Source organism: Leclercia sp. LSNIH3 (assembly GCF_002935105.1).
In the GTDB taxonomy this organism is placed as follows: domain Bacteria; phylum Pseudomonadota; class Gammaproteobacteria; order Enterobacterales; family Enterobacteriaceae; genus Enterobacter; species Enterobacter adecarboxylatus.
In genome coordinates this window covers 2,523,283-2,580,953 of the sequence record NZ_CP026387.1, presented here as the reverse complement: position 1 = coordinate 2,580,953, position 57,671 = coordinate 2,523,283, and the positions used below count along the sequence as shown (strand labels likewise).

Below are 57,671 nucleotides of genomic sequence, written 5' to 3'. Positions count from 1 at the left end.
GAGCCAACCTCCCTGCAACCTATCCGCGCGCATAAAGGCCATATCTCCACGGCGGTGCGCGTGCTGGGCCAGTCCGGCCACTCCAGCGATCCGGCGCGCGGCGTTAATGCCATCGAACTGATGCACGACGCCATTGGCCGCATCATGACCCTGCGCGACGATCTGAAAGAGCGTTATCACTACGATGCGTTCACCGTGCCGTATCCGACCCTCAACCTCGGCAGCCTGCACGGCGGCGATGCGTCCAACCGCATCTGCGCCTGCTGCGAACTGCATATGGATATCCGCCCGCTGCCGGGCATGACCTTAAGCGATCTTGACGGCTTGCTGAATGAAGCGCTGGCCCCGGTGAGCGAGCGCTGGCCGGGCCGCCTGACGGTTTCTGAACTGCATCCGCCGATCCCGGGCTATGAGTGCCCACCGGACCATCAGTTGGTGGAGGTGGTGGAAAAACTGCTCGGCGAAAAAACCGACGTGGTGAACTACTGCACCGAAGCGCCGTTTATTCAGACTCTCTGTCCGACGCTGGTCCTCGGTCCGGGTTCCATCAACCAGGCCCACCAGCCGGATGAGTATCTGGAAACGCGCTTTATCAAACCGACCCGTGAACTGATCACCCAGGTTGTGCATCACTTCTGCTGGCATTAATGACTGTCCCCCTCTCTCACGAGAGGGGAAAAATCTCATGATCTTCGTCACACTCCTATAAGCATCTCTTATCTGACGCAAAGCGAATTAAATTTCGTAAATTGCCCGCATTTATTCGTTTGCTGAACCGTTTTCGCAGCAATTGACGACGGGGGTTTTACGTGGCTTTATAAAGGGAGATGACAAAATAATGTCCGTTGGATGTCTGGCCGGGCATAAACAAAAATGATGGGGTGACTGGGTTTTTATGAACGAACAATATTCCGCGTTGCGTAGTAATGTCAGTATGCTCGGCAAGGTGCTGGGAGATACCATCAAGGATGCGTTGGGCGAGAACATTCTCGATCGCGTTGAAACAATCCGTAAGCTGTCTAAATCTTCCCGTGCCGGTAACGAAGCCAACCGTCAGGAGCTGCTCACCACGTTGCAGAACCTCTCTAACGACGAGCTGCTGCCCGTTGCCCGTGCCTTCAGCCAGTTTCTTAACCTGGCGAATACCGCCGAACAGTACCATAGCATTTCGCCGAATGGCGAAGGGGCCAGCAACCCGGAAGTGATTGCCCGCACGCTCAGAAAACTCAAGGACCAACCCGATCTCAACGAAGCGACCATCAAAAAGGCCGTTGAGTCTCTGTCACTGGAGCTGGTGCTGACCGCCCACCCAACTGAGATTACCCGCCGCACCCTGATCCATAAAATGGGTGAAGTGAACAACTGCCTGAAGCAACTGGATAATAAAGAGATTGCTGACTACGAACGTAACCAGCTGATGCGCCGTCTGCGCCAGCTGATTGCTCAGTCCTGGCATACCGATGAAATCCGTAAGCACCGCCCAAGCCCGGTTGACGAAGCCAAATGGGGCTTTGCGGTGGTGGAAAACAGCCTGTGGGAAGGGGTGCCTAACTACCTGCGCGAGCTGAATGAACAGCTGGAAGAGAACCTCGGCTATCGCCTGCCGGTGGATTTTGTTCCGGTGCGCTTCACCTCCTGGATGGGCGGCGACCGCGACGGCAACCCGAACGTTACCGCCGAGATCACTCGCCACGTCCTGCTGCTCAGCCGCTGGAAAGCCACCGATCTGTTCCTGAAAGACATTCAGATTTTGATTTCAGAGCTGTCGATGGTCGAAGCCACGCCAGAACTGCTTGAGCTGGTAGGTGAAGCCGGTGCAACCGAACCTTACCGCTTCCTGCTCAAAAACCTGCGCAGCCAGCTGCTGACCACTCAGGCCTGGCTGGAAGCGCGCCTTAAAGGCCAGCGTCTGCCGAAACCCGCCGGTCTGCTCAGCCAGAACGAGCAGCTGTGGGAGCCGCTATACGCCTGTTATCAGTCACTGCAAGCCTGCGGGATGGGCATCATCGCGAACGGCGAGCTGCTCGATACCCTGCGCCGCGTGAAATGTTTCGGCGTGCCGCTGGTGCGTATCGACGTGCGTCAGGAAAGCACCCGTCACACCGAGGCGCTGGGCGAGCTGACCCGCTATCTCGGCATTGGCGACTACGAAAGCTGGTCAGAAGCCGACAAACAGGCCTTCCTGATCCGCGAACTGAATTCCAAACGTCCTCTGCTGCCGCGGAGCTGGGCACCAAGTGAAGAGACCCGTGAAGTGCTCGACACCTGCAAAGCGATCGTCGATGCGCCGAAAGGATCGGTGGCGGCCTATGTGATCTCCATGGCGAAAACCCCGTCCGACGTGCTGGCGGTTCACCTGCTGCTGAAAGAAGCGGGTATTACCTTTGCTCTACCGGTCGCGCCGCTGTTTGAAACGCTCGATGACCTGAATAACGCCAACGACGTGATGACCCAGCTGCTGAACATCGACTGGTATCGCGGCTTTATCCAGGGCAAGCAGATGGTCATGATCGGCTATTCCGACTCCGCAAAAGATGCGGGCGTGATGGCCGCCTCCTGGGCGCAGTATCAGGCACAAGATGCGCTGATCAAAACCTGCGAAAAAGCCGGGATTGAACTGACTCTGTTCCACGGTCGCGGCGGCTCGATTGGCCGTGGCGGTGCCCCTGCTCATGCGGCCCTGCTCTCTCAACCGCCGGGCAGCCTGAAAGGCGGCCTGCGTGTGACCGAACAAGGCGAAATGATCCGCTTCAAGTACGGTCTGCCGGAAGTTACCATCAGCAGCCTGTCGCTCTACACCAGTGCGATCCTCGAAGCGAACCTGCTGCCGCCGCCGGAGCCGAAAGATGCCTGGCGTCATATCATGGACGAACTGTCCGACATCTCGTGCGACATGTACCGCGGCTATGTGCGCGAAAACAAAGACTTCGTGCCTTACTTCCGCTCGGCAACGCCGGAGCAGGAGCTGGGCAAACTGCCACTGGGTTCACGTCCGGCAAAACGTCGCCCGACTGGCGGGGTTGAGTCCCTGCGTGCTATCCCGTGGATCTTCGCCTGGACGCAGAACCGACTGATGCTCCCGGCCTGGCTGGGTGCCGGTGCCGCTCTGCAAAAAGTGGTGGAAGACGGGAAGCAGAACGAACTGGAATCCATGTGCCGCGACTGGCCGTTCTTCTCCACGCGCCTCGGCATGCTGGAAATGGTGTTCTCGAAAGCCGACCTGTGGCTGGCGGAATACTACGATCAGCGTCTGGTGAAACCGGAGCTGTGGGCGCTGGGCAGCGAGCTGCGCGAGCTGCTGCAAGACGACATCAAAGTGGTGCTGGATATCGCCAACGACTCCCATCTGATGGCCGATCTGCCATGGATTGCCGAGTCCATCCAGCTGCGTAACATCTACACCGACCCGCTGAACGTGCTGCAGGCAGAGCTGCTGTACCGTTCGCGTAAAGCGGAAGAAGAAGGTCTGGAGCCGGATCCACGCGTGGAACAAGCGCTGATGGTCACCATCGCAGGTGTTGCGGCGGGCATGCGTAACACGGGTTAATTAACCGCGACGGACATCATCACGGCAAAGGCCATCCAATTAGGATGGCCTTTTTCAATTATCAACGTTAATGTTGCCCTGTCTGCATCCGGCAAGGGAAAAACATGTATCACGACGTCAACCACCTTCTCTCCCGCCTTATCAGTGGCGCTACGCCATTGCGGCATATTTATTTTGCCAGCACCAGCGGCCCGGTGCCGGAACTGGCCTATAAGGTGGATTTCCCGCGTCTGGAGATCGTGCTGGAGGGTGAACTCATTGACGCAGGTCTCACGCAAACCCTTATCCCCTACGATGTCCTCTATGTTCCGGCGGGTGGCTGGAACTTTCCGCAGATAAATAGCCCGGTGACGACCTTCAGCATTCTGTTTGGTAAACAGCAGCTCGGCTTTAGCGTGGTACAGTGGGATGGCAAACACTATCACAATCTGACGAAGCAGCACGTTGCACGCCGGGGGCCGCGAATTGGTTCTTTCCTGTTACAGACCCTCAATGAAATGCAGATGCAGCCGCAGGAGCAACACACCGCCAGACTCATCGTCACCAGCCTGCTCAGCCACTGTCGCGATCTGCTCGGCAGCCAGATCCAGACCGCATCGCGAAGCCAGGCGCTGTTCGAAGCCATTCGTAATTATATTGATGAGCACTACGCCATGGCGTTAACCCGGGAGTCGGTGGCGCAGGCGTTTTATATCTCACCCAATTACCTCTCCCATCTGTTTCAAAAAACGGGGGGGATGGGCTTTAATGAGTACCTTAACCATACGCGGCTGGAGCACGCCCGGATGTTGCTGAAAGGGTACGATCTGAAGGTCAAAGAGGTGGCCCACGCCTGTGGGTTTGTCGATAGTAACTACTTTTGCCGCCTGTTCCGTAAAAACACCGAGCGCTCCCCCTCGGAATATCGCCGGCAGTATCACAGCCAGCTCACGGAAAAATAGTTATTCCACAATAAAATGGGTTTGCTGCGGAGCGGAAAGCAGCCTACGCACGGCGCTCATCACGCGCTGCGGTTCCCGCAGAAAAGCGCTGATACCCGATTGTACGTAACGGCTGGAGGCAAACCGCTCCGCCCCTGCAAGCTCAATATCCGTAATCAGCAGCACCGCATCCGCCCGGCGGATATCCTCTTCCGCTAAGGGGTTGTCTATTCCCAGCGCCCCCTGGGTTTCAATCTTGATGTGCCATTTTTCTTGCTGACAAATCTTCTCGAGGCGCTCGGCAGCCATGTAAGTGTGCGCAACGCCGCTAACGCAGGCGGTTACGGCAACCAGATATCGTCCAGATGGCACTGTCATATTAACCTCCTACGGTGACCTCAAATCCGGCACTTTCCGCCCACTGACGGTAAGCTGCCACTTCTTGCGCCGACGGAGCGGACACCTCTCTCATCGACCACTGTTGCCCAAGCAGACGATACTTTGGCTCACCGTATTGATGAAACGGTAACAGATGCAGGTGCCTGATACCCAGAGACGTCAACAACGTAAGCGCCTGCTGCATATTCTCTTTGCTGAGCGTGTAGCCAGGGATCAGCGGCAGCCTTGGCGTGACCGCAATCCCTTCCTGCACCAGCAACCGCAGGTTTTCCACTACCCGCGGCTGATTCATGCTGACGACCGCGCGGGCCTGCCGCGCGTCCATAATTTTAAGGTCAAACAGCACCTCATCACAGCAACGCGCCAGGGGTAGCAAGCGGCTGGCGGGCGCATCTCCGGCGGTTTCAATGGCGCAGGGCACGCCCCAGCTACGCAAACGTTGCAAAAACCGCGTCGCAAAGGGGGCCTGCATCAACACCTCGCCGCCCGATAAGGTCACACCGCCCCCGGAAGCGCGAAAAAAGACTTCATCTTTCATCACTTCGCGGGCCAGTTCATCCAGGGTGACGTCACGCCCTACGGCCTCAAAAGCCCCGGAAGGGCATTCATCGGCATCCCGCTGGCAGGGCGAGCAGTGCAGGCATTTACTCTTACGCCGTACGGTTTCGAGCTTCGGGGAGATCGATTCCGGATTGGCGCACCACGGGCAGGTATGCGGGCAGCCCTTGAAGAAGACCACCGTGCGGATACCTTGCCCGTCGTTCAGGGAATAGCGCTGAATATTGAAGATGCGCGCGACCTCATCGCCGCGCGGATCAATCACCTCACAGCTGATGCGCGGTGCGGCGGATGATGTCATCCTGGATCTCCTTCGACAACTCAACAAAGAAGGCGCTATAGCCCGCAACGCGTACCACCAGACCGGCAAAATCCTGTGGCCGACGCTGTGCATCACGCAGCGTATCGGCATTCACCACGTTAAACTGCACGTGCTGTAATTTCAGCTGCGTGAAAGCACGCAGGAAATCCGCCAGCTTATGCAGCCCTGCATCTCCTTCCAGAGTGGCAGGTGTGAACTTAACGTTCAGCAGCGTACCGTTAGATAACAGCATGTTATCCAGCTTGCTTACCGATTTCAGCACCGCAGTCGGCCCCTGCATATCCTGGCCAAGCATTGGCGACAGACCGCCGTCAGCTAACTGTTCTCCGGCATAACGCCCATCCGGCGTGGCCCCGACGACTGAGCCCAGCGGCACATGTGCCGAGACGGTATAAGAGCCGGGAGTAAAGTAGCCACCACGCGGGTTAGCGTATTTTTCAACTTCTTTGCAGTAATGGCGAAGCAATTCGGCGCTAATATTATCCACGTCATCAATATCGTTACCGTATTTTTCGAAGCGGTTAATCAGCCTGGCGCGTACTTTTTCCCCTTCCGGGGTGGCAAAATTCCCCTTCAGCACTGCCAGCAGTTCATCGAAACTTAAGCGTTGCTGTTCAAAGACCAGCCCCTTCAGCGCATGCAGCGAGTCGCTGAGGTTAGCGATACCAATCCCCTGCACGCCAGAGAAGTTATACCGCGCACCGCCATCGGTAATATCGCGGCCCTTATCCAGACAGTCACTGATAAATGATGAAAGCAGCGGCACCGGCGCCCAGTCGCGGTGGCCGATATCGCAGATATTGCTGCCCTCGACCATAAGTTGGATGTAATGGCTGATTTTGGCGCGGATTTGCGTCAGTAACCCCTCATAGCTCAGCGCATTATTGCCTTCGTTTTCATGCAGGCAAATTTCCATTACCTTCAGCAGGTTAAACATAGCGATATCATGCAGACCGTATGTTCTGCCGGGAATCGACAGTTCCACGCAGCCCACCACCGCGTAGTCACGGGCATCTTCCAGCGACACGCCGCGGTTCAGGAACGCAGGCACGACCACTTCGTCATTAAAGATCTGCGGAATACCCGTGCCGAGGCGAATGGTCTCAGCGGTTTTTAGCAGGAATGGCGTGTCGATCAGCGCATTGGTGCGCACACCAAGGTTAGGCTGCGGCAACTGGACGTTCTGATAAGCATCAAGGCAGAGGAAGGAGAGCACGTTGACTGCGCTACGCCCACTTTCGGTCAACCCGCCGAGCAGGGCGGTGTAGCCGGTCGGGAACCCGGCAAAGTAGCGCGCACTGCTGGTAGAGCGTAACAGCACGATGTCATTGCATTTTACCCACAATGACTCCAGCAATTCCTTCAGGAAAGCGGGATCTTCACCCTGCGTGAGCGAAGCCTGATAAAACGGCAGCATATACTGGTCAAAACGCCCCAGCGACAGGGAACTGGCGTTGGACTCGTATTGCAAAATGATATTCATGTACCAGAACAGCTGACACGCCTGCCAGAAGGTTTGCGGTTTGTGTTGGGCGTTATGGCGAGAGTTGGCAGCAATGGCCAGCAACTCCTGACGACGCTGCGCGTCAGGGCAGTTCTCGGCCATGTTTTCAGCCAACAGCGCATAACGCAAGATATGGCTTTGCGAGGCCTCAAGCAGCAGCAGTGCCGCCTGGTAGAACGGGTTATCCGGCTGCTGTTGGCAGTGCTGGCGCATCTGCGCTACCAGCTCGCCCAGGCCGTTATTCAGCAGATGCGGATAGTCGATAATGATGTGCCCCTGCCCTTTGTCCGTCTGGTTGACGCTAAAAATCTGCGTGCTGACGGCCGCCTTTACCTCGTCAGTCATCTGGCCGTTGATAAAATCTTTCATCGAGCGCTTTTCCCAGTAAGGGAAGAGCTCGTCACGATAGATGCGTTTGTCCTCTTCGCTGATCGCAAAACGGTCCTGCGGCCGCGTCGGGAACTGTTCCAGCTCTTTCAGCAGCCAGTAGGGATCCATCTCCGGCGACATAATCCCTGCGCGCGGCTTCACGGTACGGTTACCAGCGATTAATTCCTCATCACGAATCGAAATCTCAACATGCTCAAGGATATACGCCGTGGCTTTGGCGCGACGCAGAATAACCGGCTCGCCCTCGGTCTGCCGATGGCTGGCGGTATAGAGCAAAGCGCGTTCGAGCGAAATTTCTCGGTTATGTGCAAAAAGCGCAGCTTTCAGGCGCTGGGTACGATTCGTCATGAGGAACTCCTGTAAAAATACAAACCCGCCCGAATGGGCGGGAAAGGATTAAGCGGTTTGCGCCAAATGGGCGTCGATTTTGTTCATGATGGCGTCGGCACGTTTGACGGCATCGCTGATGTTGACGCGTACAATGGTTTTTCCGGCAAAACGTTCTTCAAATTTGATGCCGATATCTTTGGTCAGAATGACCATATCGGCCTCAGCCACATCGGCGGCGGTCAGTTCGTTCTCCAGACCGATCGATCCCTGCGTCTCCACTTTGACTTCCCAGCCCTTCGCTTTTGCGGCACTTTCCAGCGCTTCGGCAGCCATGTATGTGTGGGCAACGCCAGAAGGACATGCGGTTACAGCAATAATTTTGGTCATGGTTTATTCCTCACTTAATTCATTTCGAAATCTAAATCCAGGTCGTCTTCTTTCTCACTGACCGGGTCAACATTCTTGCGAGCCAAACTTTTCAATACGTTAACGCAGACTGCCGTCACCAGCGCCCCAACGGCGATGGCGGCGAGGTAGCCGAGTTTGCCCTCAACAACGGGCAGCACGATCACGCCGCCCCATCCTGCATAACACTGGGCACCCAGCAGCGCGGCGGTTACCGTACCGCAGGCAGAGCCCACCATGATGGAAGGGATCACGCGCAATGGATCAGCCGCCGCAAAGGGGATTGCCCCTTCAGTGACGCCAACACAGCCCATTACCAGCGCCGCTTTGCCGGCTTCGCGTTCTTCACCGGAGAAGTTTTTACGGCCCAACAGCGTCGCCAGACCCAACCCCAACGGCGGCACGCAGATGCCCACGGCGGCGATGGCAACCACGGTGTAGACTCCCTGCGACACGCAAATAAGCATGAAGGCATAGGCCACCTTGTTCACCGGGCCGCCCATGTCGAAGGCCAGCATCAGGCCCATGATCACCGCCAGCAACACGATGCTGCCCTGCTGCATACCTTGTAACCACTGGGTCAGGCTGGTGGTCAGCGCGCCGACCGGTTCGCCCAGGCCCCACATCATCACGCCCGCGGTAATAAAGGTGCCGATAATAGGAATGACGAAGATAGGCATCACCGAGCGCAGGACCTTATGCACCGGGATTTTTTTCAGGTAATAGACCACGATGCCACCGATGATCCCGGCAATCAGCGCCCCGAAGAACCCGGCGCCGAAGCTATTTCCGACCCAGGCGCCAATCGCACAAGGTGCCAGCGCGGCGCGCTCGGCGATGGAGTAACCAATATAGGCCGCCAGGAAAGGCACCATCAGGGTCAACCCCGCCACGCCGATATCAAACAGCTTTTTGAGGTTTGGATCGGTCGCCGCATCCGGCACGGCACCTTTGCCGTACAACATGACGGAAACCGCCAGCAGGATCCCACCCGCTACCACAAAGGGGATCATGTGAGACACGCCGGTCATCAAATGTTGACGGGTGTTTTTCAGGATCTGCACCAACTCTTTCATAAGTCGCTCCCGGGCCAGTGTGTGCCCATATCCATAAAGATGTTGTGGCAACAATAGGCAATCAGGCGGGAGGCAGACAGTGGATAAAAAGGCCATTTACTGGATTTTTGTAATGTCAGTACAAAAATGAGATCAGCCTCATAAGTTAAGCAGCCCACCAATTCTTACAGTAAGTGCTAACTTGTGAAACGACTCTCACTTTGGAACAGACATTACATTTGTCCAGCTTTTGGCATTTTTGTCACATGGTATCGGGCGACGTCGTACTTTTATTCTGTACGGAGAAAACCATTATGGGAGAGAGGCGATGGCCCTGATTGTGGAATTTACCTGTGAGCTACCCAATGGCGTCCATGCGCGCCCGGCAAGCCACGTTGAGACACTGTGCAACACCTTCAATGCCGATATCGAGTGGCATAACCTGCGTACCGATCGTAAAGGCAACGCCAAAAGCGCCCTGGCATTGATCGGCACCGATACCCTGGCGGGCGATAGCTGCCGGTTAATCATTTCTGGAGCGGACGAACAGGCGGCACATCAACAGCTGAGCAAGTGGTTGCGCGAAGAATTCCCCCACTGCGATGCGCCGCTGGCGGTGGCCGAAAACAGCGAGCTGGAACCGCTTCCGGCCTCGCTCACTAACCTGAATCCGCGCCTTTTCCGCGCCCGCAGCGTATGTGCAGGTAGCGCGGGCGGCATACTGATGCGCCTCTCTTCGTTGGATCTCAACGCTCTGGGTGCGCTTCCTGCTGCACAAGATGCAGAGAGTGAACAGTCCGCGCTGGATAAAGGCTTAACGTTACTGATAAAGAACATTGAGTTTCGCCTGCTCGACAGCGACGGTGCCACCCGCGCCATTCTGGAAGCACACCGTTCGCTGGCGGGGGATACCTCGCTGCGTCAACACCTGCTCGATGGCGTCTTGCGGGGATTAAGCTGCGCTCAGGCGATCGTCGACAGCGCCAGCCATTTCTGCGAAGAGTTTGGCCGCTCCAGCAGCAGCTACTTACAGGAACGCGCGCTGGATGTACGCGATGTCTGTTTCCAGCTACTGCAGCATATCTATGGCGAGCAGCGCTTCCCGGTCCCGGGCAAGCTCACTCAGCCCACGGTGTGCATGGCCGACGAACTCACGCCAAGCCAGTTCCTTGAACTGGATAAAACCCTGCTGAAAGGACTGCTGTTGAAAAGCGGCGGCACCACGTCGCATACGGTGATCCTTGCCCGCTCGTTTAATATCCCGACGCTGGTTGGCGTGGAGATCGAAGCGCTGAATCCCTGGCTCAAGCAGACTGTCTTTATCGACGACAACGCGGGCGCTGTTGTTGTCAGCCCGGACGAGGCGGTGGCGCGCTACTACCAACAGGAAGCCCGGGTGCATGACGCCCTGCGCGAGCAACAGCGCATCTGGTTGACGCAGGAAGCGCGCACCGCCGATGGCATCCGTATGGAGGTCGCCGCCAATATTGCTCACTCCGTAGAAGCACAGGCGGCATTTGGTAATGGTGCTGAGGCCGTTGGACTGTTCCGTACTGAAATGCTCTATATGGACCGCACCAGCGCCCCTTGTGAAAACGAGCTGTACAACATCTTTTGTCAGGCGCTGGAGTCCGCGCAGGGGCGCAGCATTATTGTACGTACCATGGATATCGGTGGCGATAAGCCCGTGGATTACCTGAAGATCCCCGCCGAAGCCAACCCGTTCCTGGGTTATCGCGCGGTGCGTATCTATGAGGAGTACGCCGCGCTGTTCACCACGCAACTGCGGGCAATTCTGCGCGCGTCGGCGCACGGTCATCTCAAGATTATGATTCCGATGATCTCCTCCATGGAGGAGATCTTATGGGTGAAAGAGAAACTTGCGGAAGCAAAACAGCAGCTGCGCAGCGAGCAGATCCCCTTCGACGAGAAGATCCCTCTTGGCATCATGCTGGAGGTGCCATCGGTGATGTTCATCATCGATCAGTGCTGTGAAGAGATTGATTTCTTTAGTATTGGGAGTAATGACCTGACGCAGTACCTGCTGGCGGTCGACCGGGATAACGCCAAAGTTACCCGCCATTACAACAGCCTCAATCCGGCATTTCTCCGCGCACTGGATTACGCGGTACAGGCGGTGCATCGTCAGGGTAAATGGATTGGCCTGTGTGGCGAGCTGGGGGCGAAAGGTTCTGTACTGCCGCTGTTGGTGGGCCTGGGACTGGATGAGATCAGCATGAGCGCCCCGTCGATACCGGCCGCCAAGGCCCGGATGGCGCAGCTCGACAGCCGCGCCTGCCGCCAACTACTCAACCAGGCGATGGCCTGCCGCACCTCGCTGGAAGTCGAGCACCTGCTGGCGCAGTTCCGCATGACCCAGCAGGACGCACCGCTCATCACCACGCAGTGCATCACCCTGGACAGCGACTGGCGCAGCAAAGAAGAGGTGCTCAAAGGGATGACCGACAACCTGTTGCTGGCAAGCCGTTGTCGCTATCCACGTAAACTGGAGGCCGATCTCTGGGCGCGTGAAGCAGTTTTCTCGACGGGACTGGGCTTTAGTTTCGCCATTCCGCACAGCAAATCAGAGCATATTGAGCAGTCCACCATTAGCGTGGCGCGCCTGAAGGCGCCGGTCCGCTGGGGTGACGAAGATGCGCAGTTCATCATCATGCTCACCCTGAACAAACACGCCGCAGGCGACCAGCATATGCGCATCTTTTCGCGCCTGGCGCGCCGCATTATGCACGAAGCCTTCCGCAACGCGCTGGTCAATGCCGCATCCGCGGACGCTATCGCCAGCCTGCTGCAACACGAGCTTGAACTTTAAGAGGACGCAAAATGGAACTGTATCTGGATACCGCCAACGTGGCGGAAGTCGAACGCCTGGCCCGCATCTTCCCTATCGCCGGCGTAACCACCAACCCGAGCATTGTGGCGGCCAGCAAAGAATCCATCTGGGATGTGCTGCCTCGCCTGCAGAAAGCCATTGGTGAAGAGGGCATTTTATTTGCCCAAACCATGAGCCGCGATGCTGAAGGTATGGTGGCTGAAGCAAAACGCCTGAGCAACGCCCTGCCGGGGATCGTGGTAAAGATCCCGGTGACGGCTGAAGGTCTGGTGGCAATCAAACAATTGAAAAAAGAGAAAATCACCACCCTTGGCACTGCCGTTTACAGCGCCTCACAGGGTTTGCTGGCGGCGCTGGCAGGGGCGAAGTATATCGCGCCATACGTCAATCGCGTCGATGCCCAGGGCGGTGACGGGATCCGCACGGTGCAGGAGCTGCAATCCCTGCTGGAACTCCACGCCCCGGACAGCATGGTGCTGGCCGCCAGCTTTAAAACGCCGCGTCAGGCGCTTGATTGTCTGCTGGCTGGATGTGAAGCGATAACACTTCCTTTAGATGTAGCGCAACAAATGCTCGGCACCCCGGCAGTAGAGTCAGCTATAGAGAAGTTCGAGCAGGACTGGAAAAACGCGTTTGGTAACCTCAACCTCTAAGGGAGACATGTTATGGACCGTATTATTCAATCACCCGGCAAATACATTCAGGGGGCCGATGTGCTCACCCGCCTCGGTGATTATCTCAAGCCGCTGGCGGCACGCTGGCTGGTGGTAGGCGATAAATTTGTGCTGGGCTTTGCCGAAGAAACACTGCGCCAGAGTTTTGAACAGGCACAGTTATACGTCGAAATTGTACCGTTTGGCGGCGAATGTTCGCAGAACGAGATTGACCGGCTGCGTCAGCTGGCGAAAGAAGCCAACTGCCAGGCCGTGCTGGGCATCGGTGGCGGTAAAACGCTGGATACTGCAAAAGCGCTGGCGCATTTTATGGATGTCCCGGTCGCCATCGCCCCTACCATTGCCTCTACCGATGCGCCCTGCAGCGCGCTGTCCGTCATCTACACCGACAGCGGCGAGTTTGATCGCTATCTGATGCTGCCGCACAATCCGAATATCGTGATTGTGGATACCAAAGTGGTAGCGGGTGCGCCCGCACGCCTGCTGGCCGCCGGGATTGGCGATGCGCTGGCAACCTGGTTTGAAGCCCGTGCCTGCTCGCGCAGCGGCGCCACGACGATGGCGGGGGGCAAATGCACCCAGGCCGCTCTGGCGTTGGCCGAGTTGTGCTACAACACCCTGGTTGAAGAGGGTGAAAAAGCGATGCTGGCGGCAGAACAACATGTGGTAACGCCCGCGCTTGAGCGAGTCATTGAAGCCAACACCTATCTGAGCGGCGTCGGTTTTGAAAGCGGCGGCCTGGCGGCGGCGCATGCTATTCACAACGGTTTGACTGCCATCCCGGACGCCCATCATTACTATCACGGCGAGAAAGTAGCCTTTGGCACATTAACCCAGCTGGTGCTGGAGAACGCCCCGGTGGAAGAGATCGAAACCGTGGCGGCGTTATGTCACAGCGTAGGGCTACCTATCACCCTGGCGCAGCTGGATATCAAAGTGGATATTCCGGCCAAAATGCGTTTAGTGGCCGAGGCGTCATGTGCAGAAGGGGAAACTATCCATAACATGCCGGGTGGTGCAACGCCGGACCAGGTGTATGCGGCGTTGTTGGTTGCCGACCAGTACGGTCAGCGCTTCCTGCAGGAGTGGGAATAACCTTCCTGCCCGGCGGCGCTTGTAAGGGCCAACACTCCGTAGGCCGGATAAGCCGAAGCCGTTAACCGATAAAAAATCCCCGCCGGAGCGGGGATTTTTCTGTTTACAGCAGATCAAACCGGTCGAGGTTCATCACTTTTACCCATGCCGCGACGAAATCCTTCACGAACTTCTCGTGGGCATCGCTGCTGGCATAAACCTCAGCCAGTGCGCGCAGCACGGAGTTAGAACCAAATACCAGGTCTGCACGGCTCGCCAGATATTTCACTTCCCCGCTCACGCGGTCGCGGCCTTCAAACAGCTCGCTGGACTCGTCAGTGGCTTTCCACTGCGTGCCCATATCCAGCAGATTGACGAAGAAGTCCGTGCTGAGTACGCCCACGCGATCGGTAAAGACGCCGCTCTTACCGCCATCAAAGTTAGCACCCAACACGCGCAGCCCGCCCAGCAGCACCGTCATCTCTGGCGCGGTCAGCGTTAGTTGCTGTGCTTTATCAATCAGCAGCGACTCTGTGGTCGAAACGTCAATCGCCGCCCGGTAGTTACGGAAACCATCGGCAACCGGCTGCAGCAGGGTAAACATGCCGATATCGGTCTGATCCTGGCGCGCGTCAATACGACCCGGCGTAAAGGGTACGGTGATATTCACGCCAGCGGCTTTAGCGGCCTGCTCAACGCCCACGACACCGGCCAGCACGATGATGTCTGCCAGTGACGCTTTATGCGCCGATTTATAGATGCCTTCCAGCACCGGCAGAACGCGCGCGGCCACGGCGTTAACATCCCAGCTGCGCTGCGGTGCCAGCGCCAGACGTGCGCCGTTGGCGCCGCCACGCTTATCACCACCGCGGAAGGTGGACGCCGAAGCCCATGCCACCGATACCAGCTCGCTCACCGACAACCCAGAGTTGGCAATAGCCTCTTTCAGGCTCTGAATATCCTCCGCGGTTGGGTGGAAGAATGGCTGCGGCAGTGGGTCCTGCCAAATCAGCTCTTCTTTCGGCACTTCCGGGCCGATATAGCGTGAAATTGGCCCCATATCACGGTGGGTCAGTTTGAACCACGCGCGGGCAAAAGCTTCGTTAAAGGCCTGCGGATCGTTGAGGAAACGACGGGAAATCTTGTCGAACTCAGGATCGAAACGCAGCGTCAGGTCAGTAACCAGCATGGTCGGTTTACGTTTTTTCGACGGGTCGAAGGGATCGGGCATGATCTCCGGCGCATTCGACGCTTCGAACTGGATCGCACCTGCCGGACTGCGGGTTTGTACCCAGTCGTATTTGTACAGGTTCTCAAAGAAGTAGTTGCTCCACTGGGTCGGCGTCTGGGACCAGATCACTTCCAGACCGGAGGTAATGGCGTCAGCACCAAAACCGCTGCCGTGCGTGCTGGCCCAGCCCAGGCCCTGCGCTTCAAGCAGGCCACCTTCTGGATCAACCCCCACATGGGTCGTTTCCCCTGCCCCATGGGTTTTCCCCAGCGTATGCCCCCCGGCGATCAGCGCGACGGTCTCTTCATCGTTCATCCCCATGTTGCCGAAGGTGGCGCGGATCGCCGCCGCCGCAGACAGTGGTTCACCGCTGGCGTTTGGCCCTTCCGGGTTCACGTAGATCAGCCCCATCTCGGTGGCGCCAACGGCGCTTTTCGCCAGGCTTTCTGGATGGCGATGCTCAAGCCAGGCTTTTTCGTCACCCCAGTTAACGTCCAGATCCGGTTCCCACACGTCTTCACGTCCCGCACCAAAGCCAAAGGTTCTAAAGCCGGAATTCTCCAGCGCGACGTTACCGGCAAGAATAAACAGGTCGGCCCAGGAGATTTTCTGCCCATATTTTTGCTTGATTGGCCACAGCAGACGACGCGCCTTATCGAGGCTGACGTTATCCGGCCAGGAGTTGAGCGGAGAGAAACGCTGTTGACCACGACCCGCACCGCCACGCCCGTCTACGGAGCGATAGGTACCGGCGCCGTGCCACGCCATACGGATGAACAGACCGGCGTAACTGCCCCAGTCTGCAGGCCACCACGGCTGGGAGTCCGTCAGCAGGGCTTTCAGATCGCCTTTCAGAGCAGAGTAATCAAGTTTGCTAAATTCTTTGCGGTAGTTGAAGTCTTTGCCTAGCGGGTTGGAACGTTCGGAGTGTTGATTGAGAAGATCGACACGAAGCTGTTTAGGCCACCAGTCGCGGCTGTTGGTACCGGCACCTGCGCTCTTGTCATAACCGCCCTGATGGAAAGGACACTTGCCTGAATTCTGGTTATCGTCGGACGTACTCATCGCTCTGCTCCCTCTATGGTTTTACCGTTAGGATATACACCACTGGCAACAAGAGATAATTGAAACCATCCACAGATTTGATAGTTAATACCGTGAATATCAGCCCGAAATAAAAATCCCCCACAACCGTGAGGGACTTGCCTTTACAGACCCGGGCGAACCCCCAGGGTATGGCAGATCGCGTAACTCATTTCGGCGCGGTTGAGGGTATAAAAATGGAAATCTTTCACCCCTTCGCGGCTTAAAATCTTCACCATGTCCATGGCGATACTGGCACCCACCAGCTTGCGGGTTTCAGCGTCATCGTCCAGGCCTTCATACATTTTCGCCATCCAGTGCGGGATGCGAACGTTGGTCATGTCGGCAAATTTCTTGGCCTGTTTGAAGTTCGAAACTGGCAGGATCCCCGGAATAATTTCGACGTCGATACCGGCGGAGACGCAGCGGTCACGGAAGCGCAGATAGCTTTCCACGTCAAAGAAAAACTGGGTGATAGCGCGGTTGGCCCCGGCATCCACCTTACGTTTCAGGTTGAGCAGATCCGCCTGAGCACTTTTTGCTTCCGGGTGGACTTCCGGGTACGCCGCCACGGAGATGTCGAAATCGCCCACCTCTTTCAGCAGCGCCACCAGATCGGTCGCGTACATATCCGGCTTACCGCTGCCCGGCGGCAGGTCGCCACGCAGAGCCACGATGTGGCGGATACCGTTATTCCAGTAATCCTGGGCGATGGTACGCAGTTCGTCGCGGGTGGCATCGATACAGGTCAGATGCGGCGCGGCTTCCAGACCGGTACGATCCTTAATGCCTTTAATAATGCTATGCGTACGGTCGCGCTCGCCAGAGTTGGCGCCGTAGGTCACCGAAACAAATTTCGGCTTCAGACTGCTCAGGCGATCGATAGAGGCCCACAGGGTCTGCTCCATTTCACTGGTGCGCGGCGGGAAAAATTCAAATGAGACGTTAATCTGGCCGTTTACTTCAGCCAGGCTCTGATTCAGGGCTTCCCGCTGGTTGGCGTGAAAAAAGCTCATACCTTACCTCATCAATCGCGTGTCGTTGTTTGTTGTGTTCGAACTTCTATACGTTTAGACGTCCAGATGTAAAAATGACGGAAAAGCCGACTGCCGTCAACAGAAATAATCAACAATAACGGTGAGGAATGCTCAGGGGAGTTGAGGGGAGTTCATGATGGGGTGAGAAGTCCCCTCACCCCGGCCCTCTCCCCAAAGGGGCGAGGGAGAAAAACAGCACCGCGCCGTCTTCTCTCTTCAGAGGAGCGAGGGAAGAAAAACAGCGCCGGGCCGTACCCTCTTCCCAGAGGAGCGAGGAAGGAAAACAGCGCCGGGCCGTAACCTCTGCCAGGAAAGGCGAGGCAGGAAAAACAGCACCGAACCATCCCCTCTCCCCAGAGGAGCGAGGAAGAAAAAACAGCGCCGGGCCGTACCCTCTTCCCAGAGGAGCGAGGAAGGAAAACAGCGCCGGGCCGTAACCTCTGCCAGGAAAGGCGAGGCAGGAAAAACAGCACCGGACCATCCCCTCTCCCCAGAGGAGCGAGGAAGAAAAAACAGCGCCGGACTGTCCCCTCTCCCCTGTGGGGAGAGGGCTAGGGTGAGGGGTAATCTTTGAAACTACAGCAGCTGCGCCAGACGGTTGATATCCGACTGGATCGCCCCGGCGGTCACGTCGCGGCCTGCACCCGGCCCACGGATCACCAGCGGGTTATCACGATACCAGCGGCTTTCAATGGCGAAGACGTTATCGCACGGCAACAGCGCCGCCAGCGGATGTTCCGGGCGAACGGCCTCCACGCCAACGCGTGCTTTGCCATTGGCATCAAAACGCGCCACGTAGCGCAGTACCAGACCCATTTCGCGGGCCGCCTCCAGGCGCTGTAACATCTGCTCGTTCAGCGCATCGCCATTCTCGAAGAAGTGATCGACAGAACCCTCTTCACAGTCTGCCGGCACCAGCGACTCCACGCGAACCTGACCAGGCTCAATGTCGTAACCCGCTTCACGGGCCACGATCACCAGCTTACGCATCACGTCTTTACCGGAGAGGTCCACACGCGGATCAGGCTCGGTCAGCCCCTGCTGCCACGCCTGATCCACCAGGTCGGTGAAAGGCACGGTGCCATCAAATTGCAGGAACAGCCACGACAGGGTACCGGAGAAGATACCGCTGATCGCCAGAATGCTGTCGCCGCTTTCGATCAGATCGCGCACGGTATGGTTTACCGGCAGACCCGCCCCGACGGTGGCGTTATACAGCCAGTGACGACCTGTTTTTTCAAAGGCATCGTGGATCTGGCGATAGTTGCGGGTGTTGCTGGCCCCCGCCAGTTTGTTGGCGCTGATGACGTGGAAACCATGGCTGGCGAAATCAAGATACTGATCGGCCAGTTGCTCGCTGGCGGTCACATCCAGCACCACCAGGTCGTCGTACGGGTGGGCGCGCATCCACAGGAACAGCGACTCTTCATCCTGCTCGATGGCTTCGTCGTTAAAGAAGGCCAGTGCGCGACTCGCATCCAGCCCTTCATAGTTGAGCAGGCTGCGGCGGCTATCCACCACGCCCGCCAGCACAAATTCGAATCCGGTACGCGCCGAAAGTGTGGTCTGTTCGCGGGCGAACAGCTCCAGCCAGCGGGAACCAATGTTGCCTTTCCCAAACAGCATCAGACCGATACGTTTTTCAGCACGGAACAGCGACTGGTGCAGCCCCTGGATCAGGCTTTCGGTTGGCCCGGTACGCATGACCGCCACCAGGCTGATCCCCTCTTCCGACTGCCAGGTAAACTCCACCGGCTGGCCCTTCAACTGCTGCCAGAAGCGGTGGCAGTGCAGCGGGTTACGGGTGACGCCCGCCCCTACCATCGCAATCAGCGCCAGACCCTGACGCAGACGAAGCTCGCCCGGCAGGCCCGCTTCATCAAGAATTTTCAGCGCGCTGTCGGCCACTTCTGCGGTATAGCAGAACTGCAGCAGGTGCCGGTCAGTGTGCACACCCACGGCGAGCGGGCGTACCTGGGCGCGCTTCAGGATCAGGTCAATCTCTTTATGCGTCTGTTTGAAATCATGTCCGGCAGGAACGAGGAATTCGATCAGGCAGATGTCGTCATGGCTGGTAACGATACGCGCCCCTGTGCCGGAGGCCAGGACGCGCTCGATACGGGTTGAGCCTTGATCCGGCGTATAGCTGCAGCGCAGTTGCAGGTCGATATCGCTGCCAGACACCGGCTGCAGAGTACGGGCGTGCAGTACCGGGGCCGCCAGACGGGCCAGCTCGCTGGCTTCGTCGAGACGCAGCAGCGGCAGCAGGCACGCATCTTTAACCTTACGCGGGTCAGCGCTGTAAACACCGGCTACGTCGCTCCAGATGGTGACGCGAGACACCCCCGCCAGGGCACCGATCTGTGTTGCGGAGTAGTCAGAGCCGTTACGTCCCAGCAGCACGGTTTCACCCGCGTTGCTGCGGCTGATAAAGCCGGTTACGACGATACGTTTGTTCGGATGCTGCACCAGCAACTGCTGGAGCAGAGGATAAGAGAGGCCTTCATCAACCTGCGGTTGAGCGCCACGCTCGGCACGCAGGAAATCACGCGCGTCCAGCCATGCCGCTTCCAGACCCTGCTGTTGCAGGACGGCCGCCATCAGGCGGGCAGACCAGACTTCGCCGTGGCCCACGACTTCAGCATAAACGGCGTCAGTAACGCCGCTATCGAGTAAACCGGCCAGTCGCTCCAGATCCTGAATAAAGGTGCTAATCAGGCCATCTGCCACGTCGGCTGGCAATAAACCGGCGATCAGCTCACTCTGGTAACGGCGTAACGCTTGTTGAACCTGATGCGCAGAGAGACGATCGGTCTGGCTTAACTTCAGCCAGCTAATCAACTGGTTGGTGGTGCTGCCCGCCGCGGAGACAACCATCATGTCCCCCGGCATCGAATACTCTGCCATGATCCCCGCGACCCGCAGGTAACATTTCACATCAGCAAGACTACTACCACCAAACTTGTGCAGCTGGCGACCCTTCGCCCCTGCCTGCGCTATCACACTCATGATTACCCCTTGGCTGCGACCCGGAAGCCATTTTCCAGATCGGCAATTAAATCTTCACAATCTTCAATACCGGTTGAGATTCGCAGTAGCGTCTCAGAAATTCCGGCGGCGGCACGCGCTTCTGGCGCCATGCCTGCGTGCGTCATTGTTGCGGCGTGGGAGATTAAGCTTTCGACTCCCCCTAAAGATTCCGCCAGCGTAAACAGTGACAACCCGCTCAGGAAGCGACGCAGCGTCTGCTCATCGCCATCCAGTTCAAAACTTAACATCGCGCCAAACCCCTTTTGTTGACGCGCCGCAATCTCGTGTCCCTGGTTCTCCGGCAGCGACGGGTGATAAAGCTTTTTCACCAGCGGCTGGGTCTTAAGGAAATCGACAATCGCCTGGGCATTACGCTGCGCCACGTCCATACGCGGCGACAGGGTACGTAGCCCACGCAGCAACAGGTAGCTGTCAAACGCACTGCCGGTAACGCCGATGTTATTCGCCCACCATGCCAGTTCGGTGACAAGCTCTGGATCTTTGGCAATAACGACCCCAGCGACAACGTCGGAGTGGCCGTTCAGGTATTTGGTGCATGAATGCAATACCAGATCCGCTCCCAGTGCCAGCGGGTTCTGCAAGGCCGGACTGAGGAACGTATTATCCACTACACTTATCGCTCCCGCATCCCTTGAAAGCTGACAAATTTTTGCAATGTCCACGACGCGCAGCAGTGGGTTGCTTGGACTTTCGACTAAAATCAGCTTCGGCTTTTCTGCCAGCGCCTGTTTCAGCGCCTGCTCATCACCCTGATCGACAAACAGCACGCGATAGCAACCGCGCTTCGCAAGGCTGTCGAACAGTCGGTAGCTGCCGCCATAACAGTCGTGCGGCGCCACCAGCAGATCGCCAGGTTTCAGGAACACGGTGGTCACCAGGTGGATAGCCGACATGCCGGTATTGGTCATCACCGCGCCTGCGCCGCCTTCCAGTTCCGCCAGCGCACGCTGGGTCACATCACGTGTCGGGTTACCACGGCGCGAGTAGTCATGGGCGCGTGGTTCATTAAATCCGGTGAAGTTATAGGTACTGGAGAGATGAATCGGCGGGACAACGCAGCCGTACTGTTCGTCATCATTCAATCCGCTACGCACTGCGATGGTGGCCTGTTTACGCGTCATGGTGAAGGCTTCCTGGCTTAATGGATGAAAAGTCAGGCACCAGAGTAAACATTGATTATATGGACGTCAATACATCTGGACATCTAAACTTCTTTGCGTATAGATTGAGCAATACGCAAATAGCCGTTAAAATTACATGCTTTAGCGCATAACGCAGAGGCAATATCCGTGTCACGGTGGCGTCTCTACGGTAAACTACGCAAGATTATGGCGCGAAACCCTGCGAACCGCTGCGGTGTCGGCCTCATATTAATGACAAAGAGGATTAAAGGTATCTCATGGCTGAATGGAGCGGCGAATATATCAGCCCATACGCTGAGCACGGTAAGAAGAGTGAACAAGTAAAAAAAATTACGGTTTCCATTCCTCTGAAGGTGTTGAAGATCCTCACCGATGAACGTACGCGTCGTCAGGTGAACAACCTGCGTCACGCAACCAACAGCGAACTGCTTTGCGAGGCGTTCCTGCATGCGTTTACCGGCCAACCGTTACCGAACGATGACGATCTGCGCAAAGAGCGCAGTGACGAAATCCCGGAAGAGGCGAAGGTGATCATGCGTGAACTGGGTATCGACCCGGAAACGTGGGAATACTAACGCTGCGGTGTGATCCCGCTGAGGGTGCTCAGCGGGATGGTTTCTCAGAAGTTGTAGCCTAAGCCTACGCGCAGACGCGTCTGGCGGTCGTCGCTGGTGGCGGTGTTATAGCCGGAAGAGACGTTACCCACTTCCACAAACGGCACCCATGAATCAATCTTATACGCCACGCGGAAGTTATATTCGTAATCTTCTTTTTTGTTATTATACAAATCTTCGTTGTCGGCAAATTTATAAATGCCGTTCAGTTCAAACATCCAGTTATCGATATTATATCCCAGCCACATTTCCGGGCGGTATACTATACGATCATCTTTACCGTCTGCATTACGCCGGGTATATTCGGTACGATAACGGAACGCCGTCCACCAGTTATCATTAATATTATACTGCACGCGTAAATAGGGTTTATAAATGGACATATTGTCGCCCATTTCAACGGCAATACCCGGCTGCCAGACAAACCCCTGCCAGGTGAACTGGTAGCTGGCAGTATATTCGCTGCTGTTGCTCTCCATATTATTGAGTGCATCGTTAGACTGCTTTTCATCAGAGCGCGAGACGGCCTCAACGGCTACGCCAAAGCCTGTCCCAAAGCGGTGCGACATGTACACGCGGTCATAGTTACGCCCATCGTCGTAATACTCGTGCCGATAATCAACGTATCCTGCCTGCGCTGCACACGATATTAACGGAAGCGCGAATAAGAGTTGCGTCAGTTTCATCCTTTTTCCCTCAACGTAAATCTACCCTGAAAGCCATCGTGACTAAAATGGCAAATAAAAATTTATGTCGAGCGCAGTGTAATTTTACAACCAGGGATAAACCTTTTATTTATTGCCATGCCTGATAGCCAAATGGCAAAAATATCAAGAAGACAAAGATGAAGCTCACTATCCGTATAAATAAGATGATATGACGTGGCGGGAATTATTTTCAGGAAACTTGAAATATATATTTAAAAGAAGAATATAAATATAAAATTTATTCAGGAGATATATTGCAGGCAAAAAAAAACCGCCCTGAGGCGGTTTCTTCTGGATGCTTATTTTGCGCCCGGGATGTTGAAACGCTTGTTGAAGCGGTCAACACGGCCACCGGTTGCAACATCACGCTGCTTACCAGTGTAGAACGGGTGGCATTTGCCGCACACGTCCAGGTTCAGATCGTGGCCCACGGTAGAGCGGATCTGGATAGAGTTACCGCAAGAGCAGTTTGCAGTAATCATTTCGTATTTAGGATGGATATCTTTTTTCATGGGGAGAACCTCAGTTAAGGCCGCGTCGCTCTTCCAGCCCTAACGCCAGACACCACGCGATGTTGAATGTAAGTTCTTTGATGCAAAGTGCACCAAAGGCGGCGAATCATACAGAATTTAACCAGGGTATGCAAACTGATCCGCACGCCGCCTTTCACTAATGTGTATACTAACGCGCCACTTTTCAAGTCAGGAAGATTCGATGCCCGTAGCTCACGTTGCCCTGCCCGTTCCGCTTCCCCGTACCTTTGATTACCTGCTGCCAGACAGTATGCAGGCCAAAGCGGGCTGTCGCGTGACGGTGCCGTTTGGCAAACAACAGCGGGTAGGCATTGTGGTCTCCGTGAGCCAGCAAAGCAAGCTGCCCCTCAGTGAACTGAAAAGCGTGGTTGAGGTGCTGGACGATGAGCCCGTCTTCTCCACCAGCGTCTGGCGACTGCTGTTATGGGCCGCCGACTATTATCACCATCCCATCGGCGACGTGCTGTTTCACGCCTTGCCCATTCTGCTGCGTCAGGGGAAAAGCGCCAGCCACGCGCCAATGTGGTACTGGTTTGCCACCGAGCAGGGGCAAGCGGTGGATATTAATAGCCTGAAACGCTCCCCGAAACAGCAGCAGGCGCTGGCGGCGTTACGCCAGGGCCGGATCTGGCGTCATCAGGTCGAGAGCCTCGACTTTAACGATGCGGCGCTGCAGAGCTTACGCAAAAAAGGGCTGAGCGAGCTGGCCTGCGAAGCGCCCGCGCTGATCGACTGGCGCGATGGTTTTAGCGTGCCGGGCAACCGTCTGCGTCTGAATACCGAACAGGCCACCGCCGTCGGAGCGATCCACAGCGCCGCCGATCGCTTCTCGGCCTGGCTGCTGGCGGGCGTCACCGGCTCGGGTAAGACCGAAGTCTATCTGAGCGTGCTGGAAAACGTGCTGGCGCAGGGGAAGCAGGCGCTGGTAATGGTGCCGGAAATCGGCCTGACGCCGCAGACCATCGCCCGTTTTCGCGAACGCTTTAACGCCCCGGTCGAGGTGCTGCATTCAGGATTAAACGACAGCGAACGCCTCAGCGCCTGGCTGAAAGCCCGAAATGGTGAAGCGGCAATCGTGATCGGCACCCGTTCATCGCTGTTTACGCCGTTTAAAAATCTGGGCGTCATCGTGATCGACGAAGAGCACGACAGCTCTTATAAACAGCAGGAGGGCTGGCGCTATCACGCCCGCGATCTGGCGGTATACCGCGCGCATAGCGAGCAGATCCCGATTATTCTCGGCTCGGCCACGCCTGCGCTGGAGACGCTGCACAACGTGCGCCAGCGTAAATATCACATGCTGCGCCTGACGCGCCGGGCGGGAAATGCCCGTCCTGCCGTGCAGCATGTTCTCGATCTGAAAGGCCAGCAGGTGCAGGCGGGATTAGCCCCGGCGTTAATCACCCGCATGCGTCAGCATTTACAAGCTAATAACCAGGTGATCCTGTTTCTCAACCGTCGCGGCTTCGCCCCGGCGCTGCTGTGCCACGACTGCGGCTGGATAGCCGAATGCCCGCGCTGCGATCATTATTACACCCTGCATCAGGCCCAGCACCATTTACGCTGCCACCACTGCGACAGCCAACGTCCGATCCCGCGTCAGTGTCCGTCCTGCGGCTCGACGCACATGGTGCCGGTCGGGCTGGGCACCGAGCAGCTGGAACAGGCCCTGACCCCTTTCTTCCCGGGCGTGGCGATCTCGCGCATCGATCGCGACACCACCAGCCGCAAGGGCGCACTTGAGCAGCAGCTGGCGGAGGTGCATCGCGGCGGAGCGCGGATTCTGATTGGTACCCAGATGCTGGCAAAAGGGCACCACTTCCCGGACGTCACCCTGGTGGCGCTGCTGGACGTTGACGGCGCGCTGTTCTCGGCAGATTTCCGTTCCGCAGAGCGCTTTGCCCAGCTCTATACCCAGGTGGCTGGTCGCGCCGGGCGTGCCGGCAAGCAGGGCGAAGTGGTGTTACAAACGCACCATCCTGAGCACCCGCTGCTGCAAACCCTGCTGCATAAAGGCTATGACGCCTTTGCGGAGCAGGCGCTGGCCGAGCGCCAGACCCTGCAGTTACCGCCGTGGACCAGCCATGTGATTATCCGTGCCGAGGATCACAACAACCAGCAGGCCCCGCTGTTCCTGCAGCAACTGCGCAATCTCCTGCAAGCCAGCCCGCTGGTGGACAATCAGCTGTGGATTTTAGGCCCGGTTCCGGCGCTGGCCCCGAAACGCGGCGGGCGATATCGCTGGCAAATCCTGCTCCAGCACCCTTCCAGGATCCGCCTGCAACATATCGTCAGCGGAACCTTAGCGTTAATTAACACCCTGCCGGAAGCACGCAAAGTGAAGTGGGTGCTGGACGTTGATCCCATCGAAAGCTAAAAAATGGTGGGAGGCAGATCGAAAAATTTAACTCGCCTCACACTTTTTATGAAAATTCTGTAACCGCTTCCATTCGCAATCTGATAAAACTGACGCAGTCAGAAGAGCGGTGATACGCCTGCGAGGAGAAGAGGTTGAAGTCCAGGAAAGAGGTTGCCTCGGCGACCATGAAAGATGTTGCCCTGAAAGCAAAAGTCTCAACGGCAACGGTATCCCGAGCCTTAATGAATCCCGATAAAGTCTCTCAGAGCACGCGCAATCGTGTTGAGCAGGCTGCGCTGGAGGTGGGTTATCTGCCTCATGCGATGGGCCGTAACGTTAAACGTAACGAATCCCGCACCATCCTGGTCATTGTGCCCGACATCTGCGATCCCTTTTTCAGCGAAATTATCCGCGGCATTGAAGTGACCGCCGCGGCTCAGGGCTATCTGGTACTGATTGGTGACTGCGCGCACCAGAACCAGCAGGAAAAAACCTTTATCGACCTGATTATTACCAAGCAGATCGATGGCATGCTGCTGCTCGGCTCCCGCCTGCCCTTCGATGCCAGCATTGAAGAGCAACGCAACCTGCCGCCGATGGTCATGGCCAACGAGTTTGCCCCTGAGCTGGAACTGCCAACCGTTCACATTGATAACCTCACCGCAGCCTTCAACGCCGTGAACTATCTACAGGAACTGGGCCATAAACGCATCGGCTGTATCGCCGGGCCGGAAGAGATGCCGCTGTGCCATTATCGCCTGCGGGGTTACGTGCAGGCGCTGCGCCGCACCGGGGCGACGGTGGATCCGCACTACATTGCCCGGGGCGATTTTACCTATGCCGCTGGCGGGCTGGCGCTGGAACAACTGCTGTCGCTGCCACAGCCGCCGACCGCGGTATTCTGCCACAGCGACGTGATGGCGCTGGGCGCGCTGTCGTATGCCAAGCGCCGCGGCCTGAACGTGCCGAAAGATCTCTCTATTATTGGCTTCGATAACATCTCATTGTCTGAGTTTTGCGATCCGCCGCTCACGACCGTGGCGCAGCCCCGCTATGATATTGGCCGGGAAGCGATGCTGTTATTACTGGATCAACTGAACGGCCAAACGGTCAGCAGTGGCTCCCGTTTACTGGACTGTGAATTGATTGTTCGCGGTTCAACCCAGGCACTAACGTAAAGCCGCCGCCTTTCAGACTTCCTCATCTGGTCAAAGGCCCGTCGCTTAAGTAACATGACGGGCTGACAAACGATAAAATACAGCGAAACGATAGTGGCACAACGAGATTATGTACGTCGCGGCCAGCCGGCACCTTCGCGACGCAAAAAGAGTAGCTCACGGAAACCGCAACGCAGCATGCCTGCGGTCTCACCTGCCATGGTCGCGATTGCGGCGGCGGTACTGGTAGCATTCATCGGCGGCCTCTGGTTCATTACGCACCATAAAAAAGAAGAAGCAGAAGCGCTGCAGGGCAATAAAGTTGTCGGCAATGGCTTACCCCCGAAACCGGAAGAGCGCTGGCGCTATATTAAAGAGCTGGAGAGCCGCCAGCCGGGCGTCCGTGCGCCGACAGAACCTTCTGCCGGTGGCGAGGTGGTGGATCCCACTCAGTTAACCAACGAACAGCGTCAGCTACTGGCACAGATGCAGGCCGATATGCGCCAGCAGCCCACCCAGCTTAACGAAGTGCCGTGGAATGAACAGACGCCGGCACAGCGCCAGCAAACGCTGCAGCGTCAGCGTCAGGCACAGCAGCAAACTCAGCAGCAGCAACAGTGGGCGCAGAGCCAGCCGGTACAGCAGCCTAAAGCGCAGCCGCGCGTAACGGAGCAGCCGTATCAGCAGCCGCGTACCGCGCAGACTCAGCCGGTTCAGCAGCCTAAAGCACAGCCGTCGAAACAAAATCAGCCGTATCAGGATCTGTTGCAGACCCCGGCGCATACCACCGCCCAGGCACCGAAAACGCAGCAGGCCGCGCCAATCACCAAAGAGACCGAGGCGCCAAAGCAGACGGCTGAGAAGAAAGACGATCGCCGCTGGATGGTGCAGTGCGGCTCCTTTAAAGGGGCAGAGCAGGCAGAAACCGTACGGGCGCAGCTGGCCTTTGAAGGGTTTGACTCGCGCATCACCACCAATAACGGCTGGAACCGCGTAGTGATTGGGCCGGTCAAAGGCAAAGACAATGCCGATGGCACCATCTCCCGTCTGAAGATGGCAGGTCACACAAACTGCATTCGACTCGCTTCCGGGGGTTGAAACCCCCAAAATCCCCCCCATCTATACTCCTATTCAGCCCTGAGCACTGCCTCGGGGCTTCTATTCCGAATTTGTAACCAGGGGGTCTGCTCGTGACAACAATAGTAAGTGTACGCCGTAACGGCCAGGTGGTAATTGCCGGTGATGGCCAGGCCACACTGGGTAATACCGTCATGAAAGGCAACGTGAAAAAAGTGCGTCGTCTGTATAACGACAAAGTGATCGCCGGTTTTGCAGGCGGTACCGCTGACGCCTTCACGCTGTTTGAACTGTTTGAACGTAAACTGGAAATGCATCAGGGCCATCTGGTGAAAGCCGCCGTTGAGCTGGCGAAAGACTGGCGTACCGATCGCATGCTGCGCAAGCTTGAAGCACTGCTTGCGGTCGCTGATGAAAATGCGTCACTGATCATCACCGGTAACGGTGACGTGGTACAGCCAGAAAACGACCTGATTGCTATCGGTTCCGGCGGCCCGTACGCCCAGGCTGCCGCCCGCGCGCTGTTGGAGAACTCCGACCTTGGCGCGCGCGATATCGCTGTGAAAGCGTTGGATATTGCAGGTGATATCTGCATCTACACCAACCACTTCCACACCATCGAAGAATTGCCATCTAAGGCGTAAGGATTTCTCATGTCTGAAATGACCCCACGCGAAATTGTCAGCGAACTGAACAAACACATTATCGGCCAGGATAACGCCAAGCGTTCCGTGGCGATTGCCCTGCGTAACCGCTGGCGTCGTATGCAGCTGGATGAAATGCTGCGCCATGAAGTGACGCCGAAAAACATTCTGATGATCGGCCCGACCGGTGTCGGTAAAACCGAGATCGCACGTCGTCTGGCGAAACTGGCTAACGCGCCGTTCATCAAAGTTGAAGCGACCAAGTTCACCGAAGTGGGCTATGTCGGGAAAGAAGTGGATTCTATCATCCGCGATCTGACCGATTCCGCCATTAAAATGGTGCGCGTCCAGTCCATCGAGAAAAACCGCTATCGCGCCGAAGAAATGGCGGAAGAGCGCGTGCTGGATGTGCTGATCCCACCGGCGAAAAACAACTGGGGCCAGGCAGAACAGCCTGCTGAGCCGTCAGCTGCACGCCAGGCGTTCCGCAAAAAACTGCGCGAAGGCCAGCTGGATGACAAAGAGATTGAGATCGATCTCGCCGCCGCACCAATGGGTGTGGAGATCATGTCACCTCCAGGCATGGAAGAGATGACCAGCCAGCTGCAGTCCATGTTCCAGAACCTGGGCGGGCAGAAGCAGAAGCCGCGTAAATTGAAAATCAAAGACGCGATGAAGCTGCTGATTGAAGAAGAAGCGGCCAAACTGGTGAACCCGGAAGAGCTGAAGCAGGACGCCATCGACGCCGTTGAACAGCACGGCATCGTGTTTATCGATGAGATCGATAAAATCTGTAAGCGTGGCGAGTCCTCCGGCCCGGATGTCTCCCGTGAAGGCGTACAGCGCGACCTGCTGCCATTGGTTGAAGGCTGCACAGTCTCCACCAAGCACGGCATGGTAAAAACCGACCACATTCTGTTTATCGCTTCTGGTGCATTCCAGGTGGCGAAGCCGTCTGACCTGATCCCGGAACTGCAGGGCCGTCTGCCGATCCGCGTTGAGCTGCAGGCGCTGACCACTGAAGACTTCGAGCGTATCCTGACCGAGCCAAACGCCTCTGTGACCGTACAGTACAAAGCGCTGATGGCGACCGAAGGCGTGAATATTGAGTTTACCGAAGACGGTATTAAGCGAATTGCTCAGGCAGCCTGGCAGGTTAACGAAACCACCGAAAACATCGGTGCGCGTCGTCTGCACACCGTGCTGGAACGCCTGATGGAAGACATCTCTTATGATGCGAGCGACCTGAACGGTCAAAGCATTACCATCGATGCCGACTATGTGAGTAAGCATCTTGATGCTTTAGTAGCAGATGAAGATCTGAGCCGTTTTATCTTATAATCGCGGTCATTGCATTTTCATCACTGATGATGGGGCTGAAAAGCCCCATTTTTATTGGCTAAAAATCTTATGACTGAAATCAGCCGTACACGTGCCTGGCTGGAAAGCCTGCGTCCTAAAACCCTTCCTCTCGCCTTCGCTGCCATTATTGTCGGCACGGCCCTTGCGTGGTGGCAGGGCTATTTCGATCCGCTGGTCGCTGCGCTGGCGCTGATCACCGCCGGACTACTGCAAATCCTCTCTAATCTCGCTAACGACTATGGCGATGCCGTCAAGGGCAGCGATAAGCCCGACCGTATCGGGCCTTTGCGTGGGATGCAGAAAGGGGTGATCACCCAGGAGCAGATGAAGCGGGCGCTGATTATCAACGTCGTGTTGATTTGTCTCTCCGGGATTGCCCTGGTGCTGGTGGCCTGTAAAACCCCGGCAGATGCCGTTGGCTTTCTCGTACTCGGCTTACTGGCGATTGTCGCGGCGATCACCTATACCGTCGGCACCCGTCCTTACGGATACATCGGACTGGGTGACATATCGGTGCTGGTGTTTTTCGGCTGGCTGAGCGTGATGGGTAGCTGGTATCTACAGGCGCATACCCTGATTCCGGCGCTGTTCCTGCCAGCCACCGCCTGCGGCATGCTGGCGACAGCGGTGCTCAATATTAACAACCTGCGGGATATCGACAGCGATCGCCTGAACGGTAAGAACACGCTGGCGGTCCGTCTGGGTCCGGTCAATGCGCGCCGCTACCATGCCTGCCTGCTGATGGGTGCCCTGCTCTGTCTGGCCCTGTTCAACCTGCTGTCGCTGCACAGCCTGTGGGGCTGGTTGTTTGTACTCGCCACGCCGCTGCTGGTCAAACAGGCACGTTATGTGATGCGCGAGCAGAGCGCCTCGGCCATGCCGCCAATGCTGGAACGCACGGTAAAAGGGGCATTGCTGACTAACCTGTTGTTCGTAGTGGGGATTGTTCTTAGCCAGACGCTAAGTTAGCTGACAAATATCAATTAACAATTGATGATTTTGCCAACAATGCATTTCGCGCGATATACTGAAATCACTCGCAGCAACTGAACTTAAGCCTATGAAATACGATACCTCCGAGCTTTGTGACATCTACCAGGAAGATGTTAACGTCGTAGAACCGCTGTTTTCCAACTTTGGAGGACGGTCTTCGTTTGGCGGACAAATCATTACGGTGAAATGTTTTGAGGATAACGGGTTGCTGTACGATCTGCTCGAACAGAACGGCCGTGGTCGCATTCTGTTGATTGACGGCGGCGGCTCCGTGCGCCGGGCCTTGATCGATGCAGAACTTGCCCGTCTCGCCACGCAAAACGAGTGGGAAGGCATTGTGGTGTATGGCGCGGTGCGTCAGGTCGATGACCTCGAAGAACTGGATATTGGCATTCAGGCGATTGCTGCTATTCCGGTAGGTGCCGCAGGCGAAGGCATTGGCGAAAGCGACATACGCGTCAATTTCGGCGGCGTGACGTTCTTCTCCGGCGACCATCTGTATGCCGACAACACTGGCATTATCCTGTCTGAAGATCCGCTGGATATTGAGTAGTGAATGAAGGTCATCTGGTATCTAGATGGCCTTCTTTATTTATTTCTATCCCTCTCATAATGGATTACTCGTATCTCTGGCAGTCCATTTGATTCATCTGCCGAAACACTCATTATCTCGCGACGTTGTGGATAATCATTTATCCAGGTATCAAGTTGCTCCACAAGTGTACCAACCTCATTTTTATTGATGTTGGTAAAAACGATCTCATTCCATTTCAACCCACTTCCCTCATCTGTTTGACCAACAAAATACCAGTGGCTTGATATCCTTGGGGTCCGTTTAAGCGCTTCTGGAGTTACCATGTGGTAGAGAAAAAAGTCGTCTTGTGTGTAACAGACTGGCACGAAAACCCTTGCCGCCAGGGACATGTACCCAACCCCCATGGCAACAATAAAAATAGTAAAAACTATCAACTTAGAATTTTTCATAAGCTAAGCTCACGAACATACTCTGGGTTTGCCACAGGCGTAATTGTGCTCATGAAAATGGGTAATCTTCCCAAGTGCGGTTCAAGTTTGCATGTTTTTTCAAGCGGATCAGGAAATAGAAGAGGCAACACATGTTCACCAACAGCCCACCACGAGGCATGACCATTTGCTGCCATAACCTTTCGGCACCAGTTGGATTGGCATGTCCAAGGTCGATCCATCCCAGATTTTCTGTATAAATAAGGCCTGTGGGGGTATTACGGGTAATATATCGGTCAGAATTATCGATAATATCGCTTCGTTTAGTCAGCTCGCATTCCCTGTGAGTAACGTAATGAGCGATCGTATTCTCTCCAAATAAAAAAGGCATCCATTACAGATGCCTTTTTCAAAAATTCGGAATTAAACCTCTTCCATACGTCCCAGCAGGGCATGCAGACGATCCTGCCAGCCGTTCTGCTGTTCGCGCAGATGTTGGTTTTCACGCTCCAGCTCTTCGCGACCGTGCTGAGCAGTCTGAATTTCCTGCGACAGTGCGTTGTTTTTTTCTTTCAGCTCTTCGATTTCCATCTGCAGCAGGGTGATGGTATCAATCGCCTGCTGTACTTTGGATTCCAGTTTCTCAAACACTTCTAAAGACATAATCCTACCTCTCCTGAATTTGCAAGGCGACGCTTTGACGTAAACGCGCACAACACCTGGTGTCGATTGTATGGAGCGCCGCCCTCCCTGTCCAGCGGCAGACCGCGCAGATTGCGGTTTGCAACACTTTTCAGTCTCCTCCTGGTGCGTTCGCATCATATACCCCTAAATTGTTAACATTTCCGTTAATAGAATGCTTATGTCCGCCCTGGCGTATAAACGCTAATGCACACTTCATGGCGCGATATCGCTCATTTTCTTGACGCGGTACACACATTTTAATTTCGATATTTATCGTTTTTGCTCGTTAACGATAAATTAACACTGTGTCTACAGGACATCGTGGCGATGGTGACGTTCGGCGCGATAACAATAACCATTATTTTTCTTTCAGGATCCGATTATGAGTGAAACATCAACCTTAAAAGGCCAGTGCATCGCAGAGTTCCTGGGTACTGGGTTGTTGATTTTCTTTGGCGTAGGTTGTGTGGCGGCGCTGAAAGTGGCGGGCGCCAGCTTCGGCCAGTGGGAAATCAGCGTGATCTGGGGTCTGGGCGTGGCGATGGCCATCTACCTGACGGCGGGGGTTTCAGGTGCCCATCTTAACCCTGCGGTGACCATCGCGTTGTGGCTGTTTGCCTGCTTTGACAAACGCAAGGTTGTTCCTTTTATCGTGGCGCAGTTTGCCGGTGCCTTTTGTGCAGCGGCGTTAGTTTACGGGCTTTATTACAACCTGTTTATCGACTTCGAACAGACGCACCATATGGTGCGTGGCAGCACCGAAAGCCTCGAGCTGGCGGGTATCTTCTCCACCTATCCGAATCCGCACATTAATTTTGTGCAGGCCTTCGCAGTAGAGATGGTGATTACCGCTATCCTGATGGGCGTTATTATGGCGCTGGGTGATGACGGTAACGGCATTCCGCGCGGCCCGCTGGCACCGCTGCTGATTGGTTTACTGATTGCGGTGATCGGTGCATCTATGGGACCGCTGACGGGCTTCGCCATGAACCCGGCGCGCGATTTGGGACCCAAGACTTTTGCCTTCTTTGCGGGCTGGGGCGAGGTAGCCTTTACCGGTGCGAAAGATATTCCTTACTTCCTGGTGCCGCTGTTCGGGCCTATCGTTGGGGCATCACTTGGCGCATTTGGCTATCGTAAGTTAATTGGCCGCCATCTGCCGTGCGACACCTGTGTGGTTGAGGAGAAGAAAAGCCTCTCCACAACTGAATCAAAAGCTTCGCTGTAATCTGACTACGGGACACATAATATGACCGACAAAAAATATATCGTTGCGCTCGACCAGGGCACGACCAGCTCCCGCGCTGTCGTTATGGATCATGACGCGAACATCGTCAGCGTGTCACAGCGCGAATTCGAGCAAATCTATCCTCGTCCAGGCTGGGTAGAACACGATCCAATGGAAATCTGGGCATCGCAAAGCTCGACGCTGGTTGAAGTGCTGGCGAAAGCCGATATCAGCTCCGATGAGATTGCGGCCATCGGCATTACCAACCAGCGTGAAACGGCCATTGTCTGGGAACGCGAAACCGGTAAGCCTATTTACAACGCCATCGTCTGGCAGTGCCGTCGCACTGCGGATATCTGCGAAAAGCTCAAGCGCGACGGTATGGAAGAGTACGTGCGCAGCGCCACAGGCCTGGTGGTGGACCCGTACTTCTCCGGCACGAAAGTGAAATGGATCCTCGACCACGTTGAAGGCTCCCGCGAGCGTGCCAAACGCGGCGAACTGCTGTTCGGCACCGTCGATACCTGGCTTATCTGGAAGATGACCCAGGGACGCGTACACGTGACCGATTACACCAACGCCTCGCGCACCATGCTGTTCAACATCCACGAGCTGGACTGGGATGAAAAAATGCTGGACGCGCTGGACATCCCGCGCGCCATGCTGCCGCAGGTACGTAAGTCGTCTGAAGTGTACGGCCAGACCAATATCGGCGGTAAAGGCGGCACCCGTATTCCGATTGCCGGGATCGCTGGCGACCAGCAGGCGGCGCTGTTTGGCCAGCTGTGCGTAAAAGAAGGGATGGCGAAAAATACCTACGGCACCGGCTGCTTTATGCTGATGAATACCGGCGAAAAAGCGGTGAAATCAGAGCATGGCCTGCTGACCACCATCGCTTGCGGCCCGCGCGGCGAAGTAAACTACGCCCTGGAAGGCGCGGTGTTTATGGCCGGGGCCTCCATTCAGTGGCTGCGCGACGAGATGAAGCTTATCAGCGACGCCTTCGACTCGGAGTATTTCGCCACCAAGGTGAAAGATACCAACGGGGTGTATGTGGTTCCGGCCTTTACCGGGCTGGGCGCGCCGTACTGGGACCCGTATGCACGCGGGGCGATTTTCGGCCTGACGCGTGGGGTGAACTCCAACCACATTATTCGCGCTACGCTTGAGTCGATTGCCTATCAGACCCGTGATGTGCTGGAAGCGATGCAGGCCGACTCCGGTATTCGTCTGCATGCCCTGCGCGTGGACGGCGGCGCGGTGGCTAACAACTTCCTGATGCAGTTCCAGTCCGATATTCTGGGCACCCGTGTGGAGCGCCCGGAAGTGCGTGAAGTGACGGCGCTGGGGGCGGCTTATCTTGCTGGCCTGGCGGTCGGCTTCTGGCAGAACCTGGACGAGTTGCAGGAGAAAGCGGTCATCGAGCGTGAATTCCGTCCGGGCATCGAAACCACCGAGCGCAACTACCGCTACAGTGGCTGGAAGAAAGCGGTGAAACGCGCCCTGGCGTGGGAAGAGCACGACGAGTAAGACAAACTCACCCCTCACCCTCTCCCCAAAGGGGCGAGGGGACTTAAAATACCCTCTCCCCTTTGGGGAGAGGGCCGGGGAGAGGGGTTCAGACCGCACCACCCTCCCCCTTCCCCACTCTGTGATAAACTTCGTGCAATTCCTTTTGACCGCACGAGTATCCAATGAAACGTGAACTTGCTATAGAATTTTCCCGCGTGACCGAAGCTGCCGCTCTGGCAGGCTATAAATGGCTTGGCCGTGGCGATAAAAATACCGCCGACGGCGCAGCCGTCCATGCCATGCGCATTATGCTTAACCAGGTCAACATCGACGGCACTATCGTGATTGGCGAAGGCGAAATCGACGAAGCGCCGATGCTGTTTATCGGTGAAAAAGTGGGAACCGGCAATGGCGATGCGGTGGATATCGCCGTGGATCCGATTGAAGGCACCCGCATGACCGCTATGGGTCAGGCTAACGCGCTGGCCGTGCTGGCCGTAGGCGATAAAGGCACCTTCCTCAACGCGCCTGATATGTATATGGAGAAGTTGATTGTCGGGCCTGGCGCAAAAGGGATTATCGATCTTAATCTGCCGCTGGCAGATAACCTGCGTAACATTGCTGCCGCGCTCGGGAAACCGCTGAGCGAACTGACGGTCACCATCCTGGCAAAACCGCGTCATGATGCAGTCATCGCCCATATGCAGCAGCTGGGTGTGCGCGTCTTTGCGATCCCTGATGGCGACGTGGCGGCCTCTATCCTTACCTGTATGCCGGATAGCGAAGTCGACGTGCTTTACGGCATCGGTGGCGCACCGGAAGGGGTGGTATCCGCTGCGGTGATCCGCGCCCTCGACGGTGATATGCAGGGCCGTCTGCTGGCCCGTCACGAGGTGAAAGGCGACAGCGAAGAAAACCGCCGTATCGGTGAGCAAGAGCTGGCCCGCTGTGCCGCTATGGGTATTAAGGCCAATACCGTGCTGCGTCTGGATGATATGGCGCGCAGCGACAACGTTATCTTCTCTGCTACCGGCATCACCAAAGGCGATCTGCTGGACGGCATCAGCCGCAAAGGCAATATGGCCACCACCGAAACGCTGCTGATCCGCGGTAAATCCCGCACCATTCGCCGCATCCAGTCGATTCACTATCTCGACCGCAAAGATCCCGACGTGCAGACCCACATTCTGTAAAACCGTTTGATCAATTGAGCTTTCCGGCCCCCGCGGGCTGGAAATCTCCCTCTCAGGTAAGGAAGATATAACCCGAGATCAGCACAGGAGAACATCATGGCAGACTGGGTAACAGGTAAAGTCAAAAAGGTAGAGTTCTGGACCGATGCGCTATTTAGTCTGACCGTCCATGCGCCCATCCAGCCTTTTACGGCCGGGCAATTCGCCAAGCTGGGACTGGAAATCGACGGCGAACGCGTGCAGCGCGCCTACTCCTATGTCAACGCGCCGGATAACCCGGATCTCGAGTTCTATCTTGTCACCGTTCCCGATGGCAAACTCAGCCCGCGGCTGGCGGCACTCAAACCCGACGATGAGATCCAGATAGTCAGCGAAGCGGCAGGCTTCTTCGTGCTTGAGGAAGTACCGGACTGCGACACCCTGTGGATGCTGGCGACCGGGACTGCCATCGGCCCGTACCTTTCTATCCTGCAATACGGGAAAGACCTGGAGCGTTTTAAAAATATCGTCCTGGTGCATGCCGCGCGCTACGCTGCTGACCTGAGCTACCTGCCGCAGATGCTGGAGCTACAGAAACGCTATGAAGGGAAAGTGAAAGTTCAGACGGTGGTGAGTCGCGAGACGGTAGCGGGTTCGCTGACCGGACGTGTACCGGCGCTGATTGAAAGCGGAGAACTGGAAGCTGCCGTTGGCCTGCCGATGACCGCCGAGACCAGTCATGTCATGTTGTGCGGCAACCCGCAGATGGTACGTGACACCCAACAACTGCTGAAAGAGACCCGGCAGATGACCAAGCATTTACGCCGTCGGCCGGGCCATATGACTGCAGAGCACTACTGGTAATTAACGGTACTTTACCTCGATCGTATCTTTGCCGTATTTATTCTCGCCCTGGGTGCCCACGAAAGCGCCCAGGTCGACAATAAGCATCACAAAAATAACGGTGGGGATCAGCCTGCCAACCACCCATGGCAGCATGGAAGGCAACATCGACCAGTTACCTGCCAGCAGCATCCACGCCAGCACCACCAGCAGCGCCCAAAGCCCCGAACGACCCCGATCGTGCAGACGTTTCACTAATACCGCCGCCGTTGGCCACAACAGCGAAACCAGCGCGAAAGCCGCCGTCTGGGTGTTCAGCCACGCATTGTTGGCAGAAATAAACAGACCCAGCATGGCGATAATCCATACGCCAATCCAGATCCAGAAATCACGGCGCCCAATACGCCCTCTGAATGAAAACAACCACTGCTGTATGGTCATGCCAGGTTCCTTATTATCATCGCGGAGCGTAGTTTACCCTGGAGTCGCATCCTTTTGACAAGCCAGCCGGATATGGTTTTAATCGTGGGCAGTAACAGTGAGAGACTTTATTGATGAAGATGCGGTTTTCCCTTATTTGGCTGGGTTTAATGCTGTCCTGTGCGAGCATTTCTCTGCGTGCTGCCGAGACATCCGCACCTGCGACTGCGCCCTACGTGATGCCTGGCGCACCGTCATTTGATCAATCCATTAGTCTGTTCCGCGAAAGCTTTAACAGTGCTAACCCCACCCTGCCACTCAATGAATTTCGCGCCATAGAAGGTGCCCGGGATACCCCCACCCTGACCCGCGCCGCCAGTAAAATTAATGAGAACTTATACGCTTCAACGGCGCTGGAACGCGGAACGCTCAAAATCAAGAGCATGCAGATCACCTGGCTGCCGATCCAGGGGCCGGAGCAAAAAGCCGCTAAAGCCAAAGCGCTGGAGTACATGAGCGCCATTTTACGGGCGTTTACCCCGGCGTTGACCAAAGCACAAAGCCAGCAAAAGCTGCAAAAGCTGCTGACTGCCGGTAAAAACAAACGCTATTACGCCGAAACGGAAGGAGCGGTTCGTTACGTAGTGGCAGATAACGGCGAAAAGGGGCTGACCTTCGCTGTTGAACCGATTAAGCTGGCGTTATCTGAGACCCTCGGCGGGGCGAATTAATGACAAAAAGCAAAGCCTTTCGAGGGAAAATCTCTATACTGATTCACAGACCATGCTGCCCAGCCGGGTGGCCATATTCCTTAATTCGCTCTTGAGCGTGGAGAATTGAAATGCGACATCCTTTAGTGATGGGTAACTGGAAACTGAACGGCAGCCGCCACATGGTAAACGAGCTGGTAGCTAACCTGCGTAAAGAGCTGGCTGGTGTGACTGGCTGTGCTGTTGCGATCGCTCCGCCGGACATGTACCTGGATATGGCTAAACACGCCGCTGACGGCAGCCACATCGTTCTGGGTGCACAGAACGTTGACGTTAACCTGTCTGGCGCGTTCACCGGTGAAACCTCCGCTGAAATGCTGAAAGATATCGGCGCGAAATACATCATCATTGGCCACTCTGAGCGTCGTACCTACCACAAAGAGTCCGACGAGTTCATCGCTAAGAAATTCGCTGTGCTGAAAGAGCAGGGTCTGATCCCAGTGCTGTGCATCGGTGAAACCGAAGCCGAAAACGAAGCGGGCAAAACGGAAGAAGTGTGCGCACGTCAGATCGACGCCGTGCTGACCACTCAGGGCGCAGCAGCGTTCGAAGGCGCGGTAATTGCTTACGAGCCAGTATGGGCGATCGGTACCGGCAAATCTGCAACCCCAGCGCAGGCTCAGGCGGTTCACAAATTCATTCGTGACCACATTGCGAAAGCAGACGCGAAAGTGGCTGAGCAAGTGATCATCCAGTACGGCGGTTCCGTAAACGCAGCGAACGCAGCTGAGCTGTTCACCCAGCCGGACATCGATGGCGCGCTGGTTGGCGGCGCATCCCTGAAAGCAGACGCTTTCGCGGTGATCGTCAAAGCAGCAGAAGCAGCTAAACAGGCATAAAACCCTTCTCCCTCTCCCCCGGGGAGAGGGAATTTATAATTTCCCCAGCACGCTAAACCACAGATAATCCAGCGGCAGCAGCACCAGATACGTTGCCACCGCCAGCGCCAGACAGAGCAACATTCCCGCCCGCGCAGGCACCTTCCCCAGCCCCATCGCCACCACAATCGGCGACGCCTGATACGGCAGCAGCGGCGTGGAGTATCCCAGCACCTGAATCATAATCACCGACAACAGCGGAAAGCCGGTGGCGTCCGAGAAGCTTTGCGCCAGGGTGGTGTACAGCGCTGGAACGCCGTTAGCAGTCATGATGAAATTCAGCGCGGTAGTGATACCGGTCAGCGCCAGGAAACTGGTGAACGGCGCATCCGCATCCAGCGGCATGACCTGCATCAGCGCCTCACCCATCGCATTGCCGATCCCGGTCTGGGTCACGGTGATCGCCAGCCCAAGAATGCCTGCCACGTAAATACAGGTGCGCATGTTCACCCCGGCCGAGAACTCATCGCCGGTGATAAAACCGATCCGCGGCAGCATCACCACAATTGATGCCGCAAGCCCGGTCCACGCAGGACCAATGCCGTGCCAGCTCTCCGTCACCCACATCACCAGCACGACCGCCAGCAGCCAGGCGAGGCGTTTTTCGTCGCGGTCCATTGGTTCCGGTGGCGTAAGATCGCGGGGTGGTTTTGGCGCCCCGGGGAACAGCCAGCAGATCAGGCCGATCAGAACCAACCCCTTGAGAATGCCCAGTACCGGCGTATGGAGCAGCAGGTAAGGGACATAATTAAGATGAATACCGTACGAGCCTTCCGCCGCCCCGCTCATCACCAGATTAGGCACATTGGCCGGGAGGATAGTGGCGGAGAGCTGGAAGGTGCCAAACCCCACCGCCAGCGCCAGTCCAAACCATGCCCGGGAGCCGTCGGCGATGCCGGCCCGCTTCGCCATCGCCGCCACAATCGGCATCAATAGCGCGATGCGCCCCATGTTAGAAGGCATCACAAACGCCAGCGCATAAGTAAGCAGCACCACGCTGGCCACCATCAGCGGCCAGGAGTCGGTCAGTCTTGAGGACAGCGCTCGCGCCGCCCTGTCTGCCAGCCCGGTTTTGCGGATCGCAACGCCCAGCACAAAACCGCTGAACACCAGCCAGAAGGCCGAGGAGGCAAAACCGCCGAAAATGACCTCCGGCGGCGCAATTTTGGCGATCATCGCGGCGGTAAAAAACAGCAGCGCCGTCAGGAACTCCGGCAGTAGCGAGGTCGCCCAAAGGATGATGGTGACGACGATAATCAGCGAGGGCAGAAACAGTGGGTGAGTGAACCAGATCGACATGCCTGTCTCCTGTAGAATTTTTCAGCAAGTCTAAGGCGGCAGGCAGCGCGAGTAAACGCTATTTATGGTAGGGATCATGCAGGATATCGCATTGATGATCCTGCAATTCCTCAGCGGACGCGAGGTTAAGCGCCAAAAGATTGCGCTCGGTCGCCAGCAGGACAAACGAGCCGTCTGACTGCTGCGCCATCGCCATCCCGTAGCGTCCCATATGCTTGCGCGCATCGGGAACCTCTTCAGCCAGCATCATGAACGGGCTGCGTTTCACCAGCTCCGCTTCCGTCACCCGACGCGCCAGATACTCGTGCCCTTCCAGCCCACCCGGAAACGGCCGCCACTGGGTGCCCACCTGGGCCTGGTGCGCATTCAATTTTTCGCGTACGTCCGGGCGCAGGCAGGAGATATGGATATGCAGATGATTTTGCGTGCGTCCGAGCCGCGAATTAATGATCAGCGACACCGCGCTATTGGGGATTTCCGCGCCATGCTTCATGCGCATAAACCCGCGCGCCTGCCATGCCAGCCAGAAGAAGTTGGGGGTATGCGCCTTTGTCAGTAACGGACTTTCGGTTCCGTTAATACGGTACGTCGGCATCAGCAAATATTGCAGCGGGCCGTTGCGATCCTTGAAGACCACGTAGCCTGCATCGGGCTTCACCTGGACACAGGGAGCGGGATTGCGGTGTTGCAGCTGTCCGGGCAGACACTGGTCGAGAACAATATGGCGTAACGCATCAGGATGACCGACAGACTTTAGCCAGACAACGACGATGACCATCGTCACCACCACCAGTGCCAGGAGGAGTAAAGCCGCTTTTTTCATGATGCGTTCCCTGTATTCGATTCAACCAGAAGCGTAACGCACTTTGATGACAAACAAAAAAGCCCGACAGTATGATGCTGTCGGGCTTGCAAACACTATGGCTAATTAACGCTTGCTGATCTGATCGAAAGTTCCGCCATTAGCGAAGTGATCTTTCTGCGCTTTGGTCCAGCCGCCGAATACTTCATCGATGGTGAACAGCTTCAGTTTCGGGAACTCCTTCTCATATTTCTTCGCCACCGCTTCATCACGTGGACGGTAGAAATTCTTCGCGGCAATCTCCTGGCCTTCCGGGGTGTAAAGGTACTTCAGGTAGGCTTCCGCCACGGCCTGGGTGCCTTTCTTATTCGTCACTTTATCGACCACAGAGACGGTTGGCTCAGCCAGAATTGATTCGCTTGGGGTGACGATTTCAAACTTGTCTTTACCCAGCTCGTTAGTCGCCAGCAGCGCTTCGTTTTCCCACGCAATCAGCACATCGCCAATGCCACGTTCAACGAAAGTATTGGTTGAACCGCGCGCGCCAGAGTCCAGCACTTCAACGTTTTTAAACAGCGACTTCACGAAATCCTGGGCTTTAGCCTGGTCGCCATTGTTGTGGTGCAGGGCGTAGCCCCAGGCTGCCAGGTAGTTCCAGCGAGCGCCGCCAGAGCTTTTCGGGTTCGGGGTGATCACCGACACGCCCGGCTTAACCAGGTCGTTCCAGTCGTGGATCTGTTTCGGGTTGCCTTTACGTACAAGGAAAACGATGGTGGAGGTGTATGGCGCAGAGTTGTCTGGCAGACGTTTGATCCAGTTTTTATCGATACGACCACGTTCTGCGATAGCGTCCACGTCGTAGGCCAGGGCCAGCGTCACCACATCGGCTTCGATACCGTTAATGACCGAGGTCGCCTGCTTACCGGAGCCGCCGTGCGACTGACGGATCACCACGTTGTCGCCGGTTTCCTGCTTCCAGTGTGCGGCAAACGCTTTGTTGTACTGCTCGTACAGTTCACGCGTCGGATCGTAAGACACGTTCAGCAGCTGGATATCCTTTGCCAGAACGCTGGTCGATGCCAGCAATAAAGTTAACCCCACGCCCCATTTGTTCATCGTCCCACTCTCTTGAAGTTGTGTTTAATGGTTGCAGCGTGCCAGAAAGCTGACCAATGATTAAAGAATAAAAAAAGATTGGCTATAACGTAGAGGAATAAAAATCAGGCAATAGACTTTAAAAAGCCGGGTGGTGGCTAAACCCTACCCGGCCTGGAGTCACGGTGTGGGCTGATGTCCTCAACCCGGCAACGATCGGCTGATTAATACAGCTTTTTCGCGCAATCCATCCAGTCACCTTTAAACGGACGCTTCATATTTTCGATAGCGTCAATGATGTCGTGGTGAACCAGTTTTTCGTTCTGAATGCCGACGCAACGGCCGCCAAAGCCCTGCTGCAGCAGTTCAATCGCGTACGCACCCATACGGGAGGCCAAAATACGGTCGTAAGGACCCGGGGAGCCGCCGCGCTGGATGTGACCGAGAACGGTCGCGCGGGTTTCGCGTTTGGTTTCGGTTTCGATGTATTTCGCCAGCTCGTCAACGTCACAGATGTGCTCGGTGATTGCCACGATGGCGTGTTTCTTACCTTTCGCGATACCGGCTTTGATTTCGTTAACCAAATCTTCACGGCTGAATTCCACTTCTGGAACCACCACGAACTCACAGCCGCCCGCAATCGCCGCCGCCAGAGTCAGGTCGCCACAGTAGCGGCCCATCACTTCAACGATGGAAATACGCTGGTGAGAAGAAGAGGTGTCGCGCAGGCGGTCAATGGCTTCAACCACGGTGCCCAGAGCAGTGAAGTAACCGATGGTGTAGTCAGTACCTTTGATGTCGTTGTCGATGGTGCCTGGCAGGCCAATGCACGGGAAGCCCATTTCGGTCAGGCGTTTTGCACCCATATAGGAACCGTCACCACCGATAACCACCAGCGCGTCGAGGCCGCGTTTTTTCATGTTCTCGATAGCCACTTCACGGATGCGTTCGTCACGGAATTCCGGGAAACGTGCGGAACCCAGGAAGGTACCGCCGCGGTTAATCATGTCGGAAACACTGTAGCGATCGAGCTGCACCATGCGATCTTCATACAGGCCCAGATAACCGTCATAGATACCAAAAACTTCCAGACCTTCCGTCAACGCAGCACGAACTACACCGCGAATTGCTGCGTTCATGCCGGGCGCATCACCGCCGCTTGTCAACACACCGATTTTCTTAATCATGACTACCTCTGAACTTAGGAATGCAAAAATGAAATCTGTTGCCGGAAGACTTCTGACGACCAACGAATACTGCAAATAGTATATCAATCACTTCCAGCTGAATTGATTCAGGTCAGGCCATATGGCGGTTATTTTTCCACAAAATGCTAGCCTGGTTCACTTTTTTACAACGAATTACGAAAGCTCAAATGTCCATTGCCTGGCTTAGGTACGACTGAGCAGGGATCCTGGTGAATAATGACATCTGACCCCGGGAAACGCTGCAAAATCGCCTGCTCAACCTGCTCAGCCACCAGATGTGCCTGAACCAGCGGCAGGTTATCTTCCATTTCTAAATGAATCTGAATAAAGCGGGTCGGCCCTGACTGCCGCGTGCGAAGATCGTGAGCGCCACTGACGCCTGGCCAGGAGGTCACAATTTCGAAGATTTCATGCCGTTCTGCGTCTGGCAATGCGCGATCGAGCAGTGATTGCACCGCATCGTACCCCATGCGCAACGCACTGTATAAAATATAAAAGCCAATCCCTAACGCAAATAGCGCATCGGCCCGGTGCCAGCCATACCAGGCCAGACCGAGCGCGATCAGGATCGCGCCGTTCATCATAACATCAGACTGATAATGAAGCATATCGGCCCGTATCGCCTGACTTTGCGTTTTACGCACAACCCAGCGCTGGAACGTTACAAGAACCAATGTGCTTATAAGCGCTATTACCGTCACCACCACGCCCACGCCGGGATCTTTCATTGGCGTCGGGGTATACAGGTGCTGAATGCCGGTCAAAAAGAGGAACAGCGCCGAACCGGAAATAAACATGCTTTGCGCCAGCGCCGCCAGCGACTCCGCTTTGCCGTGGCCAAAGGTATGCTCTTCATCCGCTGGCTGCAGCGAGTAACGCACGACCAACAGGTTAGTGAGCGAGGCGGCAATATCGACCAGCGAATCGACTAGCGCTGCCAGAATACTGACGGAACCGGTGTACCACCACGCGAAAATTTTAATGATTAACAGGCACGACGCCATGATCGTCGCAGCAAGTGCGGCCCGGCTTACCAGCCGTCCATAGGATTGATTCATAAACACTCCTGTCACGCTATGCCGCTAGTATAACGGATGCAGGGGCGTCAATAAGATGAATAAACGGTTAACGAAATTTAATGACGGGCAAAAAAAACCCCCACATCATGTGGGGGAAGACAGGGATGGTGTCTATGGCAAGGAAAACAGGGTTACTGGTTACTACGGGTATTGCTACTAAAAAGCGTCGATTCAGCGTTCTTCTGCATCCGTGCAACCTCGCGCAACTGATCCATACGTTGCTGGTGTTTCTGGTTCAAAACCGCTTGCTGCTCGGGCGTTAGCAGGTGAAACATCTGGTTGCGGACCTTAGCCATTTCGACCTGTCGGGCAACCTGTTCCTGCGCCATTTTGTTTGCCTGAGCGCGCACAGCGTTTTCATCAAAATTTTCTGCGGTGACAAGGCGATGCATTGTCTCCATTTCGCTAACATTAACAGGGGGCTGATCATGACGAGCCCGCTGCATGAGATCTCGCATCTGCTGACGCTGATGTTCGGTTAAACTTATGCCGTCGAACATATGGCCCTGGGCACTCTGCTGCGCGATGCCCTCCACTGAGAGACGGTTATCGCCGGTGATGACTCCAGCAGCCTGGCTAAATGCACTAAACGCCAGCGTTGAGGCCATGACAGCAGCGGTAACTTTGCGCATCACTTACTCCCAAAATCTTTCGTGTCGCGATTCAACGAGAGACAGTCTACGATTCAGGCTGCAAACATGCGTCAGGGGGTGTAAAACAACGTAAAGTCATGGATTAGATAGCCTTGATGACGTAATTTCTGCCTCGGAGGTATTTAAACAATGAATAAAATCCTGTTAGTTGATGATGACCGAGAGCTGACATCCCTTTTAAAGGAGTTGCTCGACATGGAAGGCTTTGACGTGTCGGTAGCCCACGACGGGGAGCAGGCGCTGAGTCAACTCGACGATAGCATCGACTTGCTTTTGCTCGACGTCATGATGCCGAAGAAGAACGGCATCGACACCCTTAAAGAGCTGCGCCAGACGCACCAGACCCCAGTAATTATGCTGACCGCGCGCGGTAGCGAACTCGATCGTGTACTTGGCCTTGAGCTGGGTGCCGATGACTATCTGCCTAAACCGTTTAACGACCGTGAGCTGGTGGCACGTATTCGGGCGATCCTGCGCCGTTCCCACTGGAGCGAGCAGCAGCAAAACACCGACAGCGGTTCGCCAACCCTTGAAGTCGACTCCCTGAGCCTGAATCCAGGCCGCCAGGAAGCCAGCTTCGACGGCCAGGCGCTGGAACTCACCGGCACCGAATTCACACTGCTTTATCTGCTGGCGCAGCATCTGGGCCAGGTGGTATCCCGTGAGCATCTGAGCCAGGAAGTGCTGGGTAAACGCCTGACGCCGTTCGACCGGGCAATTGATATGCACATCTCCAACCTGCGCCGCAAATTACCGGAGCGCAAGGATGGTCATCCGTGGTTTAAAACCCTGCGTGGACGCGGCTATCTGATGGTGTCCGCTTCATGATAGGCAGCTTAACCGCCCGCATCTTCGCCATCTTCTGGCTGACGCTGGCACTGGTTTTAATGCTGGTTTTGATGTTACCCAAACTCGACTCACGCCAGATGACGGAGCTTCTCGATAGCGAGCAACGTCAGGGTGTGATGATCGAGCAGCACGTAGAAGCAGAGCTGGCCATCGATCCGCCCAATGATTTGATGTGGTGGCGCAGGTTGTTTCGCGCTATCGAAAAATGGGCGCCGCCGGGACAACGCTTGCTGCTGGTGACCAGCGAAGGCCGCGTAATCGGGGCAGACCGCAATGAAATGCAGATTATCCGCAACTTCATTGGCCAGGCGGATAACGCCGATCATCCGCAAAAGAAAAAATATGGTCGGGTAGAGATGGTGGGGCCATTCTCCGTCAATGACGGGGAGGATAACTATCAGCTCTACCTGATTCGCCCGGCGAGCAACTCCCAGTCCGATTTTATCAACCTGCTATTTGACCGCCCGCTGCTGCTGCTGATTGTTACCATGCTGGTGAGTTCACCGCTGCTGCTGTGGCTGGCGTGGAGCCTGGCGAAACCCGCACGTAAGTTAAAAAACGCCGCGGATGAAGTGGCGCAGGGCAACCTGCGACAGCACCCGGAGCTGGAAGCCGGGCCACAGGAGTTCCTGGCGGCAGGGGCCAGCTTCAACCAGATGGTGGCGGCGCTTGAGCGGATGATGACCACCCAGCAGCGTCTGCTCTCTGATATTTCCCATGAGCTGCGCACCCCGCTGACGCGTCTGCAACTGGGCACCGCCCTGCTGCGCCGCCGTAGCGGAGAGAGCAAAGAGCTGGAGCGTATCGAAACCGAAGCGCATCGTCTGGACAGCATGATCAATGACCTGTTGGTCATGTCCCGCAATCAGCAGAAAAACGCGCTGGTCAGCGAGACGGTGAAAGCCAATCACCTGTGGCATGAGGTGCTGGATAACGCGGCATTCGAAGCGGAGCAGATGGGGAAATCCTTCACCGTCAACTTCCCGCCAGGCCCATGGCCGCTGTACGGTAACCCCAACACGCTGGAAAGCGCGCTGGAGAATATCGTACGTAACGCCCTGCGCTATTCGCATACCAAAATCGAGGTGGCGTTCTCGGTGGACAAAGACGGCATCACCATCAACGTTGATGACGATGGCCCTGGCGTCAGCCCGGAAGATCGCGAGCAGATTTTCCGTCCGTTCTACCGTACCGACGAGGCGCGTGACCGTGAATCCGGCGGCACCGGGCTGGGTCTGGCGATTGTCGAAACCGCGATGCAGCAGCACCGTGGCTGGGTGAAAGCCGATGACAGCCCACTGGGCGGCTTGCGATTAACGCTCTGGCTACCGTTGCACAAGCGTTCTTAGTTTTACGCTGACTCTATGTTGCAAGCCCGGTAAGCGCAGCGCTACCGGGCAGTAACAGGCGCAGAGGCAAAAAGCCGGGTGGAGACTCCGTCTTACCCGGCTTACTTCCCCCACAATCTCCGCGAATTATCTTCGATCTTGTTGCTAAGTCGCCGCTTCTGCATGGTTCTGGTCCAGCTGGTGGATAACCCCGCCGCCGACAGCAGACGGTGATATTGCTCATCATCAAACGGCATATGCCAGGCGATTGCACAGGCGTCATACACCGACACATCGCTCAGGCGAGAGACCAGCGTCAGCGGCGCATCCGTTTCGACCTTCCCTGCCAAAATCACCCGATACAGCCAGCCGGTTTTCCCGGCATTTTGCATCTGCGTAGCGATATCGCTGATACCGAAGTGGAAGTTGAGCTTGAAGCAGGGAGACCGCGGCTGAGTGACCTGGATCAGGGCCTCGCCCCAGCGAAAGATATCCCCGATAAAGACGTTCTTCTCGGTCAGCCCTTCGGTTGACAGGTTTTCGCCATATGCCGGGGCGACAAAAAGCCCGGCCTGGTCAGGGTATTCGCTGGCCCAGAATGCATAGTGCTCGCGCGGATAGTGGCACAGCGCCCGATCCGGCCCGCCGTGGATTTTCTTTTCCGCCTGCTCATCGCCCACCAGCCCTTTTTCGGTGAGGGAGAGTTCGCCGTCAACCTGCAGTTTAGCAATCGCGCTCGGGCGGCTGCCTTCATAATCCTTTATTTTTCCGATAAATACGTTAACGGGATAATTCATCGCGGCTCCTTACGCAGATTGTGGGTATAAAAAAAGCGAGTCATCAGACTCGCTTCTCACAGACGGCTTTGCAACCTTATTTTTTAGCGGCGAAACGTGCTGCTGCTTCGTCCCAGTTCACCACGTCCCAGAAGGCTTTGATGTAGTCCGGGCGACGGTTCTGGAATTTCAGGTAGTAAGCGTGTTCCCACACGTCCAGGCCCACGATTGGGAAACCGGATGCGCCAGAGATAGCTTCACCCATCAGCGGGGAGTCCTGGTTAGCAGTGGAAACCACAGCCAGTTTGTCGCCTTTCAGTACCAGCCACGCCCAGCCAGAGCCGAAACGGGTAGCAGCGGCTTTTTCAAACTCAGCTTTGAAGTTATCAACGGAGCCGAAGTCGCGCTCGATAGCGGCTTTCAGGTCGCCCTGCAGGGTGGTGCCGGTTTTCAGGCCTTTCCAGAAGAAGCTGTGGTTAGCGTGGCCGCCAGCGTTGTTACGCAGAACGGTTTTCTTGTCAGCTGGCAGTTGATCCAGTTTGGTGATCAGCTCTTCAGCAGGCAGGCTAGCGAATTCTGGCAGGCTTTCCAGCGCCGCATTGGCGTTGTTAACGTACGTCTGGTGGTGTTTGGTGTGATGGATCTCCATCGTCTGCTTGTCGAAATGCGGCTCAAGGGCGTCGTAAGCGTACGGCAGGGATGGCAGGGTATAGCTCATAATCATCTCCATTATTGTCGGGCGGCAAACGTGTTAATGCCGCGTAAGCAGTTGGTTCATTATAGTTAATTAAATGATATTGAAAATGTTTATCAATGCCGTAGTTTTAATAAGGTTATAACTTTTCGTTATGTGACTGATCTGGCGGGGCGTGCGGTGATGCGCAGGGGGGAGCAAACAATCTATTACGCGGCGTTATGGCTGCGGTGTCGCCACTGAACCGGGGTCATCCCCACTTCACGGTTAAACACCACCGAAAAGTAGTTACTGTCCTCAAAGCCGCACTGCATGGCGACTTCGCTGACCAGCAACTCGGTATGTTGCAGTAGATACTGCGCATGGCAGATCCGCAGTTGGCGCAGGTAGTGGTTTACCGTCATGCCGGTCTGGGTGCGGAACTGCTGGCGCAGGGCACGCTCGCTGCACTGCTCCTGCTCGCAAAACTTTTCCAGCACAAAGCTGCGGTTCAGGCTGCCCGCCAGGGCGGTGATCAGCTTATCCAGCAGCGCTTCCGGCTCGCTGGCGGCCGGATTATCCGGGGCGTAACGGTAGCGTTTGAGCATGATCGTCAGCTGAGCAAACAGCAGCTCGGCCATATCGAATGCGTGGGGATCGGTCTTCAGGCTCTCCTGCTCCAGTTGCGTAATCACCGGGCGCACCTGCGTCATGCCGTTGCTGCCCAGCCGCCAGTGCGGGGTGTTGCCCGCTTTGAGGAAACCAGGGATGTTGGCCGCCCAGTCGACGTTGAGCTTCAGTCGGTCGGGGCAGTAGATGATGTTCTGAAGTACCAGATCGTTGACCGAGGCGTAGGAGTGTTTGTCTTCCGCACGGATGTAAAACAGGTCGCCCCGGGTGATGCGGTAAGGGCGATCGTTGAGGACATGCAGGCCATTACCGCGCCACACCAGCACCAGTTCGCCAAAATCGTGAGTATGTTCGGCAAAGACATTTTGCGGATAGCGGTCCGCCACCGCGACGGCCTGCGCGGTGGAGGCAAAAAAATCAGCTCTGCGAAGAATCAACTGTCCGGCCACATCACAACCTCAACGGTGAATAACCTGACATTATTACCCGCTTTGCGGCAGTAAAACGGTGATTTTCCTCGCGTTACTGAAGCATCGCATCCCGGCCCTGGCGAATGTCGCGCGGGGACCAGTCAAATTCCCGGCGAAACAGGGTCGAAAAGTGGTTACTGTCGCCAAAACCGCAGCGATAGGCGATATCGGTAACGCTCTCGTCAGTATGGCGCAGCAGATGGCGCGCTTTGATTAAGCGCAGCCGGTTGAGATAACGCTGGGGCGTCAGCCCGGTATGCTGCTTCAGCTGGCGATGCAGCGTGCGCAGCGACAGGGAAAAGTTATCTGCCAGCGTCTCCCAGCAGACATCTTCGGCGAAGTGATCTTCCAGCCACGCCATCAACTGGTTGAGCCGCGCGTCGTTATCCGCCGCCCCGTCCACCAGACTGCCACGACGCAGCAACACCAGCAGCTGCATAAACAGGATCTCGCGGCTGGCGAGGGCGTGGGTAGTCTGCCCCTCTTCGGACTGCTCCATCTGGCTGACCAGCTGGCGCACCTGCTGTAGCGTGGCCTGGTTTACCCGCCAGTGCGACGGATAGTGACCGTCCTGCTCCTGAGGCAACAGCTGGTTCAGCCCTGACAGAAACTGGAACGCTTCCGGGGAGCGATACAGCACGTTGGTCAGGCACAGGTTATCGGTATGTTCATACATATGCCGGTCATGGTCGCGTACAAAGCACACCGTGCCGCCGCTGATAGTGTAAGGCTGCCCGTTAAAAACATGGATACCCGTACCGTGCTCCACAATCACAATCTCATGAAAATCATGATGATGTTCTGGAAACGCAGCCTGGGGCAGCCGCGGCTCAATCGCCACAGGCGAGTGGCCTGAAGGGAAAAAATCCACGCTGTGCAGTACGGTCATAACGGGTCACCAGATGATAAAAGTTCTCAAAATAGTAATTTAGGGTTTCCCGGCTGACCTTAAATTTTCGACAGCAAATGGCGCAAAGCCTGTCGCTTTTTCAAGAAAAGGCGGGAAAGATCTGGAAATGCGCCCACCGTCACATCCCCTGAGAGCCGCGCTATTAGCGGAAAATGTGAACTTCCTCACGTTCATCTTTGCTTTCTTGCCAGCGCCTGAAATGCGCTGTCAGTGGTAAGAAGGTCGCCGACGCTTCCCTTTTTTACACTGTCCGGTAATGACTAAAGGAAGGACCGGACCATGACTTTTCGCCATTGTGTGGCTGTCGATCTAGGCGCATCCAGCGGCCGCGTAATGCTGGCGAGCTACCATCGCGAGCAGCGCACCCTTCAGCTGCGCGAAATCCACCGTTTCGTGAACTGCCTGCAAAAACAGGACGGTTTTGACTGCTGGGATATCGACACTCTGGAAGCGGAGATCCGTACCGGGCTAAATAAGGTATGTGAAGAAGGCATTCACATCGACAGCATCGGGATCGACACCTGGGGCGTGGATTACGTCCTGCTGGACGGCAACGGTAACCGCGTTGGCCTGCCGGTCTCGTATCGCGATAGCCGCACCGACGGGGTGATGGCGCATGCGCTGGCGCAGCTCGGGAAAGCCGAAATCTATGGCCGCAGCGGCATTCAGTTTCTGCCATTTAATACTCTGTATCAGCTGCGCGCCCTGGTGGAACAGCAGCCGGAGCTGGTGGCGAACGTCGCCCATGCCCTGCTGATCCCCGACTACTTCAGCTACCGTCTCACCGGCCAGATGAACTGGGAATATACCAACGCCACCACCACCCAGCTGGTAAACATCAATTCCGATTCCTGGGACGAGAACCTGCTCAACTGGACGGGTGCGTCGCGCGACTGGTTTGGCACCCCGACCCATCCGGGCAACGTGATCGGTCACTGGACATGCCCGCAGGAGAACGCTATCCCGGTGGTGGCCGTCGCCAGCCACGACACCGCCAGCGCGGTTATCGCCGCCCCGCTGGCCTCTCAGGATGCGGCCTATCTCTCCTCCGGCACCTGGTCGCTGATGGGCTTTGAGAGCAAAACGCCCTACACCAGCGATACCGCGCTGGCAGCGAATATTACCAACGAAGGCGGCGCCGAAGGCCGCTACCGGGTGCTGAAAAACATAATGGGCTTATGGCTGCTGCAGCGGGTGCTGAAAGAGCAACGCATCAGCGACCTGACCGCCCTGATCGGTGAGGCGGAAACCCTTCCGGCGTGCCGTTTCCTGATCAACCCCAATGACGATCGCTTTATCAACCCGGCCAATATGAGCGCCGAGATCCAGGCCGCCTGCCGCGAGACCGCCCAGCCCGTACCGGAGAGCGCCGCCGACCTGGCGCGCTGCATCTTCGACAGCCTCGCCCTGCTGTATGCCGAGGTGCTGCACGAGCTGGCGACCCTGCGCGGCAAGCCGTTCAGCCAGTTGCACATTGTTGGCGGCGGTTGCCAGAACCATCTGCTCAACCAACTGTGCGCCAACGCCTGCGGCATCACGGTGTTAGCCGGGCCGGTTGAGGCCTCCACTCTCGGCAATATTGGCATCCAGCTGGTGACCCTCGACGAGCTGGCCGACGTGGACCAGTTCCGTCAGGTGGTGACCGGCAATTACGGCCTGACCACTTTTACCCCTCATCCCGATCATGAGATTGCCCGCTACCGCACGCAGTTTCAGCAACAACGACCGACTAAGGAGCTTTGCGCATGACCACTCAACTTGAACAAGCCTGGGAACTGGCTAAACAGCGTTTCGCCGCCGTGGGCGTGGATGTCGAGGAGGCTCTGCGTCAGCTCGACCGTCTGCCCGTCTCTATGCACTGCTGGCAGGGCGATGATGTCGCCGGGTTTGAGAACCCAGGCGGTGCGCTGACCGGCGGCATCCAGGCCACAGGTAACTATCCGGGCAAGGCGCGTAACGCCGCCGAGCTGCGGGCCGATCTGGAGCTGGCCCTGAGCCTGATCCCGGGGCCAAAACGCCTTAACCTGCACGCTATCTATCTGGAGTCCGACACGCCGGTCGATCGCAACGCCATCAAGCCGGAACACTTTAAGAACTGGGTCGAGTGGGCGAAAACCAACAAGCTGGGGCTGGATTTTAACCCTTCCTGCTTCTCGCATCCGTTGAGCGCCGACGGCTTTACCCTCGCCCACGCCGATGACGAAATTCGTCAGTTCTGGATCGACCACGTGAAGGCCAGCCGCCGCGTGTCGGCGTACTTTGGCGAGCAACTGGGCACGCCATCGGTGATGAACATCTGGATCCCGGACGGGATGAAAGACATCACCGTGGACCGCCTCGCCCCGCGTCAGCGTCTGCTGGCGGCGCTGGATGAAGTGATTAGCGAAAAGCTGAACCCGGCGCACCACATCGACGCCGTGGAGAGCAAGCTGTTCGGCATTGGTGCCGAGAGCTACACCGTCGGCTCTAACGAATTCTACATGGGTTACGCCACCAGCCGTCAGACCGCGCTGTGCCTGGACGCCGGCCACTTCCATCCGACAGAAGTGATCTCCGACAAAATTTCAGCCGCCATGCTCTATGTGCCGCACCTGCTGCTGCACGTTAGCCGTCCGGTACGCTGGGACAGCGACCACGTGGTGCTGCTGGATGACGAAACCCAGGCCATCGCCAGCGAGATTATTCGCCATGACCTGTTCGACCGGGTGCACATCGGCCTCGACTTCTTTGATGCCTCCATCAACCGCATCGCGGCCTGGGTTATTGGTACCCGCAACATGAAGAAAGCCCTGCTGCGCGCCCTGCTGGAGCCAACCGCCGAACTGCGTGCGCTGGAAGCCGCGGGCGATTACACCGCGCGTCTGGCGCTGCTGGAGGAGCAAAAATCACTGCCATGGCAGGCGGTATGGGAGATGTACTGCCAGCGCAACGACGCCCCGGCGGGCAGCCAGTGGCTGGATAACGTCCGGGCGTATGAGAAAGAGATTTTGAGCCAACGCGGGTAAGACAACCCTCGTCCTTGCCCTCTCCCTGACGGAGCGGGATCACACCATTCCCTCGCCCCTTTGGGGAGAGGGTCAGGGTGAGGGGAAACCCCACCCCGATTTAACAGGAAATGAAAGACTATGCAGACCATTATCGACGCCTGGTTCGTCCAGGGCATGATTAAAGCCACCTCCGACGCCTGGCTGAAAGGCTGGGACGAGCGCAACGGCGGCAACCTGACGCTGCGCCTGGACGAAGCGGATATCGCCCCGTATGAAGCCGACTTCCACGTCAAACCGCGCTACATCGCCCTGAGCCAGCCGATGCCGCTGCTCGCCAATACGCCGTTTATCGTTACCGGTTCCGGCAAGTTCTTCCGCAACGTCCAGCTTGATCCCACCGCGAATTTAGGGGTGGTAAAAGTGGACAGCGACGGCGCGGGCTACCACATTCTTTGGGGGCTGACTGACGAAGCGGTGCCAACCTCTGAGTTGCCGTCCCACTTCCTCTCCCACTGTGAGCGTATCAAAGTCACCGGCGGGAAAGATCGCGTGATTATGCACTGCCACGCCACCAACCTGATTGCCCTGACCTTCGTGCTGGAGAACAACACCGACGTTATCACCCGTCAGTTGTGGGAAGGCAGCACCGAGTGTCTGGTGGTGTTCCCGGATGGCGTGGGCATTCTGCCGTGGATGGTACCCGGTACGGATGAAATCGGCGAAGCCACGGCGATTCAGATGCAAAAACACTCGCTGGTGCTGTGGCCGTTCCACGGCGTGTTCGGCAGCGGCCCGACGCTTGATGAAACCTTTGGTCTGATCGACACCGCCGAGAAGTCTGCCGAAGTGCTGGTAAAAGTCTATTCGATGGGTGGCATGAAGCAGACCATCACCCGGGAAGAACTGATTGCGCTGGGCAAACGCTTTGGCGTCAACCCGATGCAGTCCGCGTTAGATCTGTACAAATAAGAACATCGCGCCCCGCTCATTGAGACGGGGCGAAGCTACACCTGCAATCCCTACACAAATCACCTCATTAAGTGGAGTAAAAGCAATGAAAATAAAGACAAGCTTGATCCTCACCGTTGCCGCCCTGGCGTTGTCCGGTTCTGCTTTAGCTGAAGTTAAAATCGCCCTGGTGGCGAAATCGTTAGGTAATGGCTTCTTCGAAGCGGCAAACGTGGGTGCCCAGGAGGCAGCCAAAGAGTTAGGTGATGTTAAAGTGATCTATACCGGCCCAACCACCACCACCGCCGAAGCCCAGATCGAAGTGCTGAACGGGTTGATCGCGCAGGGGGTGGATGCGATCGCCATCTCCGCCAACGATCCTGATGCCGTGGTGCCGGTGCTGAAAAAAGCGATGCAGCGCGGGATCAAAGTGGTGTCGTGGGACTCCGGCGTGGCGAAAGCCGGGCGCCAGATCCACCTTAACCCTTCCAATAACGCGCTGATTGGCGAGACTAACGTCAAGCTGGCGGCCGAAGCGCTGAAAGCGCTGAACGTGGAAAAAGGCGATGTGGCGGTATTGAGCGCTACGCCGACCTCCACCAACCAGAACACCTGGATTGCCGAGATGAAAAAGGTGCTGCCACAGTACCCGTCCGTCAATCTGGTGACCGTGGCCTATGGCGACGATCTGTCGGATAAGAGCTACCGCGAAGCGGTCGGCCTGCTGAAAACCTACCCGGATCTGAAAGTGATCGTCTCTCCGTCGTCGGTCGGCATTGTGGCGGCAGCGCAGGCGGTGAAAGATCAGGGCAAGATCGGCAAAGTGTACGTGACCGGCCTCGGCCTGCCATCTGAAATGGCGGGCGCGGTGAAATCCGGTGCCAGTAAGAGCTTCGCCATCTGGAACCCGATCGACCTCGGTTATGCCGCGACTTACTTAGCGGATGATCTGGTGAAAGGCACGGCGACCAAAGAAGAAGCCAGCATGGGCAAACTGGGCAAAGTGAAGCTGGATGCCGACGGCAGCGGCGCAATGGCTGAGCCGTTTGTTTACGATGCCAGCAACATTGATAAGTTCTCAAAAATCTTCTGATTCCTTTTCCCTCTCCCTGTGGGAGAGGGATACAAGTGGAGAACTATCATGACCCCATTACTGGCGCTCAATGGCATCACCAAGGTTTTCCCTGGTGTACGCGCGCTTGAGAACGTGCAGCTTGAACTCTGGCCCGGCAAAGTCACCGCTCTGATCGGTGAAAACGGCGCGGGCAAATCGACGCTGGTCAAAGTGATGACCGGCATCTACCAGCCCGACGAGGGCGAAATCCTCTACAAAGCCATTCCTATACAGCTGCCGACCCCCGACTCGGCGCATAAGGTGGGCATCACCGCGATTCACCAGGAGACCGTCCTGTTCGATGAGCTGTCGGTCACCGAAAACATTTTTGTCGGTCAGTATCTGTATAAAGGCATTTTCAAAAAGCTCGACTGCCCGGAGATGCACCGTCGGGCGCAGGCGATCCTCACCCGTCTGGAGGTGCAGATTGACCCCCGCGCGACGCTGAAAACCCTGAGCATCGCCCAGCGCCATATGGTCGCAATTGCCCGGGCGCTGTCGTTTGACGCGCAGGTCGTTATTCTCGACGAACCAACGGCGGCCCTGTCCCAGCACGAAATCCTTGAGTTCTATCAGATCGTGGAGCGTTTAAAGCAGGAAGGGAAAGCGATCCTGTTTATCTCGCATAAGTTCGACGAGATTTTTGAACTGGCCGATCACTACACCATTCTGCGCGACGGCGTGTTTGTCGGCGCGGGGGCCATCAATGACATCACCGAAGAGCGGATGGTGGCGATGATGGTGGGCCGCGCCATTACCCAGACCTTCCCGAAGGTGGAATGCGAAAAAGGCGATATCGTGCTGGAGGTGCAGGATCTCTGCCACCCGACCGAGTTCGCGAACATCACTTTTACCCTGCGCAAAGGTGAGATCCTCGGCTTCTACGGGCTGGTGGGCGCCGGGCGTACCGAGCTGATGCAGGCGCTCTCCGGCGTCTCGCGCCCTTCTTCCGGCAGCATTGTGCTGAACGGTAAAGAACAGCATTTCCGCCAGCCAGCGGATGCCATCAAAGCCGGGATCGTCTGCGTGCCTGAAGAGCGCCAGAAGCAGGGGGCGATTATCGAACTGTCGATTGCGCAGAACATCAGCCTGCCACAGCTCAACAAACTCAACGCCAACGGCGTGCTGAATGACGATCGCGAGTGGCAACTGGCAGACGAATATGCGAAGCGGCTGCAAGTAAAAGCCTTTAGCTGGAAACAGGCGGTCGAAACTCTCTCTGGCGGCAACCAGCAGAAAGTGGTGATCGGCAAGTGGCTGGCAACCCACCCGGACGTAATCATCCTCGATGAACCGACCAAAGGGATCGATATCGGCTCCAAAGCGGCGGTGCATCAGTTTATGTCCGAGCTGGTCGGCCA

52 protein-coding genes (2 of these 52 only partly in view) are annotated in these 57,671 nt (G+C 56.4%); 27 read left to right on the top strand and 25 right to left on the bottom strand.

The annotated features are described in order from the left end of the window. The 3 genes from argE to C3F35_RS12435 form a co-directional block, all read left to right on the top strand. Nucleotides 1-648 carry the 3' portion of an acetylornithine deacetylase gene (argE, locus tag C3F35_RS12445; RefSeq protein ID WP_032615243.1) on the top strand. The gene continues 504 nt to the left of window position 1, outside the view, so the window shows 648 of its 1,152 coding nt (coding positions 505-1,152); its start codon lies off the left edge, out of view; it ends in the stop codon at nt 646-648. A gap of 247 nt (nt 649-895) precedes the next feature. After that, on the top strand, nt 896-3,547 hold the full coding sequence (ppc, locus tag C3F35_RS12440) for a phosphoenolpyruvate carboxylase (RefSeq protein ID WP_103793526.1): 2,652 nt from the start codon (nt 896-898) through the stop codon (nt 3,545-3,547). Nucleotides 3,548-3,651: 104 nt separating this feature from the next. Beyond that, on the top strand, nt 3,652-4,488 hold the full coding sequence (locus C3F35_RS12435; RefSeq protein ID WP_103793525.1) for a helix-turn-helix transcriptional regulator: 837 nt from the start codon (nt 3,652-3,654) through the stop codon (nt 4,486-4,488). Here C3F35_RS12435 and C3F35_RS12430 read toward each other — a convergent pair whose 3' ends face one another. Genes C3F35_RS12430 through C3F35_RS12410 form a run of 5 tightly spaced genes read right to left on the bottom strand, consistent with a single transcriptional unit; the run spans nt 4,489 to nt 9,451 of the window. After that, the gene (locus C3F35_RS12430) at nt 4,489-4,845 is read right to left on the bottom strand and encodes a PTS fructose-like transporter subunit IIB (protein ID WP_103793524.1); all 357 of its coding nucleotides are present in this window, start codon (nt 4,843-4,845) and stop codon (nt 4,489-4,491) included. A 1-nt stretch (nt 4,846) separates the two neighbouring features. Then, nucleotides 4,847-5,725, bottom strand: a complete 879-nt coding sequence (locus C3F35_RS12425) for a [formate-C-acetyltransferase]-activating enzyme (protein ID WP_103793523.1) — start codon at nt 5,723-5,725, stop codon at nt 4,847-4,849. Continuing rightward, a complete protein-coding gene (locus C3F35_RS12420) occupies nt 5,691-7,988 on the bottom strand; it encodes a formate C-acetyltransferase (RefSeq protein ID WP_032615253.1) in 2,298 nt (765 codons plus the stop codon). Before C3F35_RS12420 ends, C3F35_RS12425 begins: the two co-directional genes overlap by 35 nt. A 48-nt stretch (nt 7,989-8,036) precedes the next feature. Beyond that, on the bottom strand, nt 8,037-8,357 hold the full coding sequence (locus C3F35_RS12415; RefSeq protein ID WP_032615255.1) for a PTS fructose-like transporter subunit IIB: 321 nt from the start codon (nt 8,355-8,357) through the stop codon (nt 8,037-8,039). A 14-nt stretch (nt 8,358-8,371) separates the two neighbouring features. Continuing rightward, nucleotides 8,372-9,451, bottom strand: a complete 1,080-nt coding sequence (locus C3F35_RS12410; RefSeq protein WP_032615257.1) for a PTS fructose transporter subunit EIIC — start codon at nt 9,449-9,451, stop codon at nt 8,372-8,374. Nucleotides 9,452-9,758: 307 nt separating this feature from the next. On the opposite strand from C3F35_RS12410, the gene ptsP reads away from it, so the two are divergent. From ptsP to gldA, 3 genes are read left to right on the top strand one after another with little or no spacing between them, the layout of a single operon-like run. Next, complete coding sequence (ptsP, locus tag C3F35_RS12405; protein ID WP_103793522.1) at nt 9,759-12,260, top strand: phosphoenolpyruvate--protein phosphotransferase; 2,502 nt, start codon at nt 9,759-9,761, stop codon at nt 12,258-12,260. 11 nt (nt 12,261-12,271) lie between these two features. After that, nucleotides 12,272-12,934 (top strand): fructose-6-phosphate aldolase, encoded by a 663-nt coding sequence (gene fsa / locus C3F35_RS12400; protein WP_032615262.1) that lies wholly within the window; start codon nt 12,272-12,274, stop codon nt 12,932-12,934. A 12-nt stretch (nt 12,935-12,946) separates the two neighbouring features. Beyond that, on the top strand, nt 12,947-14,050 hold the full coding sequence (gene gldA / locus C3F35_RS12395) for a bifunctional L-1,2-propanediol dehydrogenase/glycerol dehydrogenase (protein ID WP_103793521.1): 1,104 nt from the start codon (nt 12,947-12,949) through the stop codon (nt 14,048-14,050). 103 nt (nt 14,051-14,153) lie between these two features. On the opposite strand, the gene katG is transcribed toward gldA, so the two are convergent. The 4 genes from katG to metB form a co-directional block, all read right to left on the bottom strand. Then, the gene (katG, locus tag C3F35_RS12390; protein WP_059306962.1) at nt 14,154-16,325 is read right to left on the bottom strand and encodes a catalase/peroxidase HPI; all 2,172 of its coding nucleotides are present in this window, start codon (nt 16,323-16,325) and stop codon (nt 14,154-14,156) included. A gap of 143 nt (nt 16,326-16,468) precedes the next feature. After that, on the bottom strand, nt 16,469-17,359 hold the full coding sequence (gene metF, locus C3F35_RS12385) for a methylenetetrahydrofolate reductase (protein WP_032615268.1): 891 nt from the start codon (nt 17,357-17,359) through the stop codon (nt 16,469-16,471). A gap of 597 nt (nt 17,360-17,956) precedes the next feature. Next, nucleotides 17,957-20,389 (bottom strand): bifunctional aspartate kinase/homoserine dehydrogenase II, encoded by a 2,433-nt coding sequence (locus C3F35_RS12380; RefSeq protein WP_032615275.1) that lies wholly within the window; start codon nt 20,387-20,389, stop codon nt 17,957-17,959. 2 nt (nt 20,390-20,391) lie between these two features. Then, nucleotides 20,392-21,552, bottom strand: a complete 1,161-nt coding sequence (gene metB / locus C3F35_RS12375; RefSeq protein WP_103793414.1) for a cystathionine gamma-synthase — start codon at nt 21,550-21,552, stop codon at nt 20,392-20,394. Between the two features lie 278 nt (nt 21,553-21,830). Here metB and metJ point away from each other — a divergent pair, with 278 nt between their 5' ends. Beyond that, nucleotides 21,831-22,148: a met regulon transcriptional regulator MetJ gene (metJ, locus tag C3F35_RS12370; RefSeq protein WP_003862042.1), complete on the top strand. Its 318-nt coding sequence runs from the start codon at nt 21,831-21,833 to the stop codon at nt 22,146-22,148. Nucleotides 22,149-22,192: 44 nt separating this feature from the next. Here metJ and C3F35_RS12365 read toward each other — a convergent pair whose 3' ends face one another. Then, a complete protein-coding gene (locus tag C3F35_RS12365) occupies nt 22,193-22,873 on the bottom strand; it encodes an oligogalacturonate-specific porin KdgM family protein (protein ID WP_077226907.1) in 681 nt (226 codons plus the stop codon). A gap of 320 nt (nt 22,874-23,193) precedes the next feature. Continuing rightward, nucleotides 23,194-23,406, bottom strand: a complete 213-nt coding sequence (gene rpmE, locus C3F35_RS12360) for a 50S ribosomal protein L31 (RefSeq protein ID WP_032615278.1) — start codon at nt 23,404-23,406, stop codon at nt 23,194-23,196. Between the two features lie 202 nt (nt 23,407-23,608). Between rpmE and priA the strand changes: the two genes are divergently transcribed. The 7 genes from priA to rraA all read left to right on the top strand — a co-directional run bounded on the left by priA (nt 23,609) and on the right by rraA (nt 31,572). After that, nucleotides 23,609-25,804, top strand: coding sequence for a primosomal protein N' (gene priA, locus C3F35_RS12355; RefSeq protein ID WP_103793413.1), 2,196 nt, complete (start codon nt 23,609-23,611; stop codon nt 25,802-25,804). Between the two features lie 134 nt (nt 25,805-25,938). Then, nucleotides 25,939-26,964, top strand: coding sequence for a DNA-binding transcriptional regulator CytR (gene cytR / locus C3F35_RS12350; protein ID WP_103793412.1), 1,026 nt, complete (start codon nt 25,939-25,941; stop codon nt 26,962-26,964). Nucleotides 26,965-27,057: 93 nt separating this feature from the next. Beyond that, nucleotides 27,058-28,041, top strand: a complete 984-nt coding sequence (ftsN, locus tag C3F35_RS12345) for a cell division protein FtsN (protein WP_032615281.1) — start codon at nt 27,058-27,060, stop codon at nt 28,039-28,041. A gap of 92 nt (nt 28,042-28,133) precedes the next feature. Next, nucleotides 28,134-28,664: an ATP-dependent protease subunit HslV gene (gene hslV / locus C3F35_RS12340; protein WP_032615282.1), complete on the top strand. Its 531-nt coding sequence runs from the start codon at nt 28,134-28,136 to the stop codon at nt 28,662-28,664. A gap of 9 nt (nt 28,665-28,673) precedes the next feature. Further along, nucleotides 28,674-30,005, top strand: a complete 1,332-nt coding sequence (gene hslU / locus C3F35_RS12335; protein ID WP_032615283.1) for an HslU--HslV peptidase ATPase subunit — start codon at nt 28,674-28,676, stop codon at nt 30,003-30,005. Between the two features lie 69 nt (nt 30,006-30,074). Then, nucleotides 30,075-30,995 (top strand): 1,4-dihydroxy-2-naphthoate polyprenyltransferase, encoded by a 921-nt coding sequence (gene menA / locus C3F35_RS12330; RefSeq protein ID WP_103793411.1) that lies wholly within the window; start codon nt 30,075-30,077, stop codon nt 30,993-30,995. Nucleotides 30,996-31,086: 91 nt separating this feature from the next. After that, a complete protein-coding gene (rraA, locus tag C3F35_RS12325; RefSeq protein WP_032615286.1) occupies nt 31,087-31,572 on the top strand; it encodes a ribonuclease E activity regulator RraA in 486 nt (161 codons plus the stop codon). 35 nt (nt 31,573-31,607) lie between these two features. Here rraA and C3F35_RS12320 read toward each other — a convergent pair whose 3' ends face one another. Genes C3F35_RS12320 through zapB form a run of 3 tightly spaced genes read right to left on the bottom strand, consistent with a single transcriptional unit; the run spans nt 31,608 to nt 32,645 of the window. After that, nucleotides 31,608-32,003, bottom strand: a complete 396-nt coding sequence (locus C3F35_RS12320; protein WP_059306956.1) for a hypothetical protein — start codon at nt 32,001-32,003, stop codon at nt 31,608-31,610. Between the two features lie 49 nt (nt 32,004-32,052). Then, a complete protein-coding gene (locus C3F35_RS12315; protein ID WP_233211678.1) occupies nt 32,053-32,373 on the bottom strand; it encodes a hypothetical protein in 321 nt (106 codons plus the stop codon). Between the two features lie 32 nt (nt 32,374-32,405). Further along, entirely contained in the window at nt 32,406-32,645 is a 240-nt protein-coding gene (zapB, locus tag C3F35_RS12310) for a septal ring assembly protein ZapB (RefSeq protein ID WP_032615290.1), read from the bottom strand. A 403-nt stretch (nt 32,646-33,048) separates the two neighbouring features. Between zapB and C3F35_RS12305 the strand changes: the two genes are divergently transcribed. The 4 genes from C3F35_RS12305 (at nt 33,049) to fpr (ending at nt 37,442) form a co-directional block, all read left to right on the top strand. Continuing rightward, a complete protein-coding gene (locus C3F35_RS12305; RefSeq protein ID WP_032615292.1) occupies nt 33,049-33,894 on the top strand; it encodes an MIP/aquaporin family protein in 846 nt (281 codons plus the stop codon). 21 nt (nt 33,895-33,915) lie between these two features. Beyond that, on the top strand, nt 33,916-35,424 hold the full coding sequence (glpK, locus tag C3F35_RS12300) for a glycerol kinase GlpK (protein ID WP_032615293.1): 1,509 nt from the start codon (nt 33,916-33,918) through the stop codon (nt 35,422-35,424). Nucleotides 35,425-35,588: 164 nt separating this feature from the next. Beyond that, the gene (gene glpX / locus C3F35_RS12295) at nt 35,589-36,599 is read left to right on the top strand and encodes a class II fructose-bisphosphatase (protein ID WP_032615294.1); all 1,011 of its coding nucleotides are present in this window, start codon (nt 35,589-35,591) and stop codon (nt 36,597-36,599) included. 96 nt (nt 36,600-36,695) lie between these two features. Then, on the top strand, nt 36,696-37,442 hold the full coding sequence (gene fpr / locus C3F35_RS12290; protein ID WP_032615296.1) for a ferredoxin--NADP(+) reductase: 747 nt from the start codon (nt 36,696-36,698) through the stop codon (nt 37,440-37,442). Here the strand turns inward: fpr and C3F35_RS12285 are convergent, their stop codons facing one another. After that, nucleotides 37,443-37,862, bottom strand: a complete 420-nt coding sequence (locus C3F35_RS12285; protein ID WP_032615297.1) for a DUF805 domain-containing protein — start codon at nt 37,860-37,862, stop codon at nt 37,443-37,445. A 149-nt stretch (nt 37,863-38,011) separates the two neighbouring features. Between C3F35_RS12285 and C3F35_RS12280 the strand changes: the two genes are divergently transcribed. Further along, the gene (locus tag C3F35_RS12280) at nt 38,012-38,572 is read left to right on the top strand and encodes a DUF1454 family protein (RefSeq protein WP_103793415.1); all 561 of its coding nucleotides are present in this window, start codon (nt 38,012-38,014) and stop codon (nt 38,570-38,572) included. A 110-nt stretch (nt 38,573-38,682) separates the two neighbouring features. Next, nucleotides 38,683-39,450 carry a triose-phosphate isomerase gene (gene tpiA / locus C3F35_RS12275; RefSeq protein ID WP_032615300.1) on the top strand — a complete coding sequence of 256 codons (768 nt, stop codon included), beginning with the start codon at nt 38,683-38,685 and terminating at the stop codon, nt 39,448-39,450. A gap of 33 nt (nt 39,451-39,483) precedes the next feature. Here tpiA and C3F35_RS12270 read toward each other — a convergent pair whose 3' ends face one another. The 6 genes from C3F35_RS12270 to cpxP form a co-directional block, all read right to left on the bottom strand. Continuing rightward, entirely contained in the window at nt 39,484-40,788 is a 1,305-nt protein-coding gene (locus tag C3F35_RS12270; protein ID WP_103793410.1) for an SLC13 family permease, read from the bottom strand. A 58-nt stretch (nt 40,789-40,846) separates the two neighbouring features. Continuing rightward, the gene (locus tag C3F35_RS12265) at nt 40,847-41,611 is read right to left on the bottom strand and encodes a CDP-diacylglycerol diphosphatase (protein ID WP_103793409.1); all 765 of its coding nucleotides are present in this window, start codon (nt 41,609-41,611) and stop codon (nt 40,847-40,849) included. A 105-nt stretch (nt 41,612-41,716) separates the two neighbouring features. After that, nucleotides 41,717-42,706, bottom strand: a complete 990-nt coding sequence (locus C3F35_RS12260) for a sulfate ABC transporter substrate-binding protein (RefSeq protein WP_032615306.1) — start codon at nt 42,704-42,706, stop codon at nt 41,717-41,719. 203 nt (nt 42,707-42,909) lie between these two features. Beyond that, nucleotides 42,910-43,872, bottom strand: coding sequence for a 6-phosphofructokinase (gene pfkA / locus C3F35_RS12255; protein WP_032615307.1), 963 nt, complete (start codon nt 43,870-43,872; stop codon nt 42,910-42,912). Nucleotides 43,873-44,036: 164 nt separating this feature from the next. Next, nucleotides 44,037-44,951, bottom strand: coding sequence for a CDF family cation-efflux transporter FieF (fieF, locus tag C3F35_RS12250; RefSeq protein WP_103793408.1), 915 nt, complete (start codon nt 44,949-44,951; stop codon nt 44,037-44,039). A 152-nt stretch (nt 44,952-45,103) separates the two neighbouring features. After that, a complete protein-coding gene (gene cpxP, locus C3F35_RS12245) occupies nt 45,104-45,604 on the bottom strand; it encodes a cell-envelope stress modulator CpxP (protein WP_032615311.1) in 501 nt (166 codons plus the stop codon). A gap of 150 nt (nt 45,605-45,754) precedes the next feature. Between cpxP and cpxR the strand changes: the two genes are divergently transcribed. Beyond that, nucleotides 45,755-46,453 carry an envelope stress response regulator transcription factor CpxR gene (cpxR, locus tag C3F35_RS12240; protein WP_032615313.1) on the top strand — a complete coding sequence of 233 codons (699 nt, stop codon included), beginning with the start codon at nt 45,755-45,757 and terminating at the stop codon, nt 46,451-46,453. Further along, nucleotides 46,450-47,823: an envelope stress sensor histidine kinase CpxA gene (gene cpxA, locus C3F35_RS12235; protein ID WP_032615315.1), complete on the top strand. Its 1,374-nt coding sequence runs from the start codon at nt 46,450-46,452 to the stop codon at nt 47,821-47,823. Before cpxR ends, cpxA begins: the two co-directional genes overlap by 4 nt. A 101-nt stretch (nt 47,824-47,924) precedes the next feature. Here cpxA and yiiM read toward each other — a convergent pair whose 3' ends face one another. The 4 genes from yiiM to rhaS (C3F35_RS12215) all read right to left on the bottom strand — a co-directional run bounded on the left by yiiM (nt 47,925) and on the right by rhaS (C3F35_RS12215) (nt 51,240). Beyond that, complete coding sequence (gene yiiM, locus C3F35_RS12230; protein ID WP_103793407.1) at nt 47,925-48,599, bottom strand: 6-hydroxyaminopurine reductase; 675 nt, start codon at nt 48,597-48,599, stop codon at nt 47,925-47,927. Nucleotides 48,600-48,675: 76 nt separating this feature from the next. Continuing rightward, nucleotides 48,676-49,296 (bottom strand): superoxide dismutase [Mn], encoded by a 621-nt coding sequence (sodA, locus tag C3F35_RS12225; protein ID WP_032615319.1) that lies wholly within the window; start codon nt 49,294-49,296, stop codon nt 48,676-48,678. Between the two features lie 185 nt (nt 49,297-49,481). After that, a complete protein-coding gene (rhaR, locus tag C3F35_RS12220) occupies nt 49,482-50,330 on the bottom strand; it encodes an HTH-type transcriptional activator RhaR (RefSeq protein ID WP_032615321.1) in 849 nt (282 codons plus the stop codon). 73 nt (nt 50,331-50,403) lie between these two features. Then, a complete protein-coding gene (gene rhaS / locus C3F35_RS12215) occupies nt 50,404-51,240 on the bottom strand; it encodes an HTH-type transcriptional activator RhaS (protein WP_032615322.1) in 837 nt (278 codons plus the stop codon). A gap of 300 nt (nt 51,241-51,540) precedes the next feature. Here rhaS (C3F35_RS12215) and rhaB point away from each other — a divergent pair, with 300 nt between their 5' ends. The 5 genes from rhaB to C3F35_RS12185 form a co-directional block, all read left to right on the top strand. Beyond that, nucleotides 51,541-53,010, top strand: a complete 1,470-nt coding sequence (gene rhaB, locus C3F35_RS12205) for a rhamnulokinase (RefSeq protein ID WP_077226897.1) — start codon at nt 51,541-51,543, stop codon at nt 53,008-53,010. Next, the gene (gene rhaA, locus C3F35_RS12200; protein ID WP_032615326.1) at nt 53,007-54,266 is read left to right on the top strand and encodes an L-rhamnose isomerase; all 1,260 of its coding nucleotides are present in this window, start codon (nt 53,007-53,009) and stop codon (nt 54,264-54,266) included. Before rhaB ends, rhaA begins: the two co-directional genes overlap by 4 nt. 120 nt (nt 54,267-54,386) lie before the next feature. Beyond that, entirely contained in the window at nt 54,387-55,217 is an 831-nt protein-coding gene (gene rhaD, locus C3F35_RS12195) for a rhamnulose-1-phosphate aldolase (protein WP_103793405.1), read from the top strand. Between the two features lie 85 nt (nt 55,218-55,302). Next, the gene (rhaS, locus tag C3F35_RS12190) at nt 55,303-56,289 is read left to right on the top strand and encodes a rhamnose ABC transporter substrate-binding protein (protein WP_032615332.1); all 987 of its coding nucleotides are present in this window, start codon (nt 55,303-55,305) and stop codon (nt 56,287-56,289) included. Between the two features lie 48 nt (nt 56,290-56,337). Then, nucleotides 56,338-57,671: the 5' portion of a sugar ABC transporter ATP-binding protein gene (locus C3F35_RS12185; protein ID WP_103793404.1), read on the top strand. The gene runs 169 nt beyond the window's last position; the window shows 1,334 of its 1,503 coding nt (coding positions 1-1,334); it begins with the start codon at nt 56,338-56,340; the stop codon falls past the right edge of the window.

What these genes read in the sequence shown, in the direction of transcription:
- ppc (WP_103793526.1), top strand. Translation starts at nt 896, where the DNA reads ATGAACGAACAATATTCCGCGTTGCGTAGTAATGTCAGTATGCTCGGC.
- C3F35_RS12435 (WP_103793525.1), top strand. Translation starts at nt 3,652, where the DNA reads ATGTATCACGACGTCAACCACCTTCTCTCCCGCCTTATCAGTGGCGCT.
- C3F35_RS12430 (WP_103793524.1), bottom strand. Translation starts at nt 4,845, where the DNA reads ATGACAGTGCCATCTGGACGATATCTGGTTGCCGTAACCGCCTGCGTT.
- C3F35_RS12425 (WP_103793523.1), bottom strand. Translation starts at nt 5,725, where the DNA reads ATGACATCATCCGCCGCACCGCGCATCAGCTGTGAGGTGATTGATCCG.
- C3F35_RS12420 (WP_032615253.1), bottom strand. Translation starts at nt 7,988, where the DNA reads ATGACGAATCGTACCCAGCGCCTGAAAGCTGCGCTTTTTGCACATAAC.
- C3F35_RS12415 (WP_032615255.1), bottom strand. Translation starts at nt 8,357, where the DNA reads ATGACCAAAATTATTGCTGTAACCGCATGTCCTTCTGGCGTTGCCCAC.
- C3F35_RS12410 (WP_032615257.1), bottom strand. Translation starts at nt 9,451, where the DNA reads ATGAAAGAGTTGGTGCAGATCCTGAAAAACACCCGTCAACATTTGATG.
- ptsP (WP_103793522.1), top strand. Translation starts at nt 9,759, where the DNA reads ATGGCCCTGATTGTGGAATTTACCTGTGAGCTACCCAATGGCGTCCAT.
- fsa (WP_032615262.1), top strand. Translation starts at nt 12,272, where the DNA reads ATGGAACTGTATCTGGATACCGCCAACGTGGCGGAAGTCGAACGCCTG.
- gldA (WP_103793521.1), top strand. Translation starts at nt 12,947, where the DNA reads ATGGACCGTATTATTCAATCACCCGGCAAATACATTCAGGGGGCCGAT.
- katG (WP_059306962.1), bottom strand. Translation starts at nt 16,325, where the DNA reads ATGAGTACGTCCGACGATAACCAGAATTCAGGCAAGTGTCCTTTCCAT.
- metF (WP_032615268.1), bottom strand. Translation starts at nt 17,359, where the DNA reads ATGAGCTTTTTTCACGCCAACCAGCGGGAAGCCCTGAATCAGAGCCTG.
- C3F35_RS12380 (WP_032615275.1), bottom strand. Translation starts at nt 20,389, where the DNA reads ATGAGTGTGATAGCGCAGGCAGGGGCGAAGGGTCGCCAGCTGCACAAG.
- metB (WP_103793414.1), bottom strand. Translation starts at nt 21,552, where the DNA reads ATGACGCGTAAACAGGCCACCATCGCAGTGCGTAGCGGATTGAATGAT.
- metJ (WP_003862042.1), top strand. Translation starts at nt 21,831, where the DNA reads ATGGCTGAATGGAGCGGCGAATATATCAGCCCATACGCTGAGCACGGT.
- C3F35_RS12365 (WP_077226907.1), bottom strand. Translation starts at nt 22,873, where the DNA reads ATGAAACTGACGCAACTCTTATTCGCGCTTCCGTTAATATCGTGTGCA.
- rpmE (WP_032615278.1), bottom strand. Translation starts at nt 23,406, where the DNA reads ATGAAAAAAGATATCCATCCTAAATACGAAATGATTACTGCAAACTGC.
- priA (WP_103793413.1), top strand. Translation starts at nt 23,609, where the DNA reads ATGCCCGTAGCTCACGTTGCCCTGCCCGTTCCGCTTCCCCGTACCTTT.
- hslU (WP_032615283.1), top strand. Translation starts at nt 28,674, where the DNA reads ATGTCTGAAATGACCCCACGCGAAATTGTCAGCGAACTGAACAAACAC.
- menA (WP_103793411.1), top strand. Translation starts at nt 30,075, where the DNA reads ATGACTGAAATCAGCCGTACACGTGCCTGGCTGGAAAGCCTGCGTCCT.
- rraA (WP_032615286.1), top strand. Translation starts at nt 31,087, where the DNA reads ATGAAATACGATACCTCCGAGCTTTGTGACATCTACCAGGAAGATGTT.
- C3F35_RS12320 (WP_059306956.1), bottom strand. Translation starts at nt 32,003, where the DNA reads ATGAAAAATTCTAAGTTGATAGTTTTTACTATTTTTATTGTTGCCATG.
- C3F35_RS12315 (WP_233211678.1), bottom strand. Translation starts at nt 32,373, where the DNA reads ATGCCTTTTTTATTTGGAGAGAATACGATCGCTCATTACGTTACTCAC.
- zapB (WP_032615290.1), bottom strand. Translation starts at nt 32,645, where the DNA reads ATGTCTTTAGAAGTGTTTGAGAAACTGGAATCCAAAGTACAGCAGGCG.
- C3F35_RS12305 (WP_032615292.1), top strand. Translation starts at nt 33,049, where the DNA reads ATGAGTGAAACATCAACCTTAAAAGGCCAGTGCATCGCAGAGTTCCTG.
- glpK (WP_032615293.1), top strand. Translation starts at nt 33,916, where the DNA reads ATGACCGACAAAAAATATATCGTTGCGCTCGACCAGGGCACGACCAGC.
- glpX (WP_032615294.1), top strand. Translation starts at nt 35,589, where the DNA reads ATGAAACGTGAACTTGCTATAGAATTTTCCCGCGTGACCGAAGCTGCC.
- fpr (WP_032615296.1), top strand. Translation starts at nt 36,696, where the DNA reads ATGGCAGACTGGGTAACAGGTAAAGTCAAAAAGGTAGAGTTCTGGACC.
- C3F35_RS12285 (WP_032615297.1), bottom strand. Translation starts at nt 37,862, where the DNA reads ATGACCATACAGCAGTGGTTGTTTTCATTCAGAGGGCGTATTGGGCGC.
- C3F35_RS12280 (WP_103793415.1), top strand. Translation starts at nt 38,012, where the DNA reads ATGCTGTCCTGTGCGAGCATTTCTCTGCGTGCTGCCGAGACATCCGCA.
- tpiA (WP_032615300.1), top strand. Translation starts at nt 38,683, where the DNA reads ATGCGACATCCTTTAGTGATGGGTAACTGGAAACTGAACGGCAGCCGC.
- C3F35_RS12270 (WP_103793410.1), bottom strand. Translation starts at nt 40,788, where the DNA reads ATGTCGATCTGGTTCACTCACCCACTGTTTCTGCCCTCGCTGATTATC.
- C3F35_RS12265 (WP_103793409.1), bottom strand. Translation starts at nt 41,611, where the DNA reads ATGAAAAAAGCGGCTTTACTCCTCCTGGCACTGGTGGTGGTGACGATG.
- C3F35_RS12260 (WP_032615306.1), bottom strand. Translation starts at nt 42,706, where the DNA reads ATGAACAAATGGGGCGTGGGGTTAACTTTATTGCTGGCATCGACCAGC.
- pfkA (WP_032615307.1), bottom strand. Translation starts at nt 43,872, where the DNA reads ATGATTAAGAAAATCGGTGTGTTGACAAGCGGCGGTGATGCGCCCGGC.
- fieF (WP_103793408.1), bottom strand. Translation starts at nt 44,951, where the DNA reads ATGAATCAATCCTATGGACGGCTGGTAAGCCGGGCCGCACTTGCTGCG.
- cpxP (WP_032615311.1), bottom strand. Translation starts at nt 45,604, where the DNA reads ATGCGCAAAGTTACCGCTGCTGTCATGGCCTCAACGCTGGCGTTTAGT.
- cpxR (WP_032615313.1), top strand. Translation starts at nt 45,755, where the DNA reads ATGAATAAAATCCTGTTAGTTGATGATGACCGAGAGCTGACATCCCTT.
- cpxA (WP_032615315.1), top strand. Translation starts at nt 46,450, where the DNA reads ATGATAGGCAGCTTAACCGCCCGCATCTTCGCCATCTTCTGGCTGACG.
- yiiM (WP_103793407.1), bottom strand. Translation starts at nt 48,599, where the DNA reads ATGAATTATCCCGTTAACGTATTTATCGGAAAAATAAAGGATTATGAA.
- sodA (WP_032615319.1), bottom strand. Translation starts at nt 49,296, where the DNA reads ATGAGCTATACCCTGCCATCCCTGCCGTACGCTTACGACGCCCTTGAG.
- rhaS (WP_032615322.1), bottom strand. Translation starts at nt 51,240, where the DNA reads ATGACCGTACTGCACAGCGTGGATTTTTTCCCTTCAGGCCACTCGCCT.
- rhaB (WP_077226897.1), top strand. Translation starts at nt 51,541, where the DNA reads ATGACTTTTCGCCATTGTGTGGCTGTCGATCTAGGCGCATCCAGCGGC.
- rhaA (WP_032615326.1), top strand. Translation starts at nt 53,007, where the DNA reads ATGACCACTCAACTTGAACAAGCCTGGGAACTGGCTAAACAGCGTTTC.
- rhaD (WP_103793405.1), top strand. Translation starts at nt 54,387, where the DNA reads ATGCAGACCATTATCGACGCCTGGTTCGTCCAGGGCATGATTAAAGCC.
- rhaS (WP_032615332.1), top strand. Translation starts at nt 55,303, where the DNA reads ATGAAAATAAAGACAAGCTTGATCCTCACCGTTGCCGCCCTGGCGTTG.